This window comes from Flavobacterium sp. CFBP9031 (genome assembly GCF_034044945.1).
Lineage (GTDB): Bacteria > Bacteroidota > Bacteroidia > Flavobacteriales > Flavobacteriaceae > Flavobacterium.
The window spans coordinates 288,357-346,027 of the sequence record NZ_JAXCWF010000005.1; the positions used below are offsets into that span (position 1 = coordinate 288,357).

46 protein-coding genes and 1 tRNA gene (2 of these 47 cut by a window edge) are annotated in these 57,671 nt (G+C 33.7%); 27 read left to right on the top strand and 20 right to left on the bottom strand.

From position 1 onward, the window contains the following. The 4 genes from SOM12_RS10905 to rpe form a co-directional block, all read left to right on the top strand. Positions 1-392, top strand: the 3' portion of a protein-coding gene (locus SOM12_RS10905; RefSeq protein WP_320493434.1) for a sigma-70 family RNA polymerase sigma factor. Its footprint begins 160 nt before the window's first position; 392 of the gene's 552 nt are visible here — the last part of the coding sequence; the start codon falls outside the window, past its left edge; the stop codon is at positions 390-392. Beyond that, complete coding sequence (locus SOM12_RS10910; RefSeq protein WP_320493435.1) at positions 382-1,881, top strand: hypothetical protein; 1,500 nt, start codon at positions 382-384, stop codon at positions 1,879-1,881. Before SOM12_RS10905 ends, SOM12_RS10910 begins: the two co-directional genes overlap by 11 nt. Positions 1,882-1,964: 83 nt before the next feature. Beyond that, on the top strand, positions 1,965-2,828 hold the full coding sequence (locus tag SOM12_RS10915; RefSeq protein ID WP_007804760.1) for a sigma-70 family RNA polymerase sigma factor: 864 nt from the start codon (positions 1,965-1,967) through the stop codon (positions 2,826-2,828). Between the two features lie 447 nt (positions 2,829-3,275). Further along, complete coding sequence (rpe, locus tag SOM12_RS10920) at positions 3,276-3,938, top strand: ribulose-phosphate 3-epimerase (protein ID WP_320493436.1); 663 nt, start codon at positions 3,276-3,278, stop codon at positions 3,936-3,938. Between the two features lie 67 nt (positions 3,939-4,005). On the opposite strand, the gene glsA is transcribed toward rpe, so the two are convergent. From glsA to SOM12_RS10935, 3 genes are all read right to left on the bottom strand, one after another. Beyond that, positions 4,006-5,016, bottom strand: a complete 1,011-nt coding sequence (gene glsA, locus SOM12_RS10925; RefSeq protein ID WP_320493437.1) for a glutaminase A — start codon at positions 5,014-5,016, stop codon at positions 4,006-4,008. 58 nt (positions 5,017-5,074) lie between these two features. After that, positions 5,075-5,860 (bottom strand): DNA/RNA non-specific endonuclease, encoded by a 786-nt coding sequence (locus SOM12_RS10930; protein ID WP_320493438.1) that lies wholly within the window; start codon positions 5,858-5,860, stop codon positions 5,075-5,077. A gap of 95 nt (positions 5,861-5,955) precedes the next feature. After that, entirely contained in the window at positions 5,956-8,139 is a 2,184-nt protein-coding gene (locus SOM12_RS10935) for a carboxy terminal-processing peptidase (protein ID WP_320493439.1), read from the bottom strand. 212 nt (positions 8,140-8,351) lie between these two features. On the opposite strand from SOM12_RS10935, the gene surE reads away from it, so the two are divergent. The 5 genes from surE (at position 8,352) to SOM12_RS10960 (ending at position 13,156) form a co-directional block, all read left to right on the top strand. Then, the gene (surE, locus tag SOM12_RS10940) at positions 8,352-9,131 is read left to right on the top strand and encodes a 5'/3'-nucleotidase SurE (protein WP_320493440.1); all 780 of its coding nucleotides are present in this window, start codon (positions 8,352-8,354) and stop codon (positions 9,129-9,131) included. Next, on the top strand, positions 9,124-9,393 hold the full coding sequence (locus SOM12_RS10945) for a hypothetical protein (protein WP_095928127.1): 270 nt from the start codon (positions 9,124-9,126) through the stop codon (positions 9,391-9,393). The genes surE and SOM12_RS10945 overlap by 8 nt, the downstream gene beginning before the upstream one ends. A gap of 63 nt (positions 9,394-9,456) precedes the next feature. Further along, positions 9,457-10,578 carry a lipid-A-disaccharide synthase gene (gene lpxB / locus SOM12_RS10950; protein WP_095928128.1) on the top strand — a complete coding sequence of 374 codons (1,122 nt, stop codon included), beginning with the start codon at positions 9,457-9,459 and terminating at the stop codon, positions 10,576-10,578. A 5-nt stretch (positions 10,579-10,583) separates the two neighbouring features. Continuing rightward, positions 10,584-11,081 carry a C40 family peptidase gene (locus tag SOM12_RS10955; RefSeq protein ID WP_095928129.1) on the top strand — a complete coding sequence of 166 codons (498 nt, stop codon included), beginning with the start codon at positions 10,584-10,586 and terminating at the stop codon, positions 11,079-11,081. Positions 11,082-11,131: 50 nt separating this feature from the next. Continuing rightward, on the top strand, positions 11,132-13,156 hold the full coding sequence (locus SOM12_RS10960) for a ComEC/Rec2 family competence protein (RefSeq protein ID WP_320493441.1): 2,025 nt from the start codon (positions 11,132-11,134) through the stop codon (positions 13,154-13,156). A 2-nt stretch (positions 13,157-13,158) separates the two neighbouring features. Here SOM12_RS10960 and SOM12_RS10965 read toward each other — a convergent pair whose 3' ends face one another. The 6 genes from SOM12_RS10965 to SOM12_RS10990 form a co-directional block, all read right to left on the bottom strand. Next, complete coding sequence (locus tag SOM12_RS10965; RefSeq protein ID WP_172426842.1) at positions 13,159-13,608, bottom strand: thioredoxin family protein; 450 nt, start codon at positions 13,606-13,608, stop codon at positions 13,159-13,161. A 262-nt stretch (positions 13,609-13,870) separates the two neighbouring features. After that, positions 13,871-14,323, bottom strand: a complete 453-nt coding sequence (locus tag SOM12_RS10970) for a hypothetical protein (protein WP_095928132.1) — start codon at positions 14,321-14,323, stop codon at positions 13,871-13,873. Between the two features lie 215 nt (positions 14,324-14,538). Then, positions 14,539-15,006 (bottom strand): thioredoxin family protein, encoded by a 468-nt coding sequence (locus SOM12_RS10975; protein ID WP_095928133.1) that lies wholly within the window; start codon positions 15,004-15,006, stop codon positions 14,539-14,541. A 47-nt stretch (positions 15,007-15,053) separates the two neighbouring features. Continuing rightward, entirely contained in the window at positions 15,054-16,538 is a 1,485-nt protein-coding gene (locus tag SOM12_RS10980; RefSeq protein ID WP_095928134.1) for a peptide MFS transporter, read from the bottom strand. Positions 16,539-16,541: 3 nt separating this feature from the next. Beyond that, entirely contained in the window at positions 16,542-18,218 is a 1,677-nt protein-coding gene (locus SOM12_RS10985) for a peptide MFS transporter (protein WP_320493442.1), read from the bottom strand. Between the two features lie 34 nt (positions 18,219-18,252). Then, positions 18,253-20,424, bottom strand: a complete 2,172-nt coding sequence (locus SOM12_RS10990) for a S9 family peptidase (protein ID WP_320493443.1) — start codon at positions 20,422-20,424, stop codon at positions 18,253-18,255. A gap of 180 nt (positions 20,425-20,604) precedes the next feature. On the opposite strand from SOM12_RS10990, the gene SOM12_RS10995 reads away from it, so the two are divergent. Further along, a complete protein-coding gene (locus tag SOM12_RS10995; protein WP_320493494.1) occupies positions 20,605-21,918 on the top strand; it encodes a hydroxymethylglutaryl-CoA reductase, degradative in 1,314 nt (437 codons plus the stop codon). 102 nt (positions 21,919-22,020) lie between these two features. Continuing rightward, a complete protein-coding gene (locus SOM12_RS11000; RefSeq protein WP_320493444.1) occupies positions 22,021-22,929 on the top strand; it encodes a GYDIA family GHMP kinase in 909 nt (302 codons plus the stop codon). 22 nt (positions 22,930-22,951) lie between these two features. Here the strand turns inward: SOM12_RS11000 and SOM12_RS11005 are convergent, their stop codons facing one another. The 7 genes from SOM12_RS11005 to SOM12_RS11035 form a co-directional block, all read right to left on the bottom strand. Then, entirely contained in the window at positions 22,952-23,395 is a 444-nt protein-coding gene (locus SOM12_RS11005; RefSeq protein ID WP_095928139.1) for a hypothetical protein, read from the bottom strand. A gap of 347 nt (positions 23,396-23,742) precedes the next feature. Then, positions 23,743-25,842, bottom strand: a complete 2,100-nt coding sequence (locus SOM12_RS11010) for a peptidylprolyl isomerase (protein ID WP_320493445.1) — start codon at positions 25,840-25,842, stop codon at positions 23,743-23,745. A gap of 107 nt (positions 25,843-25,949) precedes the next feature. Further along, positions 25,950-27,206 carry a hemolysin family protein gene (locus SOM12_RS11015; protein WP_320493446.1) on the bottom strand — a complete coding sequence of 419 codons (1,257 nt, stop codon included), beginning with the start codon at positions 27,204-27,206 and terminating at the stop codon, positions 25,950-25,952. A gap of 2 nt (positions 27,207-27,208) precedes the next feature. Next, positions 27,209-27,403 carry a hypothetical protein gene (locus tag SOM12_RS11020; protein ID WP_095928142.1) on the bottom strand — a complete coding sequence of 65 codons (195 nt, stop codon included), beginning with the start codon at positions 27,401-27,403 and terminating at the stop codon, positions 27,209-27,211. 4 nt (positions 27,404-27,407) lie between these two features. After that, on the bottom strand, positions 27,408-27,965 hold the full coding sequence (gene lptC / locus SOM12_RS11025; RefSeq protein ID WP_320493447.1) for an LPS export ABC transporter periplasmic protein LptC: 558 nt from the start codon (positions 27,963-27,965) through the stop codon (positions 27,408-27,410). A gap of 51 nt (positions 27,966-28,016) precedes the next feature. After that, complete coding sequence (locus SOM12_RS11030; protein WP_250834318.1) at positions 28,017-29,246, bottom strand: hypothetical protein; 1,230 nt, start codon at positions 29,244-29,246, stop codon at positions 28,017-28,019. Then, positions 29,239-29,973 (bottom strand): type III pantothenate kinase, encoded by a 735-nt coding sequence (locus SOM12_RS11035; protein ID WP_320493448.1) that lies wholly within the window; start codon positions 29,971-29,973, stop codon positions 29,239-29,241. Before SOM12_RS11035 ends, SOM12_RS11030 begins: the two co-directional genes overlap by 8 nt. A 99-nt stretch (positions 29,974-30,072) precedes the next feature. Here SOM12_RS11035 and SOM12_RS11040 point away from each other — a divergent pair. The 3 genes from SOM12_RS11040 (at position 30,073) to SOM12_RS11050 (ending at position 32,247) form a co-directional block, all read left to right on the top strand. Further along, positions 30,073-30,145, top strand: a tRNA-Phe gene (locus tag SOM12_RS11040). Between the two features lie 354 nt (positions 30,146-30,499). Next, entirely contained in the window at positions 30,500-31,993 is a 1,494-nt protein-coding gene (locus SOM12_RS11045) for an MFS transporter (protein WP_320493449.1), read from the top strand. 14 nt (positions 31,994-32,007) lie between these two features. Then, on the top strand, positions 32,008-32,247 hold the full coding sequence (locus tag SOM12_RS11050) for a DUF6814 family protein (protein ID WP_095928146.1): 240 nt from the start codon (positions 32,008-32,010) through the stop codon (positions 32,245-32,247). A 148-nt stretch (positions 32,248-32,395) separates the two neighbouring features. Here SOM12_RS11050 and SOM12_RS11055 read toward each other — a convergent pair whose 3' ends face one another. The 4 genes from SOM12_RS11055 to SOM12_RS11070 all read right to left on the bottom strand — a co-directional run bounded on the left by SOM12_RS11055 (position 32,396) and on the right by SOM12_RS11070 (position 41,089). Continuing rightward, on the bottom strand, positions 32,396-35,266 hold the full coding sequence (locus SOM12_RS11055; protein WP_320493450.1) for an alpha-amylase family glycosyl hydrolase: 2,871 nt from the start codon (positions 35,264-35,266) through the stop codon (positions 32,396-32,398). Between the two features lie 83 nt (positions 35,267-35,349). Continuing rightward, positions 35,350-36,447 (bottom strand): SusE domain-containing protein, encoded by a 1,098-nt coding sequence (locus SOM12_RS11060; RefSeq protein ID WP_320493451.1) that lies wholly within the window; start codon positions 36,445-36,447, stop codon positions 35,350-35,352. 19 nt (positions 36,448-36,466) lie between these two features. Continuing rightward, positions 36,467-38,071 (bottom strand): RagB/SusD family nutrient uptake outer membrane protein, encoded by a 1,605-nt coding sequence (locus SOM12_RS11065; RefSeq protein WP_320493452.1) that lies wholly within the window; start codon positions 38,069-38,071, stop codon positions 36,467-36,469. Between the two features lie 36 nt (positions 38,072-38,107). Then, entirely contained in the window at positions 38,108-41,089 is a 2,982-nt protein-coding gene (locus tag SOM12_RS11070) for a TonB-dependent receptor (RefSeq protein ID WP_320493453.1), read from the bottom strand. A gap of 236 nt (positions 41,090-41,325) precedes the next feature. Here SOM12_RS11070 and SOM12_RS11075 point away from each other — a divergent pair, with 236 nt between their 5' ends. From SOM12_RS11075 to SOM12_RS11135, 13 genes are all read left to right on the top strand, one after another. After that, positions 41,326-42,357, top strand: coding sequence for a LacI family DNA-binding transcriptional regulator (locus tag SOM12_RS11075; RefSeq protein WP_095928151.1), 1,032 nt, complete (start codon positions 41,326-41,328; stop codon positions 42,355-42,357). A gap of 174 nt (positions 42,358-42,531) precedes the next feature. After that, positions 42,532-44,049: an MFS transporter gene (locus SOM12_RS11080; protein ID WP_320493454.1), complete on the top strand. Its 1,518-nt coding sequence runs from the start codon at positions 42,532-42,534 to the stop codon at positions 44,047-44,049. Next, positions 44,042-44,701 carry a beta-phosphoglucomutase gene (gene pgmB / locus SOM12_RS11085; protein WP_320493455.1) on the top strand — a complete coding sequence of 220 codons (660 nt, stop codon included), beginning with the start codon at positions 44,042-44,044 and terminating at the stop codon, positions 44,699-44,701. The genes SOM12_RS11080 and pgmB overlap by 8 nt, the downstream gene beginning before the upstream one ends. A 181-nt stretch (positions 44,702-44,882) precedes the next feature. Beyond that, on the top strand, positions 44,883-47,186 hold the full coding sequence (locus tag SOM12_RS11090) for a glycoside hydrolase family 65 protein (protein ID WP_320493456.1): 2,304 nt from the start codon (positions 44,883-44,885) through the stop codon (positions 47,184-47,186). Between the two features lie 28 nt (positions 47,187-47,214). After that, positions 47,215-49,329 carry a glycoside hydrolase family 97 protein gene (locus SOM12_RS11095; protein ID WP_320493457.1) on the top strand — a complete coding sequence of 705 codons (2,115 nt, stop codon included), beginning with the start codon at positions 47,215-47,217 and terminating at the stop codon, positions 49,327-49,329. 123 nt (positions 49,330-49,452) lie between these two features. Beyond that, the gene (locus SOM12_RS11100) at positions 49,453-50,148 is read left to right on the top strand and encodes a prolyl oligopeptidase family serine peptidase (protein ID WP_320493458.1); all 696 of its coding nucleotides are present in this window, start codon (positions 49,453-49,455) and stop codon (positions 50,146-50,148) included. Positions 50,149-50,160: 12 nt separating this feature from the next. After that, positions 50,161-52,023 carry a glycoside hydrolase family 13 protein gene (locus SOM12_RS11105; RefSeq protein ID WP_320493459.1) on the top strand — a complete coding sequence of 621 codons (1,863 nt, stop codon included), beginning with the start codon at positions 50,161-50,163 and terminating at the stop codon, positions 52,021-52,023. Positions 52,024-52,238: 215 nt separating this feature from the next. Next, positions 52,239-53,906, top strand: coding sequence for an alpha-amylase family glycosyl hydrolase (locus SOM12_RS11110; RefSeq protein WP_320493460.1), 1,668 nt, complete (start codon positions 52,239-52,241; stop codon positions 53,904-53,906). 229 nt (positions 53,907-54,135) lie between these two features. Continuing rightward, a complete protein-coding gene (locus SOM12_RS11115) occupies positions 54,136-54,813 on the top strand; it encodes a glycerophosphodiester phosphodiesterase (protein WP_320493461.1) in 678 nt (225 codons plus the stop codon). An 86-nt stretch (positions 54,814-54,899) separates the two neighbouring features. Next, positions 54,900-56,108 carry an NAD(P)/FAD-dependent oxidoreductase gene (locus SOM12_RS11120; RefSeq protein ID WP_320493462.1) on the top strand — a complete coding sequence of 403 codons (1,209 nt, stop codon included), beginning with the start codon at positions 54,900-54,902 and terminating at the stop codon, positions 56,106-56,108. Positions 56,109-56,114: 6 nt separating this feature from the next. Continuing rightward, a complete protein-coding gene (locus SOM12_RS11125; protein ID WP_320493463.1) occupies positions 56,115-56,762 on the top strand; it encodes an HAD family hydrolase in 648 nt (215 codons plus the stop codon). Between the two features lie 3 nt (positions 56,763-56,765). Continuing rightward, entirely contained in the window at positions 56,766-57,338 is a 573-nt protein-coding gene (locus SOM12_RS11130; protein ID WP_320493464.1) for a Crp/Fnr family transcriptional regulator, read from the top strand. A 61-nt stretch (positions 57,339-57,399) separates the two neighbouring features. Further along, positions 57,400-57,671, top strand: the start of a protein-coding gene (locus SOM12_RS11135) for an MBL fold metallo-hydrolase (RefSeq protein WP_320493465.1). 397 nt of this gene lie beyond the right edge of the window; 272 of the gene's 669 nt are visible here — the first part of the coding sequence; the start codon lies at positions 57,400-57,402; its stop codon lies beyond the right edge, outside the window.

Sequence of the window (57,671 nt, forward strand, 5' to 3'; positions counted from 1 at the left end):
TCTTTACCAATATAAAAAACTATAAAGGAAACGGAAGTTTTGAAGGCTGGATTAAAAGAATTACGATCAATAAAGCCATAATGCGATACAAGCAATCGTACCTGCTCACTGCAATTAAAGACGATTTCTCTCAAGACGACACCGTAAATGAAAGCGAAATAGATTTTTCTCTTGACACCATTTTATCTTTTGTTCAAGAACTCCCTCATCAATACCGATTGGTTTTTAGCTTATACGAGCTCGATGATTATACGCATAAAGAAATTGCTATAATGCTATCGATCTCTGAAAGCACATCAAAATCAAATTTGCATCGAGCAAAACAGATTCTGAAATTAAAAATCAAATCAAAAAATACATTTTATTATTCAAAACAAAAAAATGGAGAATAAAACTGAAATAGGAAAAGCAATCAAAAACAAATTGGACAATTTAGACAAAAGTCCGAGTGATTTTGTATGGTCTAAAATTGAAAAAGATTTAAATAATAAAAGACGTAAAAGAATTTTGTTTTGGCTAATTCCTAGCATTCTTACGTTTACAATTTTATCAAGCTTGCTGTATCTTAATTCAGATTTTCAGAAAGAAAATATAGACCCAAAAACTCCGTCACAAAAAAATGCTTCTAATTCGACTAGCTCTAAAAACCAAACTTTGCCAGTTAACCTGCAAAAAAAAGGATCGGATGAAGTTACTACTGTTAAAAAAACCAAGACCGTAAAACTCGTAAAACAGTCAACGAAATTTGTTACATCGACTAATGAATACGAAGAATATGAAGTGGTAAAAAAGTATAAAGTCATTATTAAAAAAGAACAAATCACGTCTAAACCAATAAAAACTACTGCAAAAGATCGCAATACAATTAATGCTAAAAAACCAATTGTAGCTTATAAAAAAGGTAATTCTAAAAATGGTATTGCACAAAAAACAGCAAAATCTAGTTTCACAAATCCGAAGAAAACTCAAAAAAAGGAAATCAATAAAATTTCAAAAAATACTATTGCAGGAAACAAAACTCCAAAAAACGCAATTTCAGAAAAGGCAATTTCAGGAAAAGATACTATAACTGATAATAATTTCAAAAAAGACCTCCCAACTTCAATAGTAATAACTGAACCCAAAATGGATAGTGTTGCCAAAAAAGACAGCACAGATTTAAAGAAAAAGACAACTCCAAAACGAGAGTATAAAGAACGTAAGTACACGCCTCAAACAACAGAGATTGAACCTGAATTTACAGTTGCTGCTTTTTATGGCCCTGCACTTTTTGGCTCTTTAAACAGTAAATCCATGATTAGTCCTAGAATGAATGATTTGTCTAAAAGTCATCCTATTACCTCACATTATGGTGTTTATGTAAAAACGATGTACGACAAAATTGGTTTCAGAGCAGGATTTTCTAAGATAAATCTAAAAACATCAACGCGATTAAATCAGAATTTAATTCCAGATTACACCAATATCAATTTAAAAACAGAAATAAACGTAAAAGAAACATTTGGCGATTCTAATCAAGTAGATTTAGTACAGAATCTCTCTTATTATGAACTGCCATTAGAATTTAATTACGCAATAAAAAAAGACGAAAGCAAAGTTGGAATAGAAGCTTTTACAGGCTTTAGTTTTTTAATATTGGATAAAAACAAACTGTATTTAAAATCAGAAAATGTGTCTCAGCAAAATATAGGAGAAGCAAAAAATCTTTCAGGCGTAAATTTCTCCTATAATTTAGGTCTCGGATTAAGTTATAAATTGACCGAACGTATTGCATTGGACATAAACCCTTTATTCAAATATTACTTAAGCACTTTCAATAAAAAAGAAGAGGCCAAACCATATAGTATTTCGCTTCAAACTGGTGTTAGTTATAAATTTTAAAAAATATTTTTAAAATATTGTAACTTTTTTGATACTCCTTACGTATAACCATTTGTACACTTTAAAAATAGGGAGACAACAACATGAGACAACTTAAAATCACCAAGCAGGTAACTAATCGTGAAACTGCATCGTTAGATAAATATCTACAAGAAATTGGAAAAGTTGACCTAATTACCGCTGATGAAGAGGTAGAATTAGCACAAAGAATAAAGGCTGGTGATCAAAGAGCTTTAGAAAAACTAACAAAAGCCAACCTACGTTTCGTAGTATCTGTGGCTAAACAATATCAAAATCAAGGATTAACTCTTCCGGATTTAATTAATGAAGGAAACTTAGGTTTAATTAAAGCGGCTCAACGTTTTGATGAAACTCGTGGTTTTAAATTCATTTCTTACGCTGTATGGTGGATTCGTCAATCGATTCTTCAAGCTCTAGCTGAACAGTCTCGTATTGTACGTTTACCATTAAATAAAATTGGTTCTATCAATAAAATCAACAAAATGTACGCGTTATTAGAGCAATCTAACGAGCGTCCGCCTTCTGCTGAAGAAATTGCAAAAGAATTAGACATGACTGTAAACGACGTAAAAGAGTCTATGAAAAACTCTGGACGTCACCTTTCTATGGATGCTCCTCTTGTTGAAGGAGAAGATTCTAACCTTTATGACGTATTGCGTTCTGGTGAATCTCCAAATCCAGATAGAGAATTAATTCACGAATCTCTTCGTACTGAGATCGAACGTTCTTTAGAAACATTAACTCCAAGAGAGGCAGATGTTGTACGTTTGTATTTCGGACTTGGCGACCAACACCCAATGACTCTTGAAGAAATTGGTGAAACTTTCGACCTAACTCGTGAGCGTGTTCGTCAGATTAAAGAAAAAGCAATCCGTCGATTGAAACACACTTCTAGAAGTAAAATCCTTAAAACTTATTTAGGATAAACAATATTAAATTTCAATATTTAAAATCCCAAATTCCAATCTAATTGGGATTTGGAATTTACAACTTGGAATTTTACCCCAAACAACAGTTTGATTGACTGTTCGTTTTTTGATTGATGATTGAAACTCCGGCTGATTACCGGAGTTTTTTATTTTTTTAGTATTTAGCTAAAATGTTAGTAACGCAGAGTACACAAAGTTTTTACGCAAAGTTCGCTAAGATTTTATTTAAGTATCAGTCGAAAGACAAAGGTCACAAAGCTTTGTGGACTTTGGTTTCTCAAATAATTTCAAACAGAAACTTTGTGAACTCTGCGAAAAATCTTTGCGCTCTTTGCGTTTAAATCATTAACTACAGCATAAAAAAACTTAGCGCACCTTGCGTAATTCTTTGCGCTCTTTGCCGTTAAAAAAAAATTATCTTTGTAAAAAAAACAACACACTACAATGAAAAATACACTTATTGCTCCTTCAGTTCTTGCTGCCGATTTTGGTAATTTACAGCGTGATGCAGAAATGCTTAACAACAGTCAGGCAGATTGGTTCCATATCGATATTATGGACGGCGTTTTTGTTCCAAACATCTCATTTGGTATGCCAGTTCTAGAAGCAATTACAAAACATGCAAAAAAATATATCGATGTACATTTAATGATTGTTGACCCAGATCGATACATTAAAACCTTTGCCGATTTAGGAGCAAACGGATTAACCGTACATTACGAAGCATGCACGCACTTGCACAGAACACTGCAAGCCATTAAAGCAGAAGGAATGAAAGCGGGAGTAGCAATGAACCCTCACACTAATGTTGATCTCTTAGAAGACGTTATAAATGATATTGATGTAGTTTGCATCATGAGTGTTAACCCAGGATTTGGAGGACAATCATTCATCGAAAATACTTATGACAAAGTAAAAAAACTAAAAGCATTGATTACACGCAAAAATGCTTCAACACTAATCGAAATTGACGGCGGTGTAACCAGCAAAAACGCCAAACAATTGGTAGAAGCTGGTGCAGATGTTTTAGTTGCTGGAAGCTTTGTTTTTAAAGCCGAAAACCCAACAGAAACAATTGCAGAGTTAAAAGCTCTTACTGCTTTTTAAACTTTCAAAAACAAAAAAGAAAAGGCCAAAACATTTTTTGTCCTTTTCTTTTTTTATTACCTCAAACCTACTTAGGAGTAATCCAATAAGGGTTTGCTTTAAGTTTTTCTACAACGTATTGGATCACTTTCTGAGCTTTCAAACTATTTCCAGTTTCATCTAATGGCGGCGAAATAACCGCAATTCCAAATTTGCCAGGACACACTGCCAATATTCCTCCTCCAACTCCACTCTTTGCTGGAAGCCCCGAGTTAAACAGCCAAATTCCAGAATTGTCATAAAGCCCAGCAGTTGCCATTACAGGCAAAGTATACATAACAGTTGTCTGACTAACCACCTTATTCTTTGTAATAGGATTAACACCTCCATTTGCCAATGTGGCCGCCATTGTAGCAAGATCCTTTACATTTACATTCAATGCACATTGTTTCGTATAAAGATCTGTTGCTTGTACCGGATCAAAATATATTCTGTTATAAGCCAATAGCAAATGTGCAATAGCTTGATTCCGCAAATTATCACCAGCCTCACTTCTATAAACAGGACGATTTATAGAAAGCTGTCTTCCGGCAAAATCACTATGAATTTTCTGGATTTCTTTCCATTTTGCTATAGAATCATTACCCCGAATAAGGCTAGTGGTTGCAATAGCTCCTGGATTTACAAGAGGATTAATTTTATCGCCTTTGTGCATTTCTACTGCAACAATAGAATTAAATGGCAATCCAGTCGCATTTACTCCTACTTTATCTTCCAAAAATTGTGACCCTTCTTGCTCAATTACTTTTGCCATAGTAAACACTTTCGATATACTTTGAATCGAAACCATTGATGTTATATCACCTTTTGTATATATGGCTCCCTCTGCGGTAACAATTGCAATACCAAAAATATCGGGATCAACATTGGCAAGCTCTTGAATATAGTCGGCATTTTTTCCTTCTTTTAAATCTTTAAATTTATTAAAGGCCTCATTAAGTGTATTCTCTATATTTTGTTTATTCAGTAGTATTTGGCTATAGCCTTGGTTTATGATAAAAACAATCATTAAACCAACAAAAATCATTTGCTTGTTCATTCTAAAAAATGCATTCTTATTTGTATTCTGTATTAATTTATGACTAAATAGTATTGAATTAAAAATCCTTACTGCTTTTAAGATTTTTAAGATTCGGGAAGAAATCAATTCCAGTCATTTTTTCTAAAGTTTCAATCGGAACAACAAAATCATAAATAGATTTATCGCTTTTTTCGTTTGGAACCAAGAAAGCAATTGCTTTATGCTCTTTACCTGTTTTAGCCAAAACGATTTTATAAAAATATTTAGGAACAGCAACTTTTTCTGTTCCTATTTTTCTATCCGATTCTTTCGCAATTCCGCCAGTTACGACATAAATATCATTATATTTTCCTGCCCAATAACGCGTCTTCTGCTCTATTCTATTCCAAATTCCAGCATTAAATTCCTTTTTCTGAGGAGAAATATTCGACGTGTAAAAAGTATCGTTATAAGCCTCTTTGCTAAATTCCATATCTCCAGCAGGGCAAAGATGTCCTTTATCATAACCTGAATTTTTATAATTTCTCCAATCTGCAGAACCTGTCGTTACATTTGGATCTTCAATAAAATATGGCCTTTTAAAATCATTATTTTTTAAATATTCTTTTTTCAATTCGTACGCCACCCATTCTGCCTGTTCAAACTTTTCATTATACGACAAAGTATAGTATTGATGTTTTACAATCTGCTTTGTCGTCGACGTTGGCAAATAAGCAACCGTATAGACCGAATCTGTGTTAGAAGAATTTCCTGCAAAAGAAACCGCTTCCTCATTATTTACTTTTTCAGTAATTTCTGCATTCTCCTTTTTACAAGAAAACAAGGCAAACCCCATTAAAATCAAACTCAGGCCAACTTTCATAATTTTATTTTTTTTGAGGTTAAACTTACAAAAAAAACGCTCCATAAATTTAAAATTCATAGAGCGTTTTTAAACAAATTAAATTCTTCTCGAATTTAAGACTTCACTAGCTTGTCCTTTTTCATTTTAGGATTAACTGTAGCTTTTACCAAACTTTTTGATTGTAAATCATCCAATACGTTTAACGCTTCTTCTACATAAACATCTTTAGATAAAGCTTGGTGCCATGCATCTCTTTTTTCTTTTAAAGAAGCATCAGCTTTCATTTCATCTTCTTCATACGGTAATGATTTAAAAATCAAATCGTTTTTGTAATCAGAAATTGGTTTATATTTTTTTCCTTCGTTTTCAACTTGTTCTTGAGTTTCTTTAAAACTCTTAATATTCAAGCTATATACGTTTTCTTTATTTTTAACATCGATCCATTTCGCATTATCATCAATTAACTTAAATTGAGCATTTTGAGCAATTCTGTTTTTACTATTCATAATTGCTTTGTTGAAATTCTCATTAGAAGTCCAAGTGCTGTAATCGGCTGGATCAATTTTATCCCAAGGCATTGCATTATCAATGTCTCTCTCTCCCATTTTTAAGTAAGCATAACGATCTGGCATTACCACATCACTATGAACACCTTCTAATTGAGTAGAACCACCGTTAATTCTATAAAACTTCTGTCCTGTAATTTTCAATGCTCCAAGATCTCCATAGTTTGCATTACGCACAAACTGATTTAAATCTAATACGTTTTGCACAGTTCCTTTACCATAAGTTTGTTTACTTCCGATAATCACACCACGTTTATAATCCTGAATTGCAGCCGCCAAGATCTCAGAAGCCGAAGCAGAAAAACTGTTTACCATGATAACTAATGGGCCATCCCACTCGATTTTTTTATCTTTATCATATAAAACTTCTTTCTTTTTACCAGCAGATTTTACCTGAACGATTGGTCCTTCTTCGATAAATAAACCAGCAATATCAACCACTGTAGAAAGAGATCCTCCACCATCATCACGAACGTCTAAAACAATACCGTTGATGTTTTCTTTTTTCAATCTCTCTACTTCACGAGCAATATCTTTTCCTGCATCACGTCCGTCTTTGTTTTCAAAATCGATATAAAATTTAGGAAGATAGATCACTCCATATTTTAAACCATCTTTCTCCACAATACTAGACTTAGCGTATGTTTCTTCAATTTCAACAACATCACGAATAATAGAAATCACTTTAATAGAACCATCAACTTTCTTAACAGTCAATTTTACTTCAGTTCCTTTGTGACCTTTAATTTTCTTTACAACATCATCCAAACGCATTCCAACAACATCTACAGGCTCTTCGTTTCCTTGAGCCACTTTCAAGATTAAATCTCCTGCTTCTAATTGTTTTCCTTTCCATGCTGGACCTCCAGAAATTAATTCATCAATTTGAGTAAAATCGTTTTTCTTAGTCAAACGAGCTCCAATACCTTCCAATTTACCGCTGATGTTTACATCAAAACGATCTTTTTCTTCTGGTGCAAAATAGCTTGTATGCGGATCAAAACGAGCCATGATCGAGTTCAAATAAACAGAAAACCAGTAGTCTCTATTCAAATCTTTAATCACGCTAAAATTATCATCTAGAGATTTTAATGAACTTTCACGAGTTTCTTTCTCTAAAGTTTCAAAAGATTTCTCTTTGTAAGCTGGATCTTTTTTCTTCTTTTCATCTTCAATTTTTTGTTTTGTAACCAAAGAAGAAAGAGTCGATAATTTAATCTGTTTTCTCCATCTTTCATTAATTTCCGCTAAGTTTTTTGCATAGGGGATTTTCTCATAATCCGCATCAAAAGTCTCATCTACATTATAATTAAATGGCTGAGCTAAAATCGTTTTATAACGTTTTTTACTTTCCTCCATACGCTTCATTAACCTTGTATAAGTAAGATTGAAAAACGTAATATCTTTATTCAAAAATTGATCATCCAGCATTAATTCATACTGTTTGAATTCGTCAATATCAGACTGAAGGAAAAATCTTTTTGAAGGGTCTAAAGCATCAATATAATCCTTGAAAATACCTTTAGAAAATTCATCATTTATTTCTGCTGGGCTGTAATGTCCTTTTTCAATAACAAATGCTAATAATTCTAAAAGTGTCTTGTCTTTGTTTGGATCTGGGTCGATTGTCCTATCGGCATTCATCTTAAATGCAAATAATGTAAGCGATAAGCACAATACGGCTATGAGTATCTTATAATTTCTTTTCATAAACTTTATAATAGCATTCATCAATTTTTTTATCTAAGTTACGTTAAAAACTATGCCACGAGAGCTAACGCTTCGATAATTTTTTGTTAAAGATATAAAAATGTTTAATTCGCAAAAAAGTTCTTTACCTTAGTTGACAAATTTTACAGTATTTGTGACTTCTCGCAAATAATTGTGATTAATTTTGCTCTTAAAATCTTACAATTGTTAAAACTACACATAATATTTATTAAATGAAAGCCGAGAAACCACTTATATTAGTAACCAACGACGATGGTATTTTGGCTCCTGGAATTAGAGCCCTTATTAGTGTCATGGAAACAATAGGCGATGTCATTGTCGTTGCACCAGACAAACCGCAAAGCGCAATGGGGCACGCAATCACCGTTAACAATACTTTATTTATTGATAAAATCTCCAAAGATAATGACACAATTGCAGAGTACAGCTGCTCTGGAACGCCTGTCGATTGTGTAAAATTGGCAGTAAACGAAATCTTAAAACGTAAACCCGATTTGTGCGTTTCGGGAATAAATCACGGATCGAATTCTTCTATCAATGTCATTTATTCTGGAACCATGAGTGCCGCAGTTGAAGCTGGAATCGAAGGTATTCAGGCTATAGGATTTTCTCTTTTAGATTTTGATTGGAATGCTGATTTTGAACCAATAAAGTCTTTTGTAAAAAAAATCACTTTAGAAACCCTAGCCAATAAACTTCCGCCAGGAGTAGTTTTAAATGTCAATTTTCCAAAATTAAAGGAGTCTGAAATTAAAGGAATTAAAGTTTGCCGTCAAGCGAAAGCCTACTATGCGCAAAAATTTGATAAAAGACAAACTCCTTTTGGGAAAGATTATTACTGGCTTGCCGGAAAATTTGTAAACGAAGATAAAGGCGAAGACACTGACGAATGGGCATTGGAAAACGGATATGTTTCTGTAGTTCCAGTACAATTTGACTTGACCGCTCACCACTCTATTCAACAACTTAATACTTGGAAATTAAATGACTAAAGAAATACTGATCGGATTTTTAATCGGAATTTTTACGGCTCTTTTAGGAAGTTATCTATTCATCACTTTTTTTACCACATTTGATATTTCGCAAGGATTTCAAATGATTCGAGAATACGGATATCTCGGAAAAATAATTACTATAGGAACACTTTTAGACCTTGCCGTTTTTGGTATTCTGTTAAAAAGAAATAAAGAATTTATGGCGCGTGGCGTAATTCTAGCCGTGATTGTACTGGCAATTTCTACATTAGTTATTTAAATCTTATCTTTGCTAAGTTCCTTTTAATGGTTACAACTTTAGCACATTTACAAAAAAACCAACATGAAGTATTACATAATTGCAGGAGAAGCCTCTGGAGATTTACATGGTTCAAATTTAATGAAGGCATTATATACCGAAGATCCAGAAGCAGAAATTAGATTTTGGGGTGGAGACTTAATGCAAAAAGCAGGCGGAACTCTCGTAAAACACTATCGCGACCTAGCTTTTATGGGCTTTATTGAAGTGGTTTTCAATTTAAAAACCATTTTAAACAATATTAAAATCTGTAAAAAAGACATCTCGGAGTTCAAACCAGATGTGATTATTTTTATTGATTATCCTGGTTTTAATATGCGAATTGCAAAATGGGCAAAAGAATTAGGTTATAAAACACATTACTATATTTCTCCTCAAATTTGGGCTTGGAAAGAAAATCGAATTAAAGCCATCAAACAAGACATTGATAAGATGTATGTTATTTTGCCATTCGAGAAAAGTTTCTACGAAGACAAACATCATTTTCCTGTAGATTTTGTTGGACATCCGCTTATTGATGCCATTCAGAATCAGCCCGCTTTTGATGAAGCTTTCTTTAGAAAAGAAAATAATTTAGGCGAAAAGCCCATTATTGCCGTTCTACCAGGAAGTCGTAAACAGGAAATTACCAAAATGCTGAGTGTGATGCTGAGCGTTGTAGATGATTTTCAGGATTATGAATTTGTTATTGCAGGCGCTCCAAGTCAGGAATACGAATTTTATCAGCAATTCCTGAAAAATAAAAACATTGCCTTTGTTTCGAACAAAACATATGATTTGCTTCGTTCTTCGACAGCTGCTCTTGTAACTTCTGGAACTGCAACTCTTGAAACTGCACTTTTTAAAGTTCCCGAGGTCGTTTGCTATAAAGGAAGCGAAGTTTCGTACCAAATTGCAAAACGCATTATTACATTAAAGTATATTTCTCTTGTCAATTTAATTATGGATCAAGAAGTTGTAACCGAGTTGATTCAAGCAGATTGTAATAAAAAACGAATCAAAGAAGAACTTCAAAAATTATTAGAGCCTGGCCATCGCAATAAAGTGCTGCAAAATTACGATATATTAGAACAAAAATTAGGTGGAGTTGGCGCGAGTAAAAACACAGCAAAACTCATTGTTGCCGATTTAAAACAAAATAATTAATTGATTTGAAACGAATTGTAATTTTTCTGCTTTTAGCAATTGCTGTTACTTCTTGTAAATCCACTTCGACAGCGGTATCAAAAAACAGCACAAAAAGCGAATCGAAAAAAGAAAACAGAGCTTTGGTTAATAATTTAATTGAAAAAGCTACTGATAATATTGGCGTTCGCTATAAAGCAGGCGGAACTACAAAAAGCGGTTTTGATTGTTCTGGATTGGTTTATACCACTTTTGAAAGTGAAAACATCCAACTTCCGAGAAGTTCTTTCGATCAAGCAAAAATTGGAAAAGTTGTCCCATTAAATGACGCCAAAAAGGGAGATTTAATTTTCTTTAAAACCAACAAAAGCAGACAAATCAATCACGTCGGACTAATTACAGAGGTCAATTCTGATGAAATAAAATTTGTCCACTCATCTACCTCAAAAGGTGTAATTATTTCCTCTACCAAAGAACCTTATTACAAAAACTCCTTTGAGCAGGTAAATAGGATTCTTCAATAAAAAGATATTTTTTTATTATTTTTCTTACAAATATTTAATACTTTTAAGCCATGAAAGTATTAGATTTTCCGTTAATAAAAATTACAATCGCTTTTATAATAGGTGTCATCACAGCTTATTATTTACACTTATCTATTGCGGCAATTCATTATTTGCTACTAATTTGTCTTTTCTTATTTGTCAGTACCTATTTATGGAATTTAAAAAACAATAAGAAAACAATTCTTTTTGGGATTTCAGTTTACTTGCTCTCTTTTTTCTTAGGTTCTTTTACTCTTATTAGCCATACCGAAAGTCTTCAAAAGAACAATTACACGCATTGCAAAGCAGCATTTGAAACAAAACAATCTCTTACTTTAATCTTGAGAGAAAAATTAAAAAGCAATGATTTCAGTGATCGTTACATTGGGCATATCAAAACCATTTCAGGAAAAGTTTATTCTGGAAAAATAATTGTAAACGTTCAAAAAGATAGTAACCGCAATGCTCTAATTATAGGAAACAACATTAAAATTCAAACGCTTTTACAGCGAAATAAACCCAGTAAAAATCCAAATCAATTTGATTACAGTAGATATTTGGCAGACAAACAAATTTATGCTCAGATTTATTGTTCTAAAAAAGAAATTTTGGTGAACAAAAACATTCAAAAAGACATTTGGTATTATTGTGCCAAATTACATTCGCGAATAATTTTTAATCTTGAAAAGTCAAAATTCAACAAATCTGAAATGAATGTTGCTCTGGCGCTCATTTTAGGTCAGCAGCAGGACATTTCACAAGACATTATCCAAGATTATCAATACTCTGGCGCTACACACGTTTTATCGGTTTCTGGGCTTCATGTAGGCTTTATAATGATTTTTATAACCTTTATACTCAAACCAATTCCAAACACAAAAAAAGGTTCATTTTTTAAACTGGCTTGCATTCTAATTTCCTTAGCTGGTTTTGCTATTATTTCTGGCTTATCGCCTTCCGTTTTACGATCTGTAGTCATGTTCTCCTTTCTTGCAATTGGAAATCATTTGCGCCGAACTGGCAACATCTACCATACTTTACTCGTTTCAATTTTACTAATATTACTTTTTGAGCCTTATTTCTTATTTGATGTTGGCTTTCAATTAAGTTACATCGCACTTTTTTTCATTCTTTGGCTACAGCCTGTTTTAAAAAACATTTATAAACCAAAAAACAAAATAACAATTTACATTTGGGAAGCTTTAACGGTTTCATTCGCTGCTCAAATTGGCACATTGCCTTTATGCCTTTATTATTTCCATCAATTTCCAGGGTTATTTTTTGTCACAAACATTATTATACTCCCTATTTTATCCTTTATCATGATTGCTGGAATTGTGGTTATGATTATCTCCATTTTCACCAGTCCGCCCTTATTCATCACTATGATTTTTGAGAAAAGCATTTATCTGCTAAATCTTACGATTCATGCTGTTGCTTCTATAGATTCATTTGTTATCAGAGACATCAGTTTTAATTTGTTTCATTTATGGGCATTTTCTTTATTTATAATCAGCACCATTATCTGGATTAAAAAGCCAAGTTTCAGCAAATTGCTATTTGCATTGATTTCAATTATTACGATCCAGCTTGCCTTTATTTTAACCAAAATAGAAACAGAAAAAGAAGAAGAATTGATTGTTTACAACGAAAGAAACAATACACTCATTTCTGAACGTTCAGGAAGAAATCTTGTGCTTTTTACTAGAGATACTGTTATTGAAAACAACAGAAACATCAATTCGTATCTCGTAGGGAATTCAATTGCGTTATCTAGAATCAAAGAGATCAAAAATGTGCTTTATTTTAAAGACACCAAAATTCTAATTATTGACAGCACTAAAACTTTACCAGAAAAAGTAAATCCAGATATTTTAATTCTTACTCAGACCTCAAAAATAAATCTGGATCGATTGCTAGAAAATATTCGTCCTAAAATTGTTATTGCTGATGGATCGAACTCTAATTCGATTCAGAAAAATTGGAAAAATAGTTGTCTTAAAAAAAATATCCCTTTTCATTCAACAAAAGAAAAGGGATATTATAGATTGTAATTTTATTCTGGATTTAAAATCAAATCCGATTCAGAAATCCATGATTTAACGCCAGAAGCTTTATAGCCTATAAGTCCTAGTTTATTAAAATTGGTCTTTCCTTTTCTACTGGTAACTTCAGAAAAACACACTTGCGGAACCTCTTCTATACCAAAAGCATTTTTCAATCGCAAATTTTGCTCTTTACTAGCATCAGAAATAGATGGATCAGAAAGATCAAGCTTGACCAAAATAACATTTTTACGCGACCATTCTTCAAAATCACGAGTGGCAAAAATTTCATTTTGTAATTGAGGACTCACGTTTTGACTAGTAAAAAAAATCAGCAAAGGCTTTCTCTTTTCCGCACTTACAGTTACGGCATCATTAATGTCTGTTTTCCATATTATATTTTGAGAATTCATATAAAATGGACTTAAAAAAAATAGTAGGATAAGTAATTTTTTCGGCATATAATTTTGGTTTAGGTTATGTTAATAAAACTAAAATAGTATAAAAATATAATCCAATAAAGATTTTAAGAGATTAAAAACCAAGTTCTAAGCATTAAAATCAAATTGACAATAAATTGCCTGTTTTTTAATAAATGTGAAATAAACACTAATAAAAACAATCAAATATTGATTGATCTTTTTTAGAATAAAAAAAATCCCCTCCTGTAAAACAGAAAGGGGACTAAAAAAAATTAAAATAAAAGTCGAATGAAATCGTTTACTATTCTGATGGATGTAAAATTGCATTTGATTCTGCAATCCAAGCTTTCGCTCCTCCAGGTTTATAGGCTATTTTTCCTAAAGCACTAAATGTAGTTTTGTTTTTTCTTACCGATGCCATTGCAAAGCATACTTCTGGAAGATCTTGAACTCCAAATGCATTTTTTAATTTCACATTTTGTTCACGATCGCTATCTGAAGCATTCATATCAGACAAATCTAATTTTACTAAGACCACATTGTCACGTGACCAAACCGCAAAATCGGGCGTTTTAAAGATTTCATTTTGAAGATTTTCTGGTACACCTGAGGCAGTGAATAAAATCAGCATTGGTTTTTTCTGGTCATTACTTATAGCAATAGCATCTGTCATGTTTGTTCTCCATGCTAAGTTTTGTGCTTGGGCCATAAATGAACCTAAAAAAAACAGTAGGATAAGTAGTTTTTTAGTCATATAAATTGGTTTTGGTTAGATTAGCAAGACGAAATTAACATTATATTTTAGTTATCCAAATTTTATTAGCACAAAAAATACATTATATGTTTTTTTAAACGTGATAAAATAAATAATACTCAATTTGCCTATATTTTGTAAAGAATTTTTCCTACTAAACAAAAAAAAGGTCCCTTACAGTGTAAGAGACCTTTTGATATTTTTTTATTCTAAATTTATAATTTCTTCGGATGCACTATACCTTCTGCAACATTTAACCAAGCAGATGGCCCACCAGCAACATATCCTGTTTTACCAAGACCTTTAAAATTAACTCTTCCGTCTTTTGTTTCTGCACTTGTAAAGAAAACAGTTGGAAACCCTTGAATACCGAAAGCTTGCTGCAATTCATTGTTTTGACTTTTAAGCTCTGGCGTTTGTGCAACAGCTCTAGGATAATCTAATTCTACTAGAACTACATTATCAGTCGCCCACTTTTTAAATTCGGCAGTTTTTAAAACTTCATTTTGCAAACGAATACACCAACCACACCAATCACTGCCTGTAAAAAACATTAGCATAGGCTTTTGTTCTTTGTTACTTATAGTAATGGCTTCTCTAACATCTGTATACCATTTTAATTCTTGCGCCTGAATATTTGCGGCTCCAATTAAAAACAAAGCGATGAGTAGTATTTTTTTCATAACGAGGAATTTTATGCAAATTTATGCAAAAAGTTATTACAATATAATTATTTAACTTCCTGCATTAATCTCTTGATTAGCGGGGTAGCCACAATTAAAACAACTCCGGCAATTAAAGAATACAATGCTAATTGATAATATCCGTCTGTATAGGCAATAAGTTTAGACATTAATGTAGTTCCAGTGTTGGCATCAGATATTTCGGCTCCCAATTTCCCAGCAGCAAACTGACCAAATGCACTAGACAAGAACCACAATCCCATCATCATTCCAAACAATCGTTTAGGAGATAATTTGGTAATTACCGACATTCCGATTGGACCAATACACAACTCTCCAAGCGTATAAACAAGATATCCTAAAGCAAAAACATCCAAAGAACTTAATCCATCTGCATCTACAAAAAATCTAGCAGAGTAAAAGATAAAGAAACCTGCCGCAAGAAGAATAAATGACAAACCAAACTTAATAACAGTGTTAGGTTCAATTTTTCGCTTAGCCATTAATATCCATAACAAACCTACCAATGGACTAAAAATAACAACATACAATGAGTTGATACTGTTATTTACCACATTTGGATCAATATGAAAAAACAACAACTTGTTCGATAAATTGTCTTTTGCAAACAAAGACAATGAACCTCCAGATTGCTCCGAGATGGCCATAAACATAAAGTATCCAAAAATGAATACAAATGCAGCTAAAAGTTTTCTCTGCTGTTTTCCATCTTTTAACATTATCAATTCATATGCAAAATATCCTAATGCCACTACTCCCATAGTATACATAAAGTACTCTGTAAAATCAGAATTGATAACCATTATATAAACTAGTGGAATTACAACAAAAGAACCTACATAAACTGCAGTTTCATAAAGATTACGTTTTTTAGGTGCATGGTTTTCTAATGGAGAATTTCCAATTGGCGCAAGATGCTTTTTCGTTAAAAGAAAAGTAATAACTCCAATTATCATCACAATTGCCGCAGAAAGAAAACAAAGACTCCAAGAATAGTTTTTTCCTAAATAAATAGGAATTGCACCACCAAGCATTCCTCCAATATTAATTCCTGCATAAAACAATCCGTAACCAGCATCTCGACGGCCGTCACTTTCATGATACAACTCTCCTACCATTGAAGATACGTTTGGTTTAAAAAAACCAGTTCCGATAATAGAAAGTGTTATTCCGTAGTAAAAGAAATCATGCGGAGAAGCTGCAATAAGCAAGTTCCCAAGAATCATGACAATTCCTCCAAAAAGAAGCGATTTCTTAAAACCTAGTATTTTATCGGCAAAGATTCCACCGATAAAAGTAAATGCATATACAAAAGCCTGAATTGCTCCATATTGCAAATTTGCTTTTCCTTCTACTAGACCTAATTGGTCTACCATAAAAAAAGCTAAAACCCCTCTCATTCCGTAGAAACAAAAACGCTCCCACATTTCAACCAAAAACAAGTACCACAATTGTTTTGGGTACTTGCCTTTAAAATTTTGAATTTCTTCTAAAGTAATATTGTTTTCCATTTTTTATCTAACACCGTGCATTAATTTTTTCAATAGTGGTGTTAAAGCAAATAATAAAATTGCAGCAATACCAGTTAGGACAACAAATACCATAAAGAATTCATATAAGTTATGGATTTCAAATCCTGCAAAAATTGGGTTTTGCGCACTAATTTGATGATGATCCAACAAAGCCAATTGGTCTGCTGAAAGCGTTATTTTTTTATCTAAAACTGCCTGAAGATCGATTCCTAATTCTTTTGCTTTTGCAAATTTATCACCAGTTGCTGGTAAAATAGAACCTAAAGTTCCTCCTAAAGCGTAACCTGATGCATTAGACAAGAAGAATACTCCGTATAATAATGATGCAAAACGTTTTGGAGATAATTTACCAACCAATGACAAACCAATTGGAGACAAACACAACTCTGCACATGTATTTAAGAAATATAATAAGATCAACCATTTAACTAGCAAGAAACCTGAAGTTCCGATATAAGAAACCTGAGTCGCGATCATAAAGAAACTAATCGAAATGATTACTAAACCTGCAGCCAATTTTACAGGAGAAATCGGCTCTTTCCCTTTAGCTCTTAAAGTATCCCAAAGCACACTGAAAGGAACTGCTAAAAGCACAACAAATAATCCGTTAAAAATTTGAACCATCGATGGTGGCATTGCCCAACCAAAGAAATGTCTGTCTGTTTGGTTATCTGCAATAAAAGTTAAAGACGAACCCGCCTGCTCAAATGCCGCCCAGAAAAAGATAATAAAGAACGATACGATGTAGATTACAATAATTCTATCTCTTTCAATTTTAGTTAAAGAAGTATCAGAGATAATTAATCCTGCCAAAGCCAAACCACTTGAGTAAATCAAAGTATAAATTAAGTTCTGACCTACAACATAATGAAAAAAGAAACCTAAAGCAATAAAAGCAACTCCTGCACTTATTAAAGCTTTATTAGAAAAGTTTGCTTTCTGAGCTTCTCCTTCTTCAAAATCCGAAGCATCATTTTTAGAAGGAAGTCCTCCTAATGGTTTTCCTTCTGGAGAAACCACATATTTATTTTTTAAGAAGTAGAACAAAATTGTTCCTAACAACATAGCCACAGAAGCCGCCATGAATCCCCATCTAAAAGCGTGGATATCTCTAATTCCACCAGCATCTTTAACATCTCCTAACAAAGGACAGATAGACTGACCTAAGAATGCTCCGATGTTAATTCCCATATAGAAAATAGTAAATGCACTATCCAATTTTGTTTTTTCTTGTTTTGGATACAAACTTCCAACCATACTAGAAATGTTTGGTTTAAAGAATCCGTTACCAAAAACAATTACACCCAATGCAGAGTACATAACGATTTTTGCCAAGTCTAAATTAGACTCAAAAATACTTCCGCTCGTAAACAAAAGCATTTGTCCTATTGCCATTAACAACCCTCCTAATAAGATACAATTTCTGTTTCCTAAATAGCGGTCAGCAACAAAACCTCCTAACATTGGAGTCAAATAACAAAGCCCAAGGAAACCTCCGTAAATTAAAGAAGCTTCTTCTTCCTTCATTAATAATGAATTCACAAGGAATAAAGTTAATAAAGCTCGCATTCCATAAAAATTGAATCGCTCCCACATCTCCGTTCCAAACAATACCCAAAGCCCTTTTGGATGCGCGGTTTTTACTTGTGTTTCTCCCATATTATTCACTATTTAATTAGGTTATGATTTTAAATTATAGATTTTCTTTGATGAAATTGGTCATTTTTGCGTAAAGCTGAACTCTAGTGTTTCCGCCATAAATACCGTGGTCTTTATCTGGATAAATTTGAGAATCAAACTGCTTATTAGCCTGAATTAAAGCTTCCATCATCTGCATCGTGTTTTGAACATGAACATTGTCATCTCCAGAACCATGAATCAACAAGAACTTTCCTTTCAATTTACTAACATGATTAATTGGAGAGTTTTGATCGTATCCGCTTGCATTCTCTTGTGGAGTCTGCATGTATCTTTCTGTATAAACGCTGTCGTAAAATCTCCAGTTGGTAACTGGCGCAACAGCAATTGCCATTTTAAACACATCGTTTCCTTGGAAAATACAGTTAGAAGCCATAAATCCACCGTAGCTCCATCCGAAGATTCCAATTCTTGAAGCATCAACATAAGAATAAGCACCAATTACTTTTGCAGCATCTATTTGGTCTTCAACCTCATATTTTCCTAATTCTTTTTGAGTCACTTTTTTGAAATCAGCTCCTTTGTAACCTGTACCTCTTCCGTCAACACAAGCTACGATATAACCTTGCTGCGTTAATGAAAGGAACCAGTAATCATTAGAATTATTCCACTGATTTGCTACCTGCTGAGATCCTGGACCAGAATATTGGAACATGAAAACAGGATATTTTTTTGAAGGATCAAAATCTTTTGGTTTTAAAATCCAAGCATTCAATTCATTTCCTTTTGCTGTTTTTAAAACAATAAATTCTTTTGAAGGAAGGTCATACCCTTTCAATTTATCAGCAAGAGCCTGATTATTTTCGATAACCTGAATTTCTTTTCCAGCTTTTGCATCATTTAAAGTATAAACCGTTGGCTGTGTAGCGCTAGAATACGTATTGATAAAGTATTGGAAATTTGGACTGAATGTCGCTTTATTTGTTCCAACTTTAGAAGACAAACGAACTTTATTTTTTCCGTCTAAACCAATTCTGTAAAGATCTCTATTGATAGAGCCATTTTCTGTAGATTGGTAGAAAATCGTTTTTGTTTTTTCGTCGAAACCGTAGTATGAAACTACTTCCCAGTTTCCTTTTGTAACTTGATTTTTAAGTTTTCCGTTTTTATCATATACATAAATATGATTGAAACCGTCTTTTTCGCTTGTCCAGATAAAACTGTTATCTTTTAAGAACGTCAAATTATCATTGATATCTACATATGCTTTATCTTTTTCATTCAAAACTACTTTTGAAGCAGCTGTGTTTCCATCAACAAACAATAAGTCTAAATTATCTTGATGACGGTTTAAAACCTGTGCACAAAGTATATTTGTATCATTTGTCCATTGCATTCTTGCAATATAGAAATCATTATATTTTCCTAAATCTACTTTCTTAGTTGCTGCAGCAGCTACATCATAGATATGTAATGAAACTTCTGAATTTTTTTCTCCAGCTTTAGGATATTTAAAAGTCTCAATTTTTGGATATAAATCTTTATGGAAGATTGACATTGAAAACTCAGGAACTTGGCTTTCGTCAAAACGAATATAAGCTACTTTTTTACTGTCTTTACTCCAGTCGAAAGCGCGAACAAATGCAAACTCTTCTTCATAAACCCAGTCCGTAATACCATTTATAATAGCATTTTTCTTTCCGTCTGTTGTAATAGCCGTAGATTTTTTTGATGCTACGTCGTATACATATAAGTTATTTTCTTTTGCGTAAGCGATTTTTGTTCCGTCAGGTGAGAATGTTGGCTCTTGAATTTGAAAATCAACAAGTTTGATCAGAGATTTTGCTGCGATATCATAAAGGTAGTAATCGGCAGTAAAAGAGTGACGGAAGATTTTAGAAGAATGACAAGCAATTAAGATCTTTTTTTCAGAAGCATCAAAAGTATAGCTGTTAATTCCGTCGGCAAGTTCTTTATGGTTCTTAGTATCAATAAGATTCGATACTTTTTTCAGGGTAGCAAAATCGTATAAATCAATCTGCATACTTCTACTCGCCTGATCCACATTTAAAACAGTGTATTGATTTGTATTTTTCAGCGATTGTAGTTCATCCATTCCTTTTGCCCGGAAAGTACCGCCAAAAACATTTTCGACAGTTATTTTTTGCTGTCCAAAAACAACCGCAGTTAAGAATAAAAGTACTGCAGTAAATTTGCTTGTATTCATTAGAATTATTTTAAATATAAAAAGAGTCCAATTTTAGTAAAAAAAATAAACATAATACACATTTTAAGTGTTAAATGTTAAAAAAAATAACGATTGCGTACTTTCATGTCTGAAATAGATTGCAATCAAAACTCTTAAAATAGTATCTTTGTGCACACAATATTATTTAATACATTGAGAATGAACAACGCTGTTGCCGGATTTTCTAAATTATCCAAAAAAGAAAAAATTAACTGGATTGCAAATGAATATTTTTCAAATCCTGAAGAGGCACAAAATATTATAAGAAATTACTGGAATTCAGACGAAAAGCTTCAGCAGCTTCATGACGAATTTATAGAAAACACCATTACAAACCTTTATATACCACTTGGAGTTGCTCCTAACTTTTTGATTAACGGAAAATACAAAACAATTCCGATGGCAATTGAAGAAAGTTCTGTAGTTGCAGCAGCTTCAAAAGCCGCAAAATACTGGTCTACAAGAGGCGGATTTAAAGCTACTATTATCAATACTGAAAAAATTGGTCAGGTGCATTTTACTTATAGCGGAGATGCAGAAAAACTAACTCAGTTTTTTGACCAATTAAAACCAAAATTCTTTTCAGAAACGCAAAGCATTACCAAAAATATGCAGCAGCGTGGTGGAGGAATTTTAGATATTAAACTAAAAGACAAAAGAAGTTTACTTGAAAACTACTATCAGCTTCATGCTACTTTTGAAACAAAAGACAGCATGGGAGCCAATTTCATCAATTCTTGCTTAGAGCAATTTGCTACAACTTTAAAAGAAGAAGCTCAAAATTCTGACTTGTGCAAAAATGGTGAAAACCTAGAGGTCATAATGAGTATTCTCTCTAACTACGTGCCGCACTGCCTTGTTAGAGCTGAAGTTTCTTGCCCAATCGAAGAATTAGCAGAAAAACACATCACCAATCCTCAAGAATTTGCAGAACGTTTTGTTCAAGCCGTTCAAATCGCAGAAGTTGAACCTTTTAGAGCAGTTACCCATAACAAAGGCATCATGAATGGTGTCGATGCTGTAATTCTGGCAACAGGAAACGATTTTAGAGCCGTAGAAGCTGGCGTTCATGCTTATGCAGCTCGAAATGGTCAATACGCAAGTTTATCTCACGCCAAAATCGAAAACGGAATCTTTACTTTTTGGCTTGAAATTCCGCTTGCAGTTGGCACAGTTGGTGGCTTAACCTCTTTACATCCTTTAGTAAAATTGTGCTTAGAAATTTTAGAGAAACCATCCGCACCAGAATTAATGCAAATTGTAGCAGTTGCAGGTTTAGCACAAAATTTTGCTGCATTGCGCTCGCTAACCACAACTGGAATTCAGGAAGGACATATGAAAATGCACCTTAACAACATTATCAATCAATTTGAAGCTACCGATGAAGAGCGTCATTTAATTAAAACACACTTCAAAAAAACAGCTGTTTCTCATAGCGCTGTGGTAGAATTTATTGAAAACTTAAGAAAATAAAAAAGTCAAAAATTCCAATATTTTAAGTTCCAAATTTCCTACTTGGAATTTCACATTTGGAATTTGAAATTTAAGATTTAGAATTTATATAATAAAACAAGTATGTCAACAACCTTTTATAGTAACGGAAAACTTTTTATTGCTGGAGAATATCTGGTTTTGGATGGAGCAGATGCTTTTGCGTTGCCTACAAAATTTGGTCAGGATTTAGTGATTGAAGATTCAGAAGACAAACAAATTGAATGGAAAAGTTATGATTACGACAAACACTTATGGTTTGAAGAGACTATTTCATTTGACGAAGTTATAAAAGGTTTAAACTCTCAAATTGACACGGTAAAATCGACTTTAGTCAACATACTGCATGAAGCTTATATTTTAAATCCAAAGTTTATTGATAACGCTACTGGCTATAAAGTAAGCACGCATTTGAGTTTTCCAAAAAACTGGGGATTAGGAACCTCCTCGACTCTTATAAATAATATTGCACAGTGGACTGAAATTAATGCTTTTACGCTATTAAATAATAGTTTTGGCGGAAGCGGTTATGATATTGCGTGCGCACAAAACAACACCCCTGTTTTATACAGAATAAAAGATAATTTTGTACAGCAAGTTGAATTTAACCCAGACTTTAAGGAGCACATTTATTTTGTTTATTTGAATAAAAAACAAAATAGCAAATCTGCAATTTTCTCTTACAACAATCACAAAAACAATCATTTAGCAGACAGAGTTACAGAAAACAATAAAATCACAAATGCGATTCTTCATGCTCAAACATTAAAAGATTTTGCTTCTGCAGTTCAGAAACATGAAATTCATTTGAGCAAAGTCTTAGAAATGCAAACTATAAAAGAAGCTATTTTTCCTGATTTTAATGGTGTCATTAAAAGTCTAGGAGCTTGGGGCGGCGATTTTGTTATGGTAGTTTCTAAAGAAAATCCGAAAGACTATTTCTTTAATAAAGGATATGAGACGATTTTAACTTATGAAGAAATGATTTTATAAAATCAATTTTGAAAAAAAGACATTAATTAGCCTTTTTAGTGCTTTTAACGTGCTTTGTCTCCAAACGACGCACAGCTTTGCTTTCTTGCTCATTAGACTCTATAAGCCTATTGTGCAAGCGTTCAGCCATTTTTTCGATGCTGTTTGTAATAGAATCGTAAACCACTTCCATTCGGCGGTGTTTCTCCTCTTTTACAGCCCTTAAAACATCTTCTACAAAAACTTTATCATATTTTTCGGCAACAGAATCATGTGTATTTGTCAATCTGATCACATAGTCGTTACTCAAAATAGTAACTTTAAAATGCTGCTCTTCATTACTCAAATAATACTTTCCACCCAATTCATCAACATTGATGTCGGTGCTGCCCACTTTTAAAAGCTCGATAATAATCCCATAAATATGACTTTCTATTTTGGTATATACTCTCGGCTTCTTTCTAAAAAAATTAAAAGTAAAAAACATTAAATGATTAATTATTAAGGATATTGCTTTTGGTTTTGGTTTGTTTCTTATTTTTTTTCAGCAAAAGCCAAAAATATGTTAAAATAAAAAATCGAGCAAATAAACTGTAATATTTTGAAAATCACAAGTTTTTCAAATTAAATTTCGATAATCCCTATATACTTTAGGAAAATTAATACAAAGTAAAATTATTTACTTCTGAAAAATAAATAAACTCTATTTAGATTTACAAAATTAAAACCGCTAATTACCAATAAACCATTTTTTTAGCAAAGTCACTAAAAACAAAAAAGCCCAAAACTAAATGTTTTGGGCTTTTATATATTAACCTTTTTAACTTAATAAAACTAGTAGTTAAATTGTAATCTGTTATCTTCAATTTTAGCATTGTTTTTCAACGCTGGTAATACTCTACTTGCATCATTAGCACTTTGAGCTTTTACTTTCTCTACATAAGCAGCGTGATTAGCAATTGCAGGAGCTTTTACAGTTTTAATGTTTTTAACAACATAAACACCAGTATTTCCTTCAATTGGAGCAGAGATTTTGTTTGCTGTTAAAGCAAATGCATTACCTACTACTCTTGGCTCTTGTCCAACTCCGCCTGGCAATACAGGATTATCTAGAGTTACATCTGTAGCTTGTTGAACTGCAACACCTGCAGCTTTAGCAATAGCTTCAATGCTAGAACCTTGCATTTTAGCTTTTAACAATTCTGCTTTTTTCTTGTTTTTCAAGATTGGCTCAACATAAGGTCTTGCCATATCAACAGAAACTAAACCTGATTTGTTTTCACCTTTATATTGTGCGATAACGTGTCCGATGTTTGCGATTTCAAAACGTTTTACATCTCCTTTGTCAGTTTCTTTATCAAAAGCCCATCTTACAATGTTACGTTGGTTTCCTAATGGTCCAAACGCTTCATCCATAGCTTTTGCATTAACTGGCTGAGCCACTTTTAAACCTAATTCTTTCGCTGCAGCGTTGAAATCTTTATCAGCAGCATCCATTTCGAATTTAGTAGCTAATGTAAATACTTTATCAGATGTAGCTTCAGATGGCTCGATTTTTTGAGCAATTGTAGCTAAACGAATTCCGTCTTGTTTGTCTGTAACTTTGATAATGTGAAATCCGAAAGGAGTTTCTACTAAACCAACTTTACCAATTCCGTTGCTGAATACAAAATCATTGAAAGCTTTTACCATTTGGTTTGGTCCAAAATATCCTAAATCACCACCTTGCTGTGCAGATGAATCATCAGAACTTGTAAAAGCCAACATCATAAAACTATCTGGATTAGCTTGAACTTGAGCTAAAATTTCTTCCGCTTTAGCTTTAGCTTCTTCTTTAGTTCTTTTCTCTTTTGGATTTGGAGTTTGAGATCCTTCATAACCAATTAAGATATGACTTGCTTTTGCATTAACGCCCGCTTTAAATCCTAAAGATTTAGAGATTGCATAGTATCTTCCGTAAACGTATGGTCCGTAGATTGCTCCAGCTGGTAAGCTAAATAATTTATCAGCATCAACTGCTGGTAATGCATTTTTAGGAACATAAGTAGAATCGTAAGGCACATCAGAATTTGCATTTACAAATTCAGCGATGTTTGTTGCGCTTTTAAATCCTGGCAATGTATCATTTTTACCTGTTTTTGCATTGTAAACAACACTTCCTGATAATAAAGCAGTTAATTTAGCTTTAATTTCAGCCTCATCTTCTTTAGAAGCTTTATCTTCAACTAAAACGTACTGAATTTCGCGAGTTGCATCAGCTTTGAATTTTTTCTCGTTTTTCTTCATGTAAGCTACGATCTCATCATCAGAGATTTTTACTTCACTATCTTTAATAGAAGAATAAGGAGCTGCTGCATAAGCAAAACTCACTTTATTAGCTTCCATTTCATACTTTAATTTTCCTTCACTAGCAGTTGTGTAAAGTCCTGATTTAATTAAAGTATTATAGATTTGAAACTTAGCATTCAATTCAGCATCTTTCTCTTTCTCAGCGATGTATTGTGCAGCTTCTGGATTTGTTTTAAAATAATCTTTAAACTTAACAACATCAAAAATTCCTGCTGCGTTTAAGAACATTGGGTTTTTACCAATATTTGGATCTGATTTCAAAACCTCTAAAATGTGTTTTTCACCAACTCTCAATCCTAATTTATCAAATTGAGATGACAATAAAGCGATTGAAACTTCTTGATCCCAAACTCTGTTTGCAGCTTCAGTGGAAGTTATACCTTGCCCACTTTTTTCAACATTACTAACTTTAACTCTAAAGTCTTCAAATGAAATATCTTTTCCATCGATGCTTCCTACATCTTTTGAACTTTGACCAAATGTTCCTCTTGTAAATAGATCTTGTATTATAAATGCAAATAATGCAAGTGCAATAACTCCTATCAATAAAGCGGAACGCTGTCTAATTTTTGCTAAAACTGCCATTTTATTATCGTTAATTTTATATTCAGTTTGCGAAAATACAATTATCTAGTTAATAACAATACAACTAGCGTTTTATTTTCAACATTTTTTTTCATTAATTTAAAAAATCAGTCTTTAATTGTCATTTTGACTAGTTCTATTTTCTTATTTGATGCCTCTTCAATATAAAAATGAAACTTATCTATTACAATTTTATCTCCTTTTTGTGGGATTTCTTTTGTATGATTGACAATAAAACCTCCTAATGTGCCATAAGAATCTTCTTCTGGAATCATTAATTTATAGGTCTCATTCAAATACTCAACATCTAATCTGGTTGAAAACAAATACTTGCCTTCTCCAATTTGCTCTTCGATCAATTCTTCATCTAAATCGTGCTCGTCTTCAATTTCCCCAAAAAGCTCTTCTACAATATCTTCAATTGTGATAATTCCTGAAGTCCCTCCATATTCATCTAAAACTACTGCAACATTTTTTCGCTTTTTGATCAATAAATTCAGAACATCTTTAATTAAAATGGTTTCTGGAACAAATTCAACGGTCATTAGAACCGATTTTATTGTAGCTGGTTTTTTAAACAAATCGAAGGAATGAACATAACCTACAATATCATCTAATGAATTCTGGCTTATGATAATTTTAGAATATCCTGTTTCGATAAATAAGGCTCTAAGATCGTCTACAGTATCAAACAAATCTATGTCGACAATTTCTGTTCGAGGCGTCATAATATCTCGTGCCTTTACTCCGGAAAATTCTAATGCATTTTGAAAAATCTGAATTTCAGAATCTACCTCTTCATCTTCTTCAACCGTGCTCATTTGCTCTGTTATGTAATTTCCTAGCTCAATTCGACTAAATAAATGAATTTGGCTTCCTTCTGTTTTAAAAAATTTACTCAACACAAAATCTGCAATCCAAATAAAGAAAGTCGAGATATAATAAAACAATCGGTAAAATAAATAAGCCGGAAGTGCCAAAATCTTAATTAAAGAATTGGCATAAATTTGGAAAAATACCTTCGGGAAAAATTCTGAAGTCAACAGCACTACAAATGTAGCTAGAAGTGTCTGAATAAGGATATTCCACCAATCAGAAAAAACTAAACCAAAATAGGCCATCCAATCTAAAATTAGATCGCCCATAAAAAAACCGTAAATCACCAAAGCTACATTGTTGCCTATAAGCATGGCAGCGATAAACTTAGAAGGATTTTCGGTTAATTTTGTTAAGATTCGAGACAAGAAATCGTCTTGTTTCTTTTCTATTTCGAGATAAATTTTATTGGCGGATGTAAAAGCGATTTCCATCCCAGAAAAAAAGGCAGCTAGTATTAAACAGATTACTATAATACTAATTTCCATTTTTATTGTTTTTTGTTTCGATCATTATGCCTATTAAGAAATCTTCTCCTAAAGAAAAACATAAAAACAGCCATCCCTGCAATTACAAAATAGAAAGGATAACTTTCATCACCTTCATTCAGTTTTACAATACCATCATAAGTAAAGAAAACCGCAAAAAGGATGTAAACGTATTGTGTATATTTTAAATAACCCATAATATTATATTTCTTCGTCTGATTCTATTTCACCGCTTATTCGCTGCGAATTAATCACTTTAAAATCTTTACTAAAATCTATTCCCTGACCATAGGAAACCCCTTTTTTATCGGTCAATTTGAACTTTCGTTCTGTATAAAACCACTCGTTTTTCTGATCGAAATACAATTGTTCTGTTTCTAAAACCTGTCCTTCTTCAGAAGTAATCTTTACTTTACCGATCAAATCAATAATTCCCGTGTTTTTATAGGAAACCGCATAATTAGCTCTAATAAAGGTACGCTTTTGCTTTTTATCATATAAAGTAACATCGATTCCTTTAGGGAATTCTGTAAAAGGAAAATCAAGATTGGAATAATCTAGCATTTTCGGACTGATCAAAACCCCTGTAATGCGTCCAGAATCTGTGTATTTAATATTTACAGTATCGGCATCACTGGCAGGAACAAATTCTGAGAAGTTAATTTTCTGAACTTCTTTAAAATTACTTTCGCATCCAAAAAACATTGTCACAGCAATAACTGTGACAACTAATAGACTATATCTTTTTGGTAAATTCATTTGCCAAATGTAGTAAATTGTAATGAGCTTCTAAAAGATAAAATATTTTGTTTATTGGAATTTGCTCTTCACAAACCATTTGTCGTTGAAAGAGAAACTCACACTAAAATTAACATAATTCTCTTGCACTAAATCTGATGCTGTTGTACCACGTTTACCAAATTCAATTCCGAAATTTAGATTTGAGAAAGATCCTGTAATTGGAATTCCAGCTCCTAAACTCATTCCAACATCTTTAATAGATTCATTATTTACAATAAGACCGATTTTTTCATATTTCAAACCAGCTCTATACGTAATTCTGCTCAAATAACTAGTAAAAGAAGTATAATTTGGAAGGTAATATCCACCAAGAGCGTATTTAGAATAGCTCTCATATCTTACATTACTTGCCTCATTGTAATAATTTGCTAGCTGTCCGTCTCCTTGAAAAGTCATGTTTGCTCCTACAAGCCATTTTCTAGATTCGCCAATACCAAAACCAATACTCAATTTGTTCGGAAGTTTTAATTTTGTTGTTTCTGTTGGAGAGATATAAGGGTCAGAATCTCCTTGAACCGAAATAGCTCTCTTATTATCTGAATTCAGATTGCTAGCGAAAGTATAGCTTAAACTAGAAAAAATGCTCGTTTTTTTATCGATTTTTTTCTGATACATTGTACCGAAACTAAATGCCATGCCTGAAAGTTCAGAAGTATTCACTTCTGCCGTTCCGCTTTCAACTCCAGTAATACCTTCTATAGTTGTAGTAGTAATTTTTCCAAAATTATATTGTGCATCTGCTCCAATATTCCAGTTTTTCATGATTTTATATGATAAACCAAAATATACTTTATTCACACCACCTTTTCCATCAAGCTGAGAATTTAATGCGCCTTCTGTAGCTGAATTGTCATTACGTATTTTGTATCCTACTGAACTTACAGGAATCAAACCAAATGAAGCACCAAATTTTCCCATCGGAATACCTAATGCTAAATAATCAAAAGTAGTTCTTTGTGCTTTTTCTGATTGAGAAGTCGTCTTTAAATTAGAAGTAGCAAATGTTCCTCCAACTGTAAAAGTTGTCTGAATTAAGCTGGCATAACTTGCCGGGTTTTCTATATTTAAGTGAATCGTATCTTGCTCTACTGCAACTCCTGCCATAGATCTGTTTTCAAGTGTTCCCTTGAATCTCACATCTCCTATTCCGAAAAAAGAATAAGGTGAAGCAGTACCTTGTTGAGCGAATGAAACGAACGATATAAGCAAACAAGCGCTTAGTATTACTTTTTTAATCATTGTCGATTTTATATTGATATGTTTGGCTCAAACTCTCCAGAAGGAAATTTGAATTGGCAAATATGGTATTTTTTAATCGTTTAGCCAAAAAATCTGCATCGCCACCCGTTAAAATTATGATAAAATTTAAAAACTCTTTCCGATATTCATCGATAAAACCATCAATCTCATAGACGAAACCGTTGACAACACCAGAATGTATAGCCTGCGCCGTTGAGTTTCCTACATAAGAGTCGGGCTCTTCTAAGGTTAGTAACGGCAGTCTGGCCGTAAAATTATGCAGCGATTCATATCGCAAACGAAGTCCTGGAGAAATGGCTCCTCCTAAATAATTATCATTTTCGTCGATGAAATCGTAGGTTATGCAAGTTCCCGCATCGATAACCAAACGGTTTTGTTTTGGAAATTGAAGTGTTGCTCCTGCAGCCAAAATCATTCGATCTATTCCTAAAGTTTTTGGAGTTGCATACTTATTTTGAAAAGGGAAAACATCTTCGTGGGTAAAAAAGTGAACTTTTAGTCTGTTTTCAAAAGTCAAAAAGGACTGTTTTTCGATATTTCCTACCGAAGCAACAACCAAATCGGAGCATTTTGGATATTTTTCTAAAATTTTTTCAATTTTTTTTTCGATTTCATTTTTATCAAAAACAAAATTTTCTAGAGAAGTATTATCCTCAAATACAGACGCTTTAATTCTGGTATTGCCAACATCGATCGTTAAAATCATATTTCCATTTTTGCTTTTGCGAAGATACGAATAGATTTTTTCTAAAAAATGTTTTGCACAAACCAAAAATGATTATATATTTGCACCCGCAACAAGCACGGTACCTTAGCTCAGATGGTAGAGCAATGGACTGAAAATCCATGTGTCCCTGGTTCGATCCCTGGAGGTACCACGAAACCCGAATAGAAATATTCGGGTTTTTTGTTTTTATACTTTTCTGTTTTTTTTTGACCGCAAGGAACGCTAGGGTTTACGCAAAGGTTCGCAAAGTTTTTAAAATTAAACTTTGCGAACCTTTGCGTTTTTTCTTTGCGCTCTTTGCGGTTAAACCCTCTTCAAATTTTCTTTTGTGAGCCAATTCAAAAAAACCTTGCGCTTTTTCTTTGCATTCTTTGCGGTTAAACCCAAATGTCAACAAATAAACAGTTTTTGTTAAAAAAGTATTAAGTGAATAACAAAATATCTTCTATATTCGTAAAACTGTATTTTTAAAATTCATTCATTAACAAGATCTCAAAGCAGTTTTATGAGCAAAACTTCTACTAAGGGCATTTGGAAAGTAATTTCAGCCTCTTCTATGGGCACCATGATCGAATGGTACGATTTTTACATTTTTGGCAGTCTGGCTGTCGTTATTTCAACTAAATTTTTTCCAAACGACAATCCAACCGCAGCGTTTTTATCTACTTTGGCCACATTTGCCGCAGGATTTGTAGTTCGACCTTTTGGAGCTTTATTCTTTGGAAGACTTGGCGATATTATTGGGCGCAAATACACTTTCATGGCTACCTTATTATTAATGGGTGGTTCTACTTTTCTAATTGGCTGTATTCCGAGTTATGAAACGATTGGTTTTCTCGCTCCTTTATTAGTTCTGATTTTACGCCTACTGCAAGGGCTTGCTCTTGGAGGTGAATATGGCGGAGCCGCTACGTATGTAGCCGAACACGCACCTGCTGGAGAAAAAGGATATTGGACTTCTTGGATTCAGACTACTGCTACTGTTGGTTTATTTATTTCTCTAATGGTTATTCTAGCAACTAAAAGCGTGCTTTCTGCCGAAGCTTTTGATTTATGGGGATGGCGCGTTCCGTTTTGGGTTTCGATTGCGATGGTTGGAGTTTCGTATTTAATTCGAAAAAACATGGACGAATCTCCAGTTTTTGCGAAAGCTAAAAAAGAAGGAACCACAAGCACAAATCCGTTAAAGGAGAGTTTTGGAAACCGATATAATTTAAAATTTGTTCTTTTGGCTTTGTTCGGAGCGACAATGGGACAAGGTGTTGTTTGGTATACAGGTCAATTCTATGCAATGAGCTTTATGAAAACGGTAATGAATGTTGATTCTTCTCAAGTTGATGAATTATTAGGAATTGCTCTTTTAATTGGAACTCCATTTTTTATTGTTTTTGGATGGCTGAGCGACAAAATTGGACGCAAATACATTATGATGTTCGGGATGCTATTGGCAATTTTATCCTATAGACCTATTTATAAGGCAATGTACAACACAACAGACATTAGCAAAAAAATAGAAATCGTAGAAAATCCTAGAGAAACAACCGAAAAGAAAGCTGATGGAAGTTCTGTTACAACCATTCAAAAAAAATATACAGATGGTACAACCGTAATGGAGAAAAAAACGTACATGGAGAAAAAAGATGTGCAAACAAGTGTCTCCATTCAAATAACTCCAAATGATAAATGGGCTTTAATTTTTCTGGTTTTTATTCAAGTACTATTTGTGACCATGGTTTACGGTCCAATTGCGGCATTTTTGGTGGAGATGTTTCCAACTAAAATTAGATATACTTCTATGTCATTGCCTTATCATGTTGGAAATGGAATTTTTGGAGGATTGCTCCCTGCTATCTCTACTTACTTTGTATCACACGCCAAAACAGCAGGCAAAGCCGATTTTTATCTGGATGGATTATGGTATCCTATAATTATTGCTGGAATCTGCTTTGTTATTGGGATGATTTATATTGACAACAAAAACAAAATTACTCACCTTTAAAATTTACAAAAAAAATGAATGCGATTAAACAAGTTTTAGGGGCGTTATGGATTGCTTTGGCCGCAGCTGCTGCTTATTTTTGCGTGTTTGAATTTGGTTTGCCCAAACTTCTTTCAGACCAACAAGACGATTTAGTATTTGGTGTAATAATTTTATTTATACTTACTCCGCTAATCGTTATGGGATTAGGAACATTTGGATATTATTCTTTAATTGGAGAATATAACGACCCTAAAAGAAAAACAAATAAATAATTATAGCTAACACAAAAAATAATATCTGCTTATTCAATTACTTCAAAAGATATAAAAAACATTAAAATAAAACATTTGCATTAAAAAACTACTTAACAAAAAAAAGGCTGTCCATTTCTAGACAGCCCTTTTTCATTACTAACCAAACCTAATTTTTAATAAACTTCACAACGCGAACCTTATTATATTCGTCAAACGTTTTTACTAGATATAATCCAGATGCTAAACTGCTTACAGAGAATTGATAATCTGTATTTCCGTTTGTATTAAATGTTTTTACTAATTGTCCTGTAACAGAATAGATCTCTACTTTTGAAGTTTTGAATCCTAAAGTAAAATAATCGGCAACAGGATTTGGATATAAATTAACTTGGCTTCCTTTTTCGAAATCTTCAATTGCCAAGTTTGCTGTTTTATTACCATAAATTCTATACTCTCCAGCTGGTAAATTAATTGGGGCGTTTACATCGATAACATTTATTGTCGTGTTATCCATCAAATTATACCAAATTCCTGTATATGGAAAACCAGTTGAAATATTTTGTGCCGAAGTATCGAAATTAGCTAGAATCAAGACATCTTTTAACTGTGCTGAAGTAAGATTTGCATTCGTAATCTTTACATTTAAAGTTAATGTATTGGCGTCTGGAATTATGGCTGTACCTAAAAAAACGGGCTCCGTTTTTTTAAGTGTAATCATTTTTGCCCAATCGTTATAAATCTTATTACGATTAGAATTTCCAAGCCAATTGTTTACCCATTGAGGCTGTGGCTTTGTATCTAATTTACAATCTCCGCCTACAGCATCAAAATCTGAATTTACAGAATCATCATTGCAGGTAAAAATAGACTTCTCCCAGCCTAGTTCACCAAAATGCCAAATCATTTTTGGTCCTGGAATTAATAAAGAAACGGCACCAATTGCCGACATTCTTGACAAAGCTGTATTTAATGTTTTTACATTATAACTTCCGTTTGAAGCTCCGTATTGTACATTTTTACACATTAAACGTTCTTCGTCATGGCTTTCTGCATACCCCATTAAACGGTTGGCAGCAAATCCGCGGTTTGCACTATTCATTCTAAAAATATTACTTTCAGAAGCATATCCCATTGACAATTGATTGTACTCTTTTGTCATTTTCCCCCACATCATCACTCCTTTACTTGGCGTTTCAGAAATTTTATAATCTGCCCATTGTTTTTCTTCGGCGTCACTTCCTAAATGCTCAAAAATGGTATAATGAGTTGGATCTAAACTCCAAGAATAATCGGCATATTTTTTTAAAACATCTACTCTATCTTGCTGATAACCATCAGTACATGCATTATCTGAAGCCGTACAAGCTTGAGTAAATCCTTTGGTTAAATCCCATCGAAATCCATCAATTTTATACTCTTCAATCCATTGTTTAATTACTCTTTCTACATAATATTGCGTTTTATCCGACTGATGATTAAAGTCCTCTCCTACACTATAAGTATGTTTTGCCACGGTATTAAAATATGGATTTTCTAATGTTGGCGATCCAAAACCGTCTCCGTCAGGATCATTCATCCACATTCTAACCATCGGATTTCTTCCAAAAGCATGATTTAAGGCAACATCCAAAATTACTGCGATTTCATTTTGATGACACAAATCGATAAACTCTTTTAGTTTATCTGAAGTTCCATAAAACTTATCTAAAGCCATATGAAACGAAGTGTTGTAACCCCAGCTTTCATTGCCTTCAAACTCCATTACTGGCATTAGCTGAATAGCATTTATTTTAAGGTTTTTAAAATAATCTATCTTATCAATTAAACTTTGAAAATTGCGAGAAGCATCAAAATCACGAACCAAAACCTCGTAAACTACCAGTTTTTCTTTTTCTGGTTTTACAAAGTTTGTAACCTGCCAGTTGTATGGAGCCTGTCCTGTTTTAAGAACGGTAACTTCAAATTGTTGGCCTGCAGGATAAACTGGTAAATTTGGATAGGAAGATGCTGGAATCCAAGGATCATCATAAGGAGATAAAACCAAAGTTGAGTAAGGATCTGCTGTTTTTACTAAAGATGGAGAATTAGCCAGCGGTGAAGCATCTACAACCCAATATTGAAAAGTATTATTTACACCTGAAACCAATCCAGTTAATTCTAACCAAAATTTTCCTGAAACAGGGTCTTTTTTCATGGCATACGCCGATGTAGGCTGCCAGTTATTGAAACTTCCGGCAACGTAAACAAAATCTTTTGATGGCGCATCAAGAACCAATGTTGCTTTGGAAACATCACTAGAATAATTAATTCCATCAGCCAATCCTGTTGGCATTGCTTCAGAAACTATATTTGGATTTACAACAACCGAAAACTTCTTTATAAGGGTAACTCCTGCTTGAGTCACACTCAATTCATAGGTCTGATTGCTTGTAACATTTGTATGAGAATAAGAATAGCTCGCTGTACTTGCATTAGCATTTATAACTACTCCATTTGCTTTTAAAGAATAACTTGCCGCTCCATTTGTATTTGTTGCAACAATATTAAAATCTGATCCAGATGCTATAATTAAAGCACTATTCTCGACTGGCGAAGTGAGATTTACCTGAAAAGCTCCTACTTCAGCAACGGCATCTTGAGATTGTTTTGATCCAGATCCGTCTTTTGCTTTAACCAAAAAACCTATTCTGCCTATTCCATTTCTGCCAAAATATACAGAGGGTATAAATGTTTTGGTATACGTATCGGCTCCTGCATTGTATGTAAATCTGCTGGCTTCGTTTGAAGCGGTCCAAGATCCGTTTGAAGGAGAATCTGCTTGATTTGCATCATTTACATCATAAGACCATGACCAAAGATATAAGGCATTGTCTGTAATTCCCCAAGTGCCTTCATTAACACTTGTTCCTGCAATTGAAATAGTTATGGAAGTGGTATCTTCAAAAGTGGGCGGATTTATTGAAAAACTAACCGTTTGCTGTTGGGCAAAAGCAGTTAGTCCCATCAATAAAAATATTGATAGTAAAGTTTTTTTCATAATCAGTGTGGTTATTTGATTAGTAAGTTTGATTAAAAAAGGGCTATCTGAGATAGCCCTTTTTCAGTTATTAACTGAAGTTTTTATTGATTTGGAATCATCAAATAACTTCCGTCTAAATCATTGAAATAAATTACATATTTAGATTTTGCAACCGGTATATTATCCCCAGTTCCTCCACCAGAAAAAGCAGTAGTTCCACCCCATGAAACATCCCATGCATTATTCGCTCTGAATTTTGCTTCTCCATCATTTAAGCTTGTTGCTCCTAATGACCACGCATGTTTGTCAAAAGTCGATTTATCTAATGCAGTAGAAGCATCCCAGCCACCAGGAGTACTGCTTCCTATAACACCAACAGTATCATATAATTTTGCTATTGATGCAGCATCTGTGTAAGGTGTCAAAGTATATTTTAAAGTTTTGGTATTAAACTGGAAATTATAATATCCATCTGCTGGAATTGTAAATTCACCTGCATTATTTTTAATTTCAATCGAACTGTCATCTGCTTTCCCCAATTGAGAATCCCAGCTTCCTTTTACAGATATTAGTTTAAAGTTACCTGCTTTGAAATAACCAACAAATTTATATTTTGTATCATCTTTACCATCTCTGAACATTGGCTGATGTTTCGTATCAACATTATTATCCCATCCGCCAGCAACAGCCGCTCCTATTAGATACCAATCTGTGAAATCATAAGTAACTCTTCCTAAATAAGGAGTAACACTAATTGTAATTAAGTTTTTTCCAACTTGAACAAAACCTCCAGAAACATTAGCAGTAATTTTTACATCATACTGAGCCGCTTCTTCTGGTTTTCCTCCTAAATCAATTGCTGCTTGATTTAATTCTTTACCTAGTACAGAAACCTCAGTAATACTGTTTGTAGTACTTTGCAATGTTTTTGCAGCAGTAAAATCTCCGCCTTTCTTATCAATAAGCAAAGTATACTTTATTGCTACAGTTGAAGAATATTGCGCAGCCGACCAAGTAAATTTAGCTACTTCGTCTGATGCTTTATCAACATCAAGAACATAATTCTGACCTGTTGTTGGCGCTGTAATTTCTGGAGCTGCAACAACATTAAGCACTGGTCTTTCGTCTACAGAGTCCGCATTACACGACACCAATAGCACACCAATAAATGCGATTAAAATTTTATATATATTTTTCATTTTACAGTTCTATTAGATATTAGTACCCAGGATTTTGTTTCAATGTAGGGTTCGCCTGAATTGTCTTAGAAGGAATAGGCATTAAGTCTCTATATGAATCTGTTGCCATACCATTCATTACGCCACCTTTCCATTGCCAGATCTTGCTTCCTCCTGTAAATTTTCCAAAACGAATCAAATCTGTTCTTCTGTGGCACTCCCAGAATAACTCTCTACCTCTTTCTGCCAAAAGAAAATCAAGAGTTAAATTTGCACTTGATATTGTAGTTGCTCCTGCTCTTGTTCTAATTTGGTTTACATAATCTACAGCAGTTGCCAAATTACCTGTAGTTGCACCACGTACAACAGCTTCAGCATACATTAAATAAGCATCAGAAACTCTGAAAACTGGAAAATCAGTATCTGGAATATCAGTTCTTTGAGCTGGTGAACCATCCGATTTTTTATTAATATATTTAGTCACAGCATAACCATCTGTAAATGTTGAAATATTAGTAATATCTAAAGCTTGTCCATCAGTATGGAATGTTCCTCTTTTATCTCCAGTAGCAGTTGCATCAGGAAAAAGAGCCACGAATTCTTTACGAGTTCTAGTACCGAACCAACCTCCGTCCATTCCTCTTGAAGCAGCATCTATACTTCCTCCAATAGCAGCGTGAATAATAAAACTCATTCCTCCACCAGTTGCTCTAATTGCATTTCCATCACTTATGATCGGGAAAATAAATTCGTTTTGAGCACCATTTGTATTGTTATCTGCAGAGAATAAGTAAGAATAAGGAACGTTTGCAAATGTATATCCTGAATTAATGATTTCAGTACATAAAGTTGCTACGTCATTGTTTCTTTCTGTTCCTGTATATACTTTAGAGTTCAAATAAATTTGAGCTAATAAAAATTTAGCCGCTACCTTATCCACTCTACCGTATTCATTTGATTTTGCATTTGCTAAACTATTATCTAAATCTTTTAATTCAGACTCTACAAAAGCAAAAACTTCTGCTCTAGATTTTTGTACTGGATAAAAGAATCCAACAGGATCTGCTTCTGTTGTAATTGGCACATTACCAAACAAATCCATTAAGTTTACATAAGAATAAGCTCTTAAGAAACGAGCTTCTGCTCTAAAGGTTGCAATTTCAGCTTTTAGACTTGCATCAACACCTCTTGCTTCTAATTTCTCATCTGTAGTTTGTCTTAAAAATTCATTTGCCAAACTAATATGGTAAGATGCTCTAGAATACGTTCCGTATAAAAACTCATTTACAGGAGACCATGTTTGCGTGTTTAATGTTGGCAAAGCACCATCAGCCCAAGCAATAACAGCCTCATCTGTAGGTAATTCTTGCGTTACAAAAAGCAAACGCAAGTAACTACTAAAATCCCCGCTAAGACCAGCAATATCTGCTTGTCCGTCACCATCATTTCCTCCTACATAAAGTCCAGCGTATAATTTTGCTAAAACCTGTTTGTAAGATGCTGGATCTTCAAAAAAAGTTTCCGATAAAAATTCATCATCATCTTTTGGTGTCACGTTTAAATCGTCAGTACACGAAGTAAGCGTCATACTTATTCCTAAAATAAATAGGAAGAAATAAGATATATATTTAAATGATATTTTCATTTTGTATGTTTTAAAATTTTGTTTTTCAATGTACTATTAGAAACTTGCATTTACTCCAAACAAGAATGTTCTTGCTCTCGGATAAACGTTACCATCGATTCCGTTGAATTTCTCCGGATCTAATCCATCATATTTTGTAAGTACAAAAACATTTTGAACACCTGCTGAGAATCTTAAAGAAGCAGCTTTCAATAAAGCTTTATCCAAAGTATAACCAACTGTTACGTTATCTAATTTGATGAAAGAAGCATCTTTTACATAGTAATTAGATAAATAACGCTGAGTTCCATTATCTTCATAAGTAAATCCAGTATTTAAATAATCTGAACTTACGTTTGATAAGTCTGTTTGTCTTCTTAAACCTGCATCTGAATATCCTAAGTTAGAATTTACGTTATCAAAAATGTAATTTCCTAAACTTGCTCTCCAGTTCATTGTAAAATCAAACTTTTTGTAGTTTAAAGTTGAGAATAAACCGAAAGTATAATCTGCTGTTGGTTTTTTGTATCTGTAACGATCATTTCCATCAATTTTACCATCTCCATTTCTGTCAACATAAGCTCCAGCAATAGGTTTTTTGTTTGCATCATACAATTGCTCGTATACAAAGAATGAATTTGGAGCAGATCCAACTGTATTAATTAAAACTTTATTTCCGTTTCCACCTTTAATATTATCTCCTACTTCATAACCTTGGAAACCTTCAACAGTCTGACCTAAACTCTCAATTTTTTGGTCTAAATAAGTAGCATTAACCGCTACGTTCCAAGTTAAATTATCTTTTTTGATGATATCTGACTGAAGGCTGAATTCAACCCCTTTAGTTCTTAAATCACCAATATTATTAAATCCTTGGTTTCTCAAGTTAGCACCATCTGGCACTAATACATCAGCTAATAAGTCAGATGATTTTTTATCAAAATAGTTAACAGATCCAGTAATTCTATCTTTTAAGAATCCAAAATCAACTCCGATATTCATCTCAGCCAATTCTTCCCATTTGATATTTTGGTTATATCCTTCTGGTCTAGCTGTTCTGTAAACAACACCATTAAATACATATTGAGTATTAACCGTACCAAGTGTAACTCTTCTTAAATAGTCATACTGAGCAGAAATATCTTGCTGACCTGTAGTACCGTAACCAACTCTTAATTTCAAACTAGAAAGTGTTTCGTTATCTTTTAAGAAAGACTCTTCAGCAATATTCCATGCAAAAGCACCTCCCATAAAGTTACCCCATCTGTTTTCTTCAGAGAAACGAGAAGTTCCGTCTCTTCTGTAGTTTAAAGTCAATAAATATTTACTGTCCCAACCTAAATTCACACGTCCAAAATAAGATTGTAAATTAATATCTGGATCAGTAATAACATCTTCATTTCTACTAGCTGCAGGCTGTGTAAGCTCTCCAGATTGGTATTTTTCTTTTTGGAACAACTGATAGTTGTAACCAGCTGTAGCATCCAATTTAAGTTTTCCAAAAGTTTTGCTATACACAAAATACGCATTCAAGTTTTTGTTTTGAAGATCATCTGTGTACGTATTATCGTTTCCTAAATTTACCCAGTTTCCAGAACTGAATGGGTTTGGCTGATATCCTAAAGCACTTTCTGTACTTTGTCTGTTGTATCCGCTACTGTCGAATCTATCGATACCAGCTTCTGCAACAAATCTTAAATCTTCGAAGAAATGGAATTTATAATCAAGGCTGATGTTACCCCATTTTCTAGTAGATTTAGATCTTTTGTCTTCTTGATTTAATCTTGCAACTGGGTTTTTAGCAGGTAATAATGCTAAGTTTCCGTTTGGCTCCAACCATTCAAAATATCCTCCGTAACGAGAACCCGCTTCGTAAGGAGATTGTGTTGGATCAAAACTAATTGCAGAACCAATAACCGCATCTTCGTCTTGAAATTGATTTTTGCTGAAAGATAAGTTTCCGCTAATATCAATTTTTAAGTGATTATCAAACAATACTGGATTTAACGATATCGATGTCGTTGTTCTTTCAAAAGAAGTGTTTCTTAAGATTCCTGGATTATCAACATTACCAACAGATAAACGTACTGGTAATTTATTGAATAAAGCACCGCTTACAGAGATATTATTGTTTGTTGTTAAAGCTGTATGGAAAATTTCATCTTGCCAGTTTGTATTTGCAGTACCCATTAATGCTTTTTGAGCATCAGATCCTTTTGAGTTTACAAAACTTCTAAATTGATCTGCATTTAAAACATCAACTGTATTAGCTACTGTATTGATACCAACTTGAGAGCTGAAGTTCACTTTTACACCACCTTTAGTTCCTTTTTTAGTTGTAATTACGATTACACCATTTGCTGCACGTGAACCGTAAATAGCCGCTGCAGAAGCATCTTTAAGAACTGTAAATGACTCAATATCATTTGGGTCAATTGTAGACAATATACTTGTAGCACCACTTGGAACAGCGTTGCTTAAAGGAAGTCCATCTAAAATAATCAATGGGTCGTTTGAAGCACTTAATGAAGATCCTCCACGAATTCTAATATCTGCTTTTGCTCCTGGAGCACCTCCTCCAACAACATTTACACCAGCAATACGTCCACCAATCAAAGATTCTGGAGTAACGTTGATACCTTTATTAAATTCTTTGGCAGAAATTTGAGAAACAGATCCTGTTGCGTCTTTTTTCTTAACAGTTCCGTAACCCACTTGCACTACAACTTCCTGTAATTGATTGGTATCTTCTTCTAAAGATACTGGCAAGTTTTTTTGACCATTAAAGACAATAGTCGCTGTTTTGTATCCAATAAATGAAACTAAAATCTTGTCTCCATTTTTTAAATTTGGCAATTGGAATTTACCATCAAAATCTGTAGAGGTACCAGTTGCGGAACCTTGTACATTTACATTTACCCCTGGTATTGGCTGACCTGTGGCATGATCAGTTACTACTCCACTTAAAGTACTCTGAGCTAGTACTGTAAACGGAAGCAGAAGGAATAAAAATAACAACTTTTTGTAAATTGTTTTCATACTTTTTGTTTAAATTAGTTTTGAGTTTTTGACTGTTAGTTAAGTTTTTAATTTTACTTCGAATTCCAAAATTATGAATTTATTAACATGCTCAACCAGAGACAATTTTTATTGCTTTACGAAAACGTGGTAGTGTTGAAAACTTTCTATTTTTTGTAATCTTTTAGCGTTAAAATTGCAAATACCAAAAATATTGCACACCTTTATTATTAATTAGATTTTTTTCAATTAACTCCATGAAACGTAAAATAACCCTCAAACAGATTGCAAAGGAGCTTGACGTGTCTATCTCAACTGTCTCAAAATCACTTAGAAACAGTCTAGAAATTGGCGAAGAAACACGACTAAAAGTGCAGGCTTTTGCGAAGTTTTACAACTACAAGCCCAACAATATTGCCCTTAGTTTAAAGAACCGAAAAACCAAGAGTATCGGGATTATTATTCCAGAAATCGTACACTACTTTTTCTCTACTGTCATCAACGGAGTAGAACAGGTTGCAAACGAATACGGATACAGCGTAGTTATCTGTGTATCAGACGATTCTTTTGACAAAGAAGTGCTAAATATGGAGATGTTAGCCAACGGAAGTATCGATGGTTTTATCATGTCTCTTTCTAAAGAAACACAATTTAAAGGCGACTTTCATCATATTACCGAAGTGATCAACCAAGGAATGCCTGTAGTAATGTTTGATCGCGTTACAAACGATATATTATGCGATAAAGTAATTATTGATGATAAATCTGCAGCCTATGAAGCAGTTCAAAGTTTGATTGACAATGGCCGCAAGAAGATTGCTCTGGTAACTACAGTCGATTATGTAAGTGTTGGAAAACTGAGAACCGATGGCTATGAAAAAGCATTATTAGACAATGGATTACCTTTTAATGAAGATTTAATCATAAAAATTGAAGATGTAGAAACTTGCGAAATAACCATTAGTCAGCTTTTGCATGAAAGAGCTTTCGATGCTGTTTTTGCCGTAAATGAGCTTTTTGCTGTAACAATTATCAAAACAGCAAATAAAATGGGATTAAAAGTTCCTGAAGATTTAGCTGTAATTGCATTTACTGACGGAATCATTTCAAAATACTCGACTCCAACAATTACAACCGTTAGCCAAAGCGGAGAAAAAATGGGCAATAAAGCAGCAAAAATGCTTATTGAAAGACTTGAAGCAGAAGAAGATGACGACGAAGAACATACTGAAAATTACACCACAGAAGTTATAGAAACTCATTTAATAAAAAGAGAATCTACTGACTAAAAAACTTAAAATCAACACTTTCTAAAGCCATAAAAAATATTTATGGCTTTTTTATTAGCATATATAAAAAAATAATTTATAATTTTACGCCCGTCAAGGCTTTTAGTTTTACTTCGAAAAGAACAAAGTTTTGATAAGCAAGGCGCTTATCGTATAATTTTTCAAATTACGATAATGGAAAAGCGTAAATTAAGTTTCTGGGAAATTTGGAACATGAGTTTCGGTTTCTTAGGAATACAATTTGGTTTTGCACTGCAAAACGCAAATACTTCAAGAATTTTTGAAACCCTTGGTGCTAAAATAGATGAAATCCCAATTTTGTGGATTGCTGCGCCTGTTTCAGGTTTAATTATTCAGCCCGTTATTGGTTATTTCAGTGATAGAACTTGGACTCGTTTAGGGAGACGACGCCCCTATTTTTTAATTGGCGCTATTTTGTCATCGATGGCTTTGTTCGTAATGCCCAACTCTCCAACTTTATGGATTGCTGCAGGAACTTTATGGATAATGGATGCTTCAATCAACGTTTCAATGGAACCTTTCCGTGCTTTCGTAGGCGATAATTTACCCGACCATCAGCGTGCCTTGGGCTTTGTTATGCAGAGTTTCTTTATTGGTACCGGTGCCGTTGTTGGTTCTGTTCTACCCTATCTTTTCACAAATGTTTTTGATGTCAGCAATGTTGCGCCAAAAGGAATTATTCCCGATGCTGTAAAATGGTCATTTTATATTGGCGGAATCGTTTTTCTGCTTTCCGTTTTATGGACCGTTTTTAAATCAACCGAATATACGCCTGAAGAACTTCATGCTTTCGAAGCTAACAGCAAAAAAGACTCCGAAGGCATATCAAATTCTGAAACAGAATCTGGCGTTTCTACAAAAAAACAATTGCTTTTAGGATTATTGTTTGCTGGTATCGGAGCATTAATTTCATTTTTAATTTTCGAAAACAGTCTGGCAAAAGAACTTTACATTCTATTTATAGGTCTAATTTTCATGGGTGTTTTATTTGTAATTGCATCGCAATTACGAACAAAAAAAGTTCAGAATGGTTTTACCATAATCATGACCGATTTATTGAATATGCCAAAAACAATGCAAAAATTAGCTTGGGTTCAATTTTTCTCTTGGTTTGCGCTTTTCTCAATGTGGATTTATACAACTCAAGCAGTTACGCAGCATATTTTTGGAACTACAGACACAACTTCGAAAACCTACAATGATGCCGCCGACTGGGTTTCGGTATTGTTTACAGTTTACAACGGAATTGCCGCTGCAGTTGCCTTTTTACTGCCAATTATTGCAAAAAAAGTAGGCGTTAGAGCAACACACTTATTGGCTTTATGCGCTGGAGGCGTTGGTTTAATTTCAATTTATTTTATTGGTGACAAACAAATGCTTATCCTTCCAATGCTGGGAGTTGGTATTGCATGGGCGAGTATTCTATCAATGCCTTATGCGATGTTATCTGGTGCTTTGCCAGCTGCAAAAATGGGTTATTATATGGGAGTTTTTAACTTTTTCGTAGTAATTCCGCAAATCGTAGCCGCTACGATATTAGGATTCGTAATCAAACAATTCTTCCATAATGAACCTATTTACGCTCTAATAATTGGAGGTGTATCAATGATTTTCGCAGGATTATTGACTCTTAGAGTAAATAGTAAAACTAAAATTGAAATCCATGAATAATAAAAAAGCATTCATCTTCGATCTTGACGGCGTGATCGTTGATACCGCTAAATACCACTTTTTGGCTTGGCAAAAAATTGCTCAGTCGTTAAATATAAATTTTACGCATGAAGACAACGAACTTTTAAAAGGTGTAAGCCGAGTTCGTTCGTTGGATATTATACTTGGATTAGGAAATGTTGAGGCTTCGCAAGAGGACAAAGACAAATGGTTAATTCAAAAAAACGAAGATTATTTATCTTATTTAGTTGACATGGATGAAAGTGAGGTTCTTCCAGGAGTTTTAAAAATTCTAAAACTATTAAAAGAGAAAAATCAAGGTATTGCATTGGGTTCTGCCAGCAAAAATGCAAGACCAATTTTAGAAAAAACTGGAGTTCTATCTTACTTCGATGTTATTGTTGACGGAAATGACGTTACCAATGCAAAACCAGACCCAGAAGTTTTCTTAAAAGCGGCTCAATTATTACATATTGATCCAAAAAATTCAATCGTATTTGAAGATTCTGTTGCCGGAATTCAGGCAGCAAACATCGCAGAAATGGTAAGTGTTGGAATTGGTGAGGAAACAATTTTACATGAAGCTGATCATATTTTTAAAGATTTTACCCAAATCGAAACAAGCTTTATTAACGATTTAATTAGTCAATGAGAAAATTTGATAATTAGATAATTTCTAAAATGAGAATTATTTAATGATCAAACCGACAAAATTATTTCATTTAAAAAAAAACGTAGAACAACCAAGCAATTAAAAGGTAAAAACAGTCAAAAATAATTATCAAATTATCAAATTGACACATTATCTAATTGCCACATTATCTAATTTAAAAATGAATCAAGATTATATAAAACCAGACAATTGGTCCATAATAGAAGAAGGATTTGATGTCGAAAGAGTAAAATCGTCCGAAAGTCTTTTTAGTATCGGAAACGGTGCTATGGGGCAGCGTGCGAATTTTGAAGAAGCATATTCTGGCGAAACATTCCAGGGAAGTTATATCGCAGGGATTTATTATCCAGATAAAACAAAAGTGGGCTGGTGGAAAAACGGTTATCCGAAATATTTCGCCAAAGTACTAAATGCACCAAACTGGATTGGAATTGATATTGAAATCAACGAAGAAAACCTTGATTTACACAATTGTACCGAAGTTAAAAATTTCCGCAGAGAATTGAATATGAAAGAAGGATGGTACAATCGTTCTTTTGAAGCTGTTCTTAAAAACGGAACTGAGATTGCGGTAAACATTCGTCGTTTTCTTTCCTTAGATTTAGACGAAGCCGGAGTGATCAAATACGATATTACACCTTTAAATAAAGATGCAAAAATCGTTTATAAACCGTATATCGACGCTGGTGTAACCAATGAAGATGCCAACTGGGAAGAAAAATTCTGGGAACCTTTGGAAGTTAAAAAAGGTACAAATGAAGCTTTTGTAACGGCTCAAACTTTCAAAACGCATTTTAAAGTAACGACTTTTATGCACAATACGATTTTGGCAAATGGAGAAAACATCAATGTTTCGCCATCAACAATCGATTCAACTGTAGATAAAGTTCAATATACGTACGGAACTATTATTGCAAAAGGACAAACCTCAACCATTCAAAAAATTGGAGGTTATACGGTTTCTTTAAACCACGAAAACACTTTGGCTGGAGCCGAAAAAGTAATCAAATCTGCTGTTGCCTTAGGATATGATGCTTTGCTTCAAAATCAAATTGATGCCTGGGCAAAAGTTTGGGAAATGTCAGATATTACAATTGAAGGCGACGTAAAAGCACAACAGGGAATTCGTTTCAACATTTTCCAATTAAACCAAACCTATTCAGGAAAAGATTCTCGTTTAAATATTGGTCCAAAAGGATTTACAGGAGAAAAATACGGCGGATCTACTTATTGGGACACTGAGGCTTATTGCATTCCGTTTTACATGGCAACAAAAGACCAGCAGGTTGCAAGAAACTTATTGACGTATCGTTACAACCAATTAGACAAAGCGATTGAAAATGCTAAGGATAATTTAGGTTTCAAAAACGGCGCAGCGTTGTATCCAATGGTGACCATGAATGGTGAAGAATGCCACAACGAATGGGAAATCACACACGAAGAAATCCATAGAAATGGTGCGATTGCTTTTGCAATTTACAACTATAACCGTTACACGGGCGATTACTCTTATATTCCAGAAAAAGGTTTAGAAGTTTTAATTGGTATTGCGCGTTTCTGGCACCAAAGAGCTTCTTTCTCAAAAGATAAAAATCAATACGTGATTTTGGGCGTTACAGGTCCAAATGAATACGAAAACAACATCAACAATAATTTCTACACCAATTATATTGCAAAGTGGTGTATTGATTTTGCTGCTGAACAAATTGAAAAAGTAGCTTCAGAATATCCAGCAGATCACAAAAGAGTGATGGAAAAAGTTAATCTTTCATCTGAAGAAATCAAAGAATGGAAAAAAGTGGCAGACGATATGTACTTCCCTATTTCTGAAGAACTTGGAATCTACTTACAGCAAGATGGTTTCTTAGACAAAGATTTAGTTCCGGTAAAAGATTTAGATCGTTCACAACGCCCGATTAACCAAAAATGGTCTTGGGATCGTGTGTTGCGTTCTCCTTACATCAAACAGGCAGACGTTTTACAAGGTTTTTATTTCTTCGAAGATCATTTCTCAAAAGAAGAATTAAAACGCAATTTCGAATTTTATGAATCATTTACCGTACACGAAAGTTCGCTTTCGCCTTGCGTGCACTCGATTCAAGCTGCAGCTTTAGATAAAATGGACATGGCATATACATTTTATTTAAGAACTTCTCGTCTGGATTTGGATGATTATAATAAAGAAGTGGAAGAAGGTTGTCACATCACGTCAATGGCTGGTACATGGATGAGTATCGTGGAAGGCTTTGGAGGAATGCGTGTTAAAAACGATCAGCTTCATTTCTCACCAAAAATTCCAAAAGAATGGAAAGGGTATTCTTTTAAAATTAATTTCAGAAATCAAATTTTAAAAGTAGCTGTAAATCACAATGAAACAACATTTACTATAGATGGCGATCAAGATTTAACAATTATCGTTAACGGAAAACCTGAAATTGCAAGTAAATTTGTACAAATAAATTAAATTACAATACACTAAAAATCTAAAAAACATGAAAAACTTATTTTTCGCAAGTTTAATTTTGTTTGCGTTCAGCACTGTTGCAAAAGCGCAGCAATTAAAATCACCCGAAGGCAAGTTCGTAATGGAATTTTCTCTTCAAAACGACGGAACTCCAACTTACAATTTAAAATACAAAAACAAAGAAGTTGTAAAAACCAGTAAATTGGGTCTTGAACTTAAAGATGACAAAAAATCTTTATTAAACGACTTTACAATTGCTGATACTAAAACTTCCACTTTTGACGAAACTTGGAAACCGGTTTGGGGAGAAGTAGATCACATTAGAAATCATTATAATGAGTTAGCGGTTACTTTAAATCAAAAAGGAACAGACAGACAAATTATTATCCGTTTCCGTTTATTCGAAGATGGACTTGGATTTAGATATGAATTCCCAGCACAAAAGAATCTTACTTATTTTGTAATTAAAGAAGAAAGATCTCAATTTGCTATGACTGGAGATCATACTGCTTTCTGGATTCCAGGAGATTATGATACTCAGGAATACGATTACACAAAATCGAAACTATCTGAGATTCGAGGTTTATCTGAAAAAGCATACACAGCAAACGTTTCACAAAAATCTTTTTCTCCAACAGGAGTTCAGACTTCTTTGATGTTAAAAACAAATGAAGGAATCTACATCAACTTACACGAAGCGGCTTTAATTGACTATTCTTGTATGCACTTGAATTTAGATGATAAAAACATGACTTTCACCTCATGGTTAACTCCAGATGCAAAAGGAGATAAAGGTCATATGCAAGCACCAAATCATTCACCTTGGAGAACGATTATTGTAAGCGATGATGCTAGAGAAATCTTAGCTTCAAAAATGACTTATAACTTAAACGATCCATCAAAAATTGACAATACTTCTTGGATTAAACCAGTAAAATACGTTGGTGTTTGGTGGGAAATGATTACAGGAAAAAGCTCTTGGTCATACACTAATGATTACCCAACAGTACAATTGGGAGTTACTGATTTCGCGAAAGCAAAACCAAACGGAACACACGGAGCAAACAATGCTAATGTGAAAAAATACATTGATTTTGCTGCACAGCACGGTTTCGACGCTGTTTTGGTTGAAGGCTGGAACGAAGGCTGGGAAGACTGGTTTGGACATTCTAAAGATTATGTTTTTGATTTCTTGACTCCATACCCAGATTTTGATGTAAAAGGTCTGCATGAATATGCAAAATCTAAAGGTGTAAAAATCATCATGCACCACGAAACTTCAGGATCTGTTCGTAACTACGAGCGCCACATGGATGCTGCTTACAAATTCATGAATGATAATGGATATGATGCTGTAAAAAGCGGTTACGTGGGTGATATTTTGCCAAGAGGTGAAAATCACTACAGCCAATGGATTGTAAACCATTATCAATATGCTATCGAAAAAGCAGCTGATTATAAAATTATGGTGAACGCTCACGAAGCAGTTCGCCCAACAGGAATCGCTAGAACGTATCCTAACTTAATTGGAAACGAAGCTGCAAGAGGAACAGAATACCAAGCTTTTGGAGGTTCTAAACCAAATCACGTTACCGTTTTACCATTTACACGTTTAATTGGAGGCCCAATGGATTACACTCCGGGAATCTTCGAAATGGATATCAGTAAAATGAATCCTGAGAACAAATCTCATGTAAACAGTACAATTGCAAACCAATTGGCATTATACGTTACTATGTACAGCCCGTTGCAAATGGCTGCTGATACTCCAGAAAACTACAACCGTTTTCTAGATGCATTCCAATTCATTAAAGATGTGGCTGTAGACTGGTCAGAAAGTAAATATATTGAAGCTGAGCCAGGAGATTTTATCACTGTTGCTCGTAAAGCAAAGGGAACAAATAACTGGTTTGTTGGAAACGTAAACGGAGAAACGCCACGTACTTCAAACATCGATTTCGGTTTCCTTGAAAAAGGTAAAAAATATACCGCAACAATTTATGCTGATGCAAAAGATGCGCATTACAAAACTAATCCGCAGGCTTATACTATCAAAAAAATTGCTGTAACAAACAAATCAAAATTATCTCAGTTTTCTGCTCCAGGTGGAGGTTATGCGATAAGCATTATTGAAAACAAATAATTTTTAAAGACAAGTAATTAACCCCAAGATTACTTGTCTTTTTTTTAAATTGCAAAAAGCTTATCCTAACAGGTTTCAAAATCTGTTAGGCATAAATCATAATCCTACTTAAATCCGATTTAAATGAATTACAAATCAAGCTTTTTAATTATTTTAATAACACTTTTGACTCTTAACAGCTACTCTCAACAGAAAGTTGCAGCGAAATATGATTATTTATTATACGTGCCAAAAGACTATTCAAAAGAAAATAAAAAATATCCACTTGTAATTTATCTTCATGGCGGAGGGCAGAAAGGAAATGATTTAAATAAGCTCAAAACATACGGTTTACCTTATTTAGTTGAAAAAGGACAAAATTTTGATTTTATAATTGCTTCGCCTCAATGTCCAGATAATAAATACTGGTCGACAGAAAATTGGTTTGAAACATTATTTGCCGATTTAGAAGCAAAATATAGAATTGATAAAAGCAGAATTTACATTACCGGAATTAGCATGGGCGGTTACGGAGCTTACATTACAGCTCTAGACTTTCCTGACCAATTTGCTGCAGTTGTTGCGCTTTGCGGCGGAATTAACGACAGCGATTTAACGAGAGTTTGCAATCTTAGTAAAATTCCAATTTGGGCTTTTCATGGCACAGCCGATGATAAAATCCCATTTAGTGAAACGGAAAGAATTGCAAAAGGTCTTGAATCGTGTGAAACTAAGAATAAATTCAAGTTTACTCGTTTAGAAAATGAAGGACATGAGATTCAATATCTCTATGAAACAAATCCTGAAATTTATAAATGGATGCTTGAACAAAAGAAATAAAAATTACAAACTATGAAAAATCAAAAAACATCTATTATCTATAAATTAGCCTTATTGGTATTGTTGTTTTCCGCTTCCGCGAAAGCGCAAATTCAAAAAGTAGAACCACCGTTTTGGTACGCAGGAATGAAAAATTCAGAACTGCAGATTATGTTCTACGGAAAAAATATTGCACAATATGAAGCTTCGGTTTCGAATAATGTCGCGATTAAAAATGTAGAAAAAACAGAAAACCCAAACTATCTTTTCGTGACAATCGATACAAAAGACGTAAAAGCTTCTGAATTGGTTTTCTCTTTCAAAAACAATAATAAAGTTGCCTTTAAACAAAAATATGCTCTAAAAGAAAGAAGAGCGAATTCGGCCGAAAGAAAAAGTTATGATGCATCTGATTTGATGTACTTAATTATGCCGGATCGTTTTGCTAACGGAAATCCTAAAAACGACAGCGATGCTTCTTTAACAGAAAAAGCAAATCGTCAAGACCCAAGCGGACGTCATGGTGGCGATATCGAAGGAATTATTAAAAACTTAGATTATATTTCTTCTCTTGGTGCAACTACAATATGGAGCACACCTTTATGCGAAGACAACGACAAACAGCATTCGTATCATACGTACGGACAATCGGATGTTTACAAAATCGACCCACGTTACGGAACAAACGATGATTACGCTCGTTTATCGGCAGAAATGCACAAAAATAACATGAAACTGGTTATGGATTATGTTACCAATCACTGGGGAATTACGCACTGGATGATGAAAGATATTCCAACCAAAACATGGTTCAATCAATTTGAAACTTTTACACAAACACACCACAGACGTGAAGTAATTACAGATATTCACGCTTCTCAAATAGATCAGGAAGTTTGTGTTGACGGCTGGTTTGTGCCTTCAATGCCAGACTTAAATCTTAGAAATCCTTTGGTTGCAAAATATTTAACTCAAAATGCAATCTGGTGGATTGAATTTGCAAATCTTGATGGTTTCAGAGTAGATACTTATAACTACTCAGATAAAACTGCTATGGCAAATTGGGCAAAATCTATTACAGATGAATACCCTAATTTTAACATTGTAGGTGAAATCTGGATGCACAATCAAGCAAATTTAGCTTTTTGGCAGAAAGACAGTAAAATTGGTGCTATTGAAAACTACAATTCGAATCTTCCAAGTGTAATGGATTTTACGCTTCAAAGTCAGATTACTTCTGCCTTTAGTGAAGATGAGCCAAACTGGGATAGCGGATTGATTAAATTCTACAACAATTTTGCTATGGATTTTCTATATCCAAATACCAATAACATTTTGGTTTTTGCCGAAAATCATGACACGGATCGTATGAATGAAAAATTCAAATATGATTTACCAAAATACAAACTGGCAATGACTTTATTGGCAACAGTTCGTGGAATTCCGCAAATCTATTACGGTTCAGAGATCGGAATGGGTGGAGATAAAGGCAAAGGCGGAGATGCCGATATTCGTCAGGATTTTCCAGGCGGATGGGCTGGGGACAAAAACAATGCTTTCACCAAAGAAGGAAGAACTCCAGAACAAGCGGCTTACTTTGATTTCAGTGCAAAATTATTCAACTGGAGAAAAACAAACGAAGCGGTTCATTTCGGAAAAATGAAGCATTATATTCCAGAAAATAATACGTATGTGTATTTCAGATATACTGATAATAAAACGGTTATGGTGGTTTTCAATAACAATGCAAAAGAGCAGGTTGTAAAAACAAACCGCTTTAAAGAAAGCATCAAAAACTACAAATCAGGAAAAGATGTTATTTCAGGAAAAACATTCGATTTAGCTTCTGAAATTACTTTAGAACCAAAATCAGCTTTGGTTTTAGAATTGGAATAACAATGTTTTTTCTCTCGCAGATTTAGGAGATTGATTCGCCTGTTCGCTTACGCTCGAGTGAGCAGATAATTTTAAAAAAAAAATCTGCCAAATCTGCGAGAAACTATTTTTCCGCCACGAATTCACGAATTTTTATTCTCACAGATTTTAAAAAATAATTCGTGAATTCGTGGCTATTTTTTTCAACACAATCCATCCTAAAATATTCTAAAATAATGAAAAAATACACTTTCCTTTTTTTATCTTTAGTATACTTAACAATGAGTTGTTCTGGCTCAAAATCAGTTACAATGAATAACGAAAATACTTCGAAAACACCTTTCGTTTGGGAAGGGGCAAATGTTTATTTTTTACTTACAGACCGTTTTTACAATGGAGACACTTCCAACGACGTCAATTTCAATCGAACCAAAACTCCCGGAAAACTACGTGGATTTGAAGGTGGTGACATCATCGGAATTACCAAAAAAATAGAATCGGGATATTTTGAAAAATTAGGAATCAATGCCATTTGGCTTACGCCGATTGTCGAACAGATTCATGATGGCGTTGACGAAGGAACTGGATTGAGTTATGGCTTTCACGGTTATTGGGCAAAAGATTGGACAGCTCTCGATCCGAACTTTGGAACAAAAGAAGATTTAGCCAATCTGGTAAAAAAAGCACACGAAAAAGGCATCAGAATAATTCTGGATGGCGTAATTAATCATACAGGACCAGTAACTCCAGAAGATCCCGTTTGGCCTTCTGACTGGGTAAGAACTGGCGTAGTATGCGATTATAAATCTTTTGAAAATACTACGATGTGTACTTTGGTTGACAATCTTCCAGATATTAGAACTGAAAGTGTACAAGAAGTCGAACTCCCTCCTTTTTTAATAGAAAAATGGAAAAAAGAAGGCCGTTATGAAAAAGAAATTGCTTCGTTGAATGATTTCTTTAAAAGAACAGGATATCCAAGAACACCAAAATATTACATTATAAAATGGTTGACCGATTATATTCTGGAATTCGGAATTGACGGCTATCGCGCCGATACTGTAAAACATACCGAAGAAGGAGTTTGGGCAGACTTTAAAAAAGAATGTGATTATGCATTTGAGACTTGGAAAAAACATCATCCTTTGCAGGTTTTAGATCAGAATCCGTTTTATACTATTGCCGAAGTTTACGGTTACGGAATCAGCGGTGGGCAGGATTATGATTTTGGAGATCGAAAAGTAAATTATTTCCAAAATGGTTTCAATAGCATGATCAATTTTGAATTCAAATGGAATGCTGCTCAAAACGATTATGAAGGTTTATTTTCGAAATATTCTAACGCTTTAAACAATGACTTAAAAGGCTATTCTGTCCTTAATTATATGTCTTCTCACGACGACGGACAACCTTTTGATGCGAACCGAACAAAAAACATCGAAACAGCCAACAAACTATTGCTTTCGCCTGGAATGTCTCAGGTTTATTATGGTGATGAATCAAATCGTTCTTTAGTTGTTGAAGGGACTCAAGGCGATGCAACTCTACGTTCTAACATGAATTGGGAGGAGATTCAGAACAATCCTGAAACACAAAAAACACTTTTACACTGGCAGAAATTAGGTCAGTTTAGACGAAATCATCCTGCGGTTGGAGCTGGAGTTCATAAACTCATTAATCCGTATCCTTATACTTTTTCCAGAACGTTTATTAAAGGTTCCTTTACAGATAAAGTCGTGATGGGAGTAGATTTACCAAAAGGCAGAAAAGAGCTTCCTGTTGGCGATGTCTTCCCAAACGGAACAAAATTAAAAGATACTTATTCAAATCAGGAAGTCGAAGTAATTGATGGAAAAGTAATTATAGACAACGATTTTGATATTGTTTTACTAGAAGAGATTTAAACCAATAAATATTTTTTCTCTCGCAGATTTTGCAGATTCGGCGGATTTCTTTTTTAATTATCTGCTCCATCTCCTAAATCTGCGAGAGACATATAATTTACTACAGATTTTAAAATTCTTTTAATCCTAATAATCTGTGGCTAACATTTTTTTATAATATTTGCTCCCGATAGCTATCGGGATTGCGTAAAACTTTGCGACCTTTGCGGTTAGAAAAAAACATTGCAAAATGCTCAAAATTGCACATCGAGGCGCCAAAGCCTACGAACCTGAAAATACTTTACAAGCTTTTCAAAAGGCCTTAGACTTAAATTCTGACGGAATTGAACTAGATGTTCATCTAAGCGCTGACGGACATGTTATCGTAATTCATGACGAAACCATAGACAGAACCACCGATGGAAAAGGGCTTGTAAATGATTTTACTTTAGCTGAATTGAAATCTTTTTTAATTGATGGTAAATACCAAATTTCAACTCTAAACGAGGTTTTTGATTTGGTTGACAAAAAATGCTTCATCAATATCGAATTAAAAGGTTTAGGAACTGCCTCTAGAGTTGTTCCATTAATTGAAGAATATATCTTAGAAAAAGACTGGAAATACGAGCATTTTATCATTTCAAGTTTTGATTGGAATATGTTGGAGGAAACATCAAACCTAAATCCAAACATTCCGATTGGTATTTTAACAGAAGAAAATCTTGAAACCGCTTTGGCTTTCGCCGAAAAAATAAAAGCAAAAGCCATTCATCCTGATTTTAATTTATTGAATGAAGAAAATGTTCGACAAATTCAGGAAAAAGGATTCTTAATTTTACCTTGGACAGTAAACACAACAGAAGACATTGAAAAAGTAAAAAGCTATAAAGTAAACGGAATTATCTCTGATAATCCAGATAAAATATAAAGTTTAAAATAGCCACGAATTCACGAATTTTTATTGTCAAAGATTATCAAAAAATAATTCGTGAATTCGTGGCTAACAAAAAAAGCATGATCAAAAATTTCGACATAATCATCGTTGGCGGAGGCGCTGCAGGTTTTTTTACCGCGATTAATATTGCAGAGAAAAATCCGAAACTTAAAATTGCCATTTTAGAAAGAGGAAAAGAAGTGCTTTCTAAAGTTCGCGTTTCCGGAGGCGGAAGATGCAACGTTACGCACGCCTGTTTTGAACCTAATGAATTGGTAAAATTTTATCCCCGAGGCGAAAAAGAACTTCGCGGGCCTTTTCATCAATTTTGTTCTGGAGATACTATTGAATGGTTTGAAAAACACGGCGTAGAATTAAAAATTGAAGAAGACGGAAGAATGTTTCCTGTTTCCAATTCATCCCAAACTATTATTGACTGTTTCCTTAAAGCAACCGAAAAACTAGGCATAAAAGTGCTGACAGGACAAAGCGTTCAATCTATTTTCAAAAAAGAAAATCATTGGAAAATAGATACACAAAACGACAATTATGCTGCCGAGAAATTAATAATGGCAACCGGGAGTAATCCTAAAATCTGGGAAATGCTTCAGGAGCACGGACACGCAATTGTGAGCCCTGTTCCTTCCCTATTTACTTTCAACATCAAAGATTCTCGAATTAAGGAATTGCCGGGCGTTGCGACACAAGTAACCGTAAATGTAAAAGATACTAAATTAGAATCTACAGGACCTTTGTTAATCACACATTGGGGAATGAGTGGTCCAGCAATCCTAAAACTTTCAGCTTGGGGCGCTCGTATTTTACACGATAAAAATTATCAGTTTACCATTTTCGTTAATTGGCTAAATGATGTTGATTTTGAAGATGCCGAAAAAATCCTAAAAGACTTAAAACAGGAACACGCTAAAAAAGCAGTTTCAAAAAAATCTCCATTTGACTTTCCGAATCGTTTATGGGAAAGTTTAGTTTTGGCTTCGGGAATTGAAGTTGAAACCAAATGGGCCGATTTATCTAAAATTCAATTGCAAAATCTAACTTCACAATTAACAAAAGCCGAATTTAAAGTAAACGGAAAAAGCACTTTTAAAGAAGAATTTGTAACGGCAGGCGGAATCGATTTAAAAGAAATCAACTTTAAAACGATGGAAAGCAAAATTCACGAAAATCTTTATTTTGCTGGTGAAATTGTAAATATCGACGCCATAACGGGAGGATTTAATTTTCAGAATGCCTGGACAAGCGGGTTTATTCTGGCTCAAAATATTTAATACAAAATGAAATTTAAAGGAATTATTTTCGATTTAGACGGTACATTAGTCAATTCTTTAGAAGACATCTCAGATGCGATGAATAAAGTGCTTACCGCTTTAAATTATCCTACACATACTTACGACACTTATCAATATTTTATTGGGAGCGGTTTACGAAATCTAGTAAGTAAAGCTTTACCTGCTACAAACAATTCTGATGATGAAATCGAAAGTTGTTTTGAATGTATGGTCGATGAATACACTAAAATCTGTACGCTGAAAACAAAACCTTATGAAGGCATTGTAGAATTGTTAGAAAATCTGACTTCTCAAAACATCAAAATGGCAGTTTTCTCTAACAAAGCAGATGAATTGACAAAGAAAATAGCTTATGAATTATTTCCAAAACAATTCGACACAGCTATTGGTTTAAGCACAGAAGAACTAAAAAAACCAAATCCGTTTGAAGCGATTGAAATCAGTAAAAAATGGAATTTAAAACCCGAAAAAATTCTTTTTGTCGGAGATTCTGATATTGACATGAAAACGGCTATAAATGCTAATATGTTTCCTGTGGGAGTAACTTGGGGCTACAGAACAGCAGATGAATTGAAATCTAGCGGGGCAAAAGCGGTTATTAATAGTGCTTCTGAGTTAATCGAAATATTGTAAATCGTGAATGCTGAATTACAAAAACAAATACTATCAATCGCTTCGTTTTCTGAAAAAGAAATCGAAAAGATAGATTCTTGTTTTGAATATGAAAGGTTTACCGCTAAAGATTCTCTTTCTTCAATGGGAAAAATCAGCAATAAAATCTTTTTTATTGTCGAAGGTCTAGCGCGGGTCTATTATTTAAAAGACGGAAAAGAAATTACGACTTATTTAAGTTGTGATGAGGGTTTTATCGCTTCATATTCCAGTTTTATAAATCAATCCGTTTCTTTTGAAAATATTCAGTGTATTGAAGATTGCGAGGTTCTTTCAATCACTTTCGAAAAAATGCAGTTTTTGTATAACGAAATTCCGAATTGGGAACGTGTCGGGAGAATTTTAGCCGAGCAAAATTACCTTTGTATGGCCGATCGTGTTCTCAAACTACAAATGATTCCGGCAAAAGAAAAGTACCAGACTTTTTTATCTTCGGCTCCAGCCAAAATAATTCAGCGAACGCCTTTAATTTATATTGCTTCTTTTCTTGGAATAACTCCAGAATCTTTGAGCAGAATCCGTCAGGACATTTCTTAACATTTATCAAGTGGATTAAGAATCTGAATTCAAATCTTTGTCAAAATAAAATTTGAAAAAGATGAATAATATTGCCACAGACGTTTACCAGATTCCTTTATTTCCGCGCAACGCCATTAATTGTTTTGTAATTGAAGATGTTTTAATTGATGCGGGAATTCGAACTTCTGCCCATAAAATAGTAAAAGCAATTAAAGGTAAATCCATTACCAAACACGCCCTGACGCACGCTCACGCCGATCATCAGGGAAGCAGTAAAATAATCTGCGAAACCTTTAATATTCCCCTTTTATGCAGTGAACCTGAAAAAGCATTTGCTGAAAACGGAAATGT

Bases quoted from the DNA above. Each gene is read 5' to 3' on its own strand.
- SOM12_RS10910 (WP_320493435.1), top strand. From the start codon at position 382: ATGGAGAATAAAACTGAAATAGGAAAAGCAATCAAAAACAAATTGGAC.
- SOM12_RS11100 (WP_320493458.1), top strand. From the start codon at position 49,453: ATGAATTACAAATCAAGCTTTTTAATTATTTTAATAACACTTTTGACT.
- SOM12_RS10915 (WP_007804760.1), top strand. From the start codon at position 1,965: ATGAGACAACTTAAAATCACCAAGCAGGTAACTAATCGTGAAACTGCA.
- SOM12_RS10960 (WP_320493441.1), top strand. From the start codon at position 11,132: ATGAAAGTATTAGATTTTCCGTTAATAAAAATTACAATCGCTTTTATA.
- SOM12_RS11090 (WP_320493456.1), top strand. From the start codon at position 44,883: ATGAATCAAGATTATATAAAACCAGACAATTGGTCCATAATAGAAGAA.
- SOM12_RS11070 (WP_320493453.1), bottom strand. From the start codon at position 41,089: ATGAAAACAATTTACAAAAAGTTGTTATTTTTATTCCTTCTGCTTCCG.
- SOM12_RS11080 (WP_320493454.1), top strand. From the start codon at position 42,532: ATGGAAAAGCGTAAATTAAGTTTCTGGGAAATTTGGAACATGAGTTTC.
- SOM12_RS11110 (WP_320493460.1), top strand. From the start codon at position 52,239: ATGAAAAAATACACTTTCCTTTTTTTATCTTTAGTATACTTAACAATG.
- SOM12_RS10985 (WP_320493442.1), bottom strand. From the start codon at position 18,218: ATGGGAGAAACACAAGTAAAAACCGCGCATCCAAAAGGGCTTTGGGTA.
- SOM12_RS11030 (WP_250834318.1), bottom strand. From the start codon at position 29,246: ATGATTAAAAAAGTAATACTAAGCGCTTGTTTGCTTATATCGTTCGTT.
- SOM12_RS10945 (WP_095928127.1), top strand. From the start codon at position 9,124: ATGACTAAAGAAATACTGATCGGATTTTTAATCGGAATTTTTACGGCT.
- SOM12_RS11005 (WP_095928139.1), bottom strand. From the start codon at position 23,395: ATGTTTTTTACTTTTAATTTTTTTAGAAAGAAGCCGAGAGTATATACC.
- SOM12_RS11075 (WP_095928151.1), top strand. From the start codon at position 41,326: ATGAAACGTAAAATAACCCTCAAACAGATTGCAAAGGAGCTTGACGTG.
- SOM12_RS11045 (WP_320493449.1), top strand. From the start codon at position 30,500: ATGAGCAAAACTTCTACTAAGGGCATTTGGAAAGTAATTTCAGCCTCT.
- rpe (WP_320493436.1), top strand. From the start codon at position 3,276: ATGAAAAATACACTTATTGCTCCTTCAGTTCTTGCTGCCGATTTTGGT.
- lptC (WP_320493447.1), bottom strand. From the start codon at position 27,965: ATGAATTTACCAAAAAGATATAGTCTATTAGTTGTCACAGTTATTGCT.
- SOM12_RS11000 (WP_320493444.1), top strand. From the start codon at position 22,021: ATGTCAACAACCTTTTATAGTAACGGAAAACTTTTTATTGCTGGAGAA.
- SOM12_RS10990 (WP_320493443.1), bottom strand. From the start codon at position 20,424: ATGAATACAAGCAAATTTACTGCAGTACTTTTATTCTTAACTGCGGTT.
- SOM12_RS10965 (WP_172426842.1), bottom strand. From the start codon at position 13,608: ATGCCGAAAAAATTACTTATCCTACTATTTTTTTTAAGTCCATTTTAT.
- pgmB (WP_320493455.1), top strand. From the start codon at position 44,042: ATGAATAATAAAAAAGCATTCATCTTCGATCTTGACGGCGTGATCGTT.
- SOM12_RS11020 (WP_095928142.1), bottom strand. From the start codon at position 27,403: ATGGGTTATTTAAAATATACACAATACGTTTACATCCTTTTTGCGGTT.
- SOM12_RS10930 (WP_320493438.1), bottom strand. From the start codon at position 5,860: ATGAAAGTTGGCCTGAGTTTGATTTTAATGGGGTTTGCCTTGTTTTCT.
- SOM12_RS11050 (WP_095928146.1), top strand. From the start codon at position 32,008: ATGAATGCGATTAAACAAGTTTTAGGGGCGTTATGGATTGCTTTGGCC.
- lpxB (WP_095928128.1), top strand. From the start codon at position 9,457: ATGAAGTATTACATAATTGCAGGAGAAGCCTCTGGAGATTTACATGGT.
- SOM12_RS11060 (WP_320493451.1), bottom strand. From the start codon at position 36,447: ATGAAAAATATATATAAAATTTTAATCGCATTTATTGGTGTGCTATTG.
- SOM12_RS10995 (WP_320493494.1), top strand. From the start codon at position 20,605: ATGAACAACGCTGTTGCCGGATTTTCTAAATTATCCAAAAAAGAAAAA.
- SOM12_RS10975 (WP_095928133.1), bottom strand. From the start codon at position 15,006: ATGAAAAAAATACTACTCATCGCTTTGTTTTTAATTGGAGCCGCAAAT.
- SOM12_RS10980 (WP_095928134.1), bottom strand. From the start codon at position 16,538: ATGGAAAACAATATTACTTTAGAAGAAATTCAAAATTTTAAAGGCAAG.
- SOM12_RS11035 (WP_320493448.1), bottom strand. From the start codon at position 29,973: ATGATTTTAACGATCGATGTTGGCAATACCAGAATTAAAGCGTCTGTA.
- SOM12_RS11010 (WP_320493445.1), bottom strand. From the start codon at position 25,842: ATGGCAGTTTTAGCAAAAATTAGACAGCGTTCCGCTTTATTGATAGGA.
- SOM12_RS11065 (WP_320493452.1), bottom strand. From the start codon at position 38,071: ATGAAAATATCATTTAAATATATATCTTATTTCTTCCTATTTATTTTA.
- SOM12_RS11095 (WP_320493457.1), top strand. From the start codon at position 47,215: ATGAAAAACTTATTTTTCGCAAGTTTAATTTTGTTTGCGTTCAGCACT.
- SOM12_RS11055 (WP_320493450.1), bottom strand. From the start codon at position 35,266: ATGAAAAAAACTTTACTATCAATATTTTTATTGATGGGACTAACTGCT.
- SOM12_RS11105 (WP_320493459.1), top strand. From the start codon at position 50,161: ATGAAAAATCAAAAAACATCTATTATCTATAAATTAGCCTTATTGGTA.
- surE (WP_320493440.1), top strand. From the start codon at position 8,352: ATGAAAGCCGAGAAACCACTTATATTAGTAACCAACGACGATGGTATT.
- SOM12_RS11015 (WP_320493446.1), bottom strand. From the start codon at position 27,206: ATGGAAATTAGTATTATAGTAATCTGTTTAATACTAGCTGCCTTTTTT.
- SOM12_RS11125 (WP_320493463.1), top strand. From the start codon at position 56,115: ATGAAATTTAAAGGAATTATTTTCGATTTAGACGGTACATTAGTCAAT.
- SOM12_RS11120 (WP_320493462.1), top strand. From the start codon at position 54,900: ATGATCAAAAATTTCGACATAATCATCGTTGGCGGAGGCGCTGCAGGT.
- glsA (WP_320493437.1), bottom strand. From the start codon at position 5,016: ATGAACAAGCAAATGATTTTTGTTGGTTTAATGATTGTTTTTATCATA.
- SOM12_RS11115 (WP_320493461.1), top strand. From the start codon at position 54,136: ATGCTCAAAATTGCACATCGAGGCGCCAAAGCCTACGAACCTGAAAAT.
- SOM12_RS10935 (WP_320493439.1), bottom strand. From the start codon at position 8,139: ATGAATGCTATTATAAAGTTTATGAAAAGAAATTATAAGATACTCATA.
- SOM12_RS10970 (WP_095928132.1), bottom strand. From the start codon at position 14,323: ATGACTAAAAAACTACTTATCCTACTGTTTTTTTTAGGTTCATTTATG.